This window comes from Vibrio sp. V15_P4S5T153 (genome assembly GCF_963874485.1).
GTDB classification, from domain to species: domain Bacteria; phylum Pseudomonadota; class Gammaproteobacteria; order Enterobacterales; family Vibrionaceae; genus Vibrio; species Vibrio anguillarum.
The window spans coordinates 716664-769939 of record NZ_CAWNHR010000017.1 but is presented as its reverse complement, the minus strand read 5'-3'; the positions used below and the strand labels follow the sequence as shown (position 1 = coordinate 769939).

79 protein-coding genes and 1 pseudogene (1 of these 80 only partly in view) are annotated in these 53276 nt (G+C 38.8%); 39 read left to right on the top strand and 41 right to left on the bottom strand.

Annotation, left to right across the window (positions count from 1 at the left end; genetic code table 11):
- The first annotated feature begins 11 nt into the window (after positions 1–11).
- Positions 12–269, top strand: a complete 258-nt coding sequence (locus AACT42_RS14610) for a hypothetical protein (protein ID WP_094182921.1) — start codon at positions 12–14, stop codon at positions 267–269.
- Between the two features lie 161 nt (positions 270–430).
- On the opposite strand, the gene AACT42_RS14605 is transcribed toward AACT42_RS14610, so the two are convergent.
- Positions 431–1069: a hypothetical protein gene (locus tag AACT42_RS14605; RefSeq protein WP_094182920.1), complete on the bottom strand. Its 639-nt coding sequence runs from the start codon at positions 1067–1069 to the stop codon at positions 431–433.
- Between the two features lie 399 nt (positions 1070–1468).
- On the opposite strand from AACT42_RS14605, the gene AACT42_RS14600 reads away from it, so the two are divergent.
- From AACT42_RS14600 to AACT42_RS14580, 5 genes are all read left to right on the top strand, one after another.
- On the top strand, positions 1469–1789 hold the full coding sequence (locus tag AACT42_RS14600) for a hypothetical protein (RefSeq protein WP_094133747.1): 321 nt from the start codon (positions 1469–1471) through the stop codon (positions 1787–1789).
- Between the two features lie 141 nt (positions 1790–1930).
- Positions 1931–2608 (top strand): hypothetical protein, encoded by a 678-nt coding sequence (locus tag AACT42_RS14595; protein ID WP_094133746.1) that lies wholly within the window; start codon positions 1931–1933, stop codon positions 2606–2608.
- 180 nt (positions 2609–2788) lie between these two features.
- The gene (locus tag AACT42_RS14590; protein WP_094133745.1) at positions 2789–3823 is read left to right on the top strand and encodes a ParB/RepB/Spo0J family partition protein; all 1035 of its coding nucleotides are present in this window, start codon (positions 2789–2791) and stop codon (positions 3821–3823) included.
- A 148-nt stretch (positions 3824–3971) separates the two neighbouring features.
- Positions 3972–4613 (top strand): Ig-like domain-containing protein, encoded by a 642-nt coding sequence (locus AACT42_RS14585; RefSeq protein WP_094133744.1) that lies wholly within the window; start codon positions 3972–3974, stop codon positions 4611–4613.
- A 17-nt stretch (positions 4614–4630) separates the two neighbouring features.
- Positions 4631–5473: a hypothetical protein gene (locus AACT42_RS14580; protein ID WP_094133743.1), complete on the top strand. Its 843-nt coding sequence runs from the start codon at positions 4631–4633 to the stop codon at positions 5471–5473.
- Between the two features lie 90 nt (positions 5474–5563).
- Here AACT42_RS14580 and AACT42_RS14575 read toward each other — a convergent pair whose 3' ends face one another.
- Entirely contained in the window at positions 5564–5956 is a 393-nt protein-coding gene (locus tag AACT42_RS14575) for a hypothetical protein (RefSeq protein ID WP_094182919.1), read from the bottom strand.
- Positions 5957–6137: 181 nt separating this feature from the next.
- Here AACT42_RS14575 and AACT42_RS14570 point away from each other — a divergent pair, with 181 nt between their 5' ends.
- From AACT42_RS14570 to AACT42_RS14555, 4 genes are read left to right on the top strand one after another with little or no spacing between them, the layout of a single operon-like run.
- Positions 6138–6497, top strand: a complete 360-nt coding sequence (locus tag AACT42_RS14570; protein WP_094182918.1) for a hypothetical protein — start codon at positions 6138–6140, stop codon at positions 6495–6497.
- A 49-nt stretch (positions 6498–6546) separates the two neighbouring features.
- Positions 6547–6840, top strand: a complete 294-nt coding sequence (locus AACT42_RS14565; RefSeq protein WP_094182917.1) for a hypothetical protein — start codon at positions 6547–6549, stop codon at positions 6838–6840.
- A 36-nt stretch (positions 6841–6876) separates the two neighbouring features.
- Positions 6877–7200: a HigA family addiction module antitoxin gene (locus AACT42_RS14560; RefSeq protein ID WP_094131964.1), complete on the top strand. Its 324-nt coding sequence runs from the start codon at positions 6877–6879 to the stop codon at positions 7198–7200.
- The gene (locus tag AACT42_RS14555; RefSeq protein ID WP_094131965.1) at positions 7187–7573 is read left to right on the top strand and encodes a hypothetical protein; all 387 of its coding nucleotides are present in this window, start codon (positions 7187–7189) and stop codon (positions 7571–7573) included. The genes AACT42_RS14560 and AACT42_RS14555 overlap by 14 nt, the downstream gene beginning before the upstream one ends.
- A gap of 339 nt (positions 7574–7912) precedes the next feature.
- Here AACT42_RS14555 and AACT42_RS14550 read toward each other — a convergent pair whose 3' ends face one another.
- The 5 genes from AACT42_RS14550 to AACT42_RS14530 all read right to left on the bottom strand — a co-directional run bounded on the left by AACT42_RS14550 (position 7913) and on the right by AACT42_RS14530 (position 11486).
- Positions 7913–8377: a hypothetical protein gene (locus AACT42_RS14550; protein WP_094131966.1), complete on the bottom strand. Its 465-nt coding sequence runs from the start codon at positions 8375–8377 to the stop codon at positions 7913–7915.
- A 97-nt stretch (positions 8378–8474) separates the two neighbouring features.
- Entirely contained in the window at positions 8475–8708 is a 234-nt protein-coding gene (locus AACT42_RS14545) for a hypothetical protein (RefSeq protein WP_094131967.1), read from the bottom strand.
- A gap of 25 nt (positions 8709–8733) precedes the next feature.
- Positions 8734–8937, bottom strand: a complete 204-nt coding sequence (locus tag AACT42_RS14540; RefSeq protein ID WP_176432233.1) for a hypothetical protein — start codon at positions 8935–8937, stop codon at positions 8734–8736.
- A gap of 39 nt (positions 8938–8976) precedes the next feature.
- Positions 8977–11016 carry an ATP-dependent DNA helicase DinG gene (dinG, locus tag AACT42_RS14535; protein WP_094182916.1) on the bottom strand — a complete coding sequence of 680 codons (2040 nt, stop codon included), beginning with the start codon at positions 11014–11016 and terminating at the stop codon, positions 8977–8979.
- Positions 11017–11156: 140 nt separating this feature from the next.
- Complete coding sequence (locus tag AACT42_RS14530; protein ID WP_094131969.1) at positions 11157–11486, bottom strand: hypothetical protein; 330 nt, start codon at positions 11484–11486, stop codon at positions 11157–11159.
- A 166-nt stretch (positions 11487–11652) separates the two neighbouring features.
- On the opposite strand from AACT42_RS14530, the gene AACT42_RS14525 reads away from it, so the two are divergent.
- The 11 genes from AACT42_RS14525 (at position 11653) to AACT42_RS14475 (ending at position 18161) form a co-directional block, all read left to right on the top strand.
- Positions 11653–11949 (top strand): hypothetical protein, encoded by a 297-nt coding sequence (locus AACT42_RS14525; RefSeq protein ID WP_094131970.1) that lies wholly within the window; start codon positions 11653–11655, stop codon positions 11947–11949.
- A gap of 150 nt (positions 11950–12099) precedes the next feature.
- Positions 12100–12258, top strand: a complete 159-nt coding sequence (locus AACT42_RS14520; RefSeq protein WP_176432232.1) for a hypothetical protein — start codon at positions 12100–12102, stop codon at positions 12256–12258.
- Between the two features lie 83 nt (positions 12259–12341).
- Positions 12342–12863: a hypothetical protein gene (locus tag AACT42_RS14515; RefSeq protein ID WP_094131971.1), complete on the top strand. Its 522-nt coding sequence runs from the start codon at positions 12342–12344 to the stop codon at positions 12861–12863.
- 25 nt (positions 12864–12888) lie between these two features.
- Positions 12889–13485, top strand: a complete 597-nt coding sequence (locus tag AACT42_RS14510; RefSeq protein ID WP_094131972.1) for a hypothetical protein — start codon at positions 12889–12891, stop codon at positions 13483–13485.
- A 29-nt stretch (positions 13486–13514) separates the two neighbouring features.
- Positions 13515–13742, top strand: a complete 228-nt coding sequence (locus tag AACT42_RS14505; RefSeq protein WP_094131973.1) for a hypothetical protein — start codon at positions 13515–13517, stop codon at positions 13740–13742.
- Between the two features lie 277 nt (positions 13743–14019).
- Complete coding sequence (locus tag AACT42_RS14500; protein ID WP_094131974.1) at positions 14020–14703, top strand: hypothetical protein; 684 nt, start codon at positions 14020–14022, stop codon at positions 14701–14703.
- Between the two features lie 385 nt (positions 14704–15088).
- A complete protein-coding gene (locus tag AACT42_RS14495; protein ID WP_094131975.1) occupies positions 15089–15904 on the top strand; it encodes a hypothetical protein in 816 nt (271 codons plus the stop codon).
- 304 nt (positions 15905–16208) lie between these two features.
- Complete coding sequence (locus AACT42_RS14490) at positions 16209–16973, top strand: hypothetical protein (RefSeq protein WP_094131809.1); 765 nt, start codon at positions 16209–16211, stop codon at positions 16971–16973.
- 144 nt (positions 16974–17117) lie between these two features.
- On the top strand, positions 17118–17450 hold the full coding sequence (locus tag AACT42_RS14485) for a hypothetical protein (protein WP_021485883.1): 333 nt from the start codon (positions 17118–17120) through the stop codon (positions 17448–17450).
- Positions 17451–17600: 150 nt separating this feature from the next.
- Positions 17601–17834, top strand: a complete 234-nt coding sequence (locus AACT42_RS14480) for an acyl carrier protein (protein ID WP_094131808.1) — start codon at positions 17601–17603, stop codon at positions 17832–17834.
- 81 nt (positions 17835–17915) lie between these two features.
- Positions 17916–18161 (top strand): hypothetical protein, encoded by a 246-nt coding sequence (locus tag AACT42_RS14475; protein WP_094131807.1) that lies wholly within the window; start codon positions 17916–17918, stop codon positions 18159–18161.
- Positions 18162–18174: 13 nt separating this feature from the next.
- Here the strand turns inward: AACT42_RS14475 and AACT42_RS14470 are convergent, their stop codons facing one another.
- Entirely contained in the window at positions 18175–18897 is a 723-nt protein-coding gene (locus tag AACT42_RS14470) for a radical SAM protein (RefSeq protein ID WP_094131806.1), read from the bottom strand.
- Positions 18898–19019: 122 nt separating this feature from the next.
- Positions 19020–19274 carry a hypothetical protein gene (locus AACT42_RS14465; RefSeq protein WP_094131805.1) on the bottom strand — a complete coding sequence of 85 codons (255 nt, stop codon included), beginning with the start codon at positions 19272–19274 and terminating at the stop codon, positions 19020–19022.
- Positions 19275–19377: 103 nt separating this feature from the next.
- Here AACT42_RS14465 and AACT42_RS14460 point away from each other — a divergent pair, with 103 nt between their 5' ends.
- On the top strand, positions 19378–19971 hold the full coding sequence (locus AACT42_RS14460; protein WP_094131804.1) for a hypothetical protein: 594 nt from the start codon (positions 19378–19380) through the stop codon (positions 19969–19971).
- 252 nt (positions 19972–20223) lie between these two features.
- Here the strand turns inward: AACT42_RS14460 and AACT42_RS14455 are convergent, their stop codons facing one another.
- Complete coding sequence (locus AACT42_RS14455) at positions 20224–20637, bottom strand: hypothetical protein (RefSeq protein WP_094131803.1); 414 nt, start codon at positions 20635–20637, stop codon at positions 20224–20226.
- A 279-nt stretch (positions 20638–20916) separates the two neighbouring features.
- Here AACT42_RS14455 and AACT42_RS14450 point away from each other — a divergent pair, with 279 nt between their 5' ends.
- Positions 20917–21222, top strand: a complete 306-nt coding sequence (locus tag AACT42_RS14450; protein ID WP_094182915.1) for a hypothetical protein — start codon at positions 20917–20919, stop codon at positions 21220–21222.
- Between the two features lie 5 nt (positions 21223–21227).
- Positions 21228–21500, top strand: a complete 273-nt coding sequence (locus AACT42_RS14445; RefSeq protein ID WP_038128480.1) for a hypothetical protein — start codon at positions 21228–21230, stop codon at positions 21498–21500.
- A 50-nt stretch (positions 21501–21550) separates the two neighbouring features.
- On the opposite strand, the gene AACT42_RS14440 is transcribed toward AACT42_RS14445, so the two are convergent.
- A complete protein-coding gene (locus AACT42_RS14440) occupies positions 21551–22765 on the bottom strand; it encodes an RNA-guided endonuclease InsQ/TnpB family protein (RefSeq protein ID WP_094182914.1) in 1215 nt (404 codons plus the stop codon).
- Between the two features lie 97 nt (positions 22766–22862).
- On the opposite strand from AACT42_RS14440, the pseudogene AACT42_RS14435 reads away from it, so the two are divergent.
- Positions 22863–23045 (top strand): annotated as a pseudogene (locus AACT42_RS14435) (transposase); the annotation flags it as partial.
- Between the two features lie 180 nt (positions 23046–23225).
- Here the strand turns inward: AACT42_RS14435 and AACT42_RS14430 are convergent.
- The 11 genes from AACT42_RS14430 to AACT42_RS14380 all read right to left on the bottom strand — a co-directional run bounded on the left by AACT42_RS14430 (position 23226) and on the right by AACT42_RS14380 (position 30267).
- Entirely contained in the window at positions 23226–23675 is a 450-nt protein-coding gene (locus AACT42_RS14430) for a hypothetical protein (RefSeq protein ID WP_094182912.1), read from the bottom strand.
- Positions 23676–23711: 36 nt separating this feature from the next.
- A complete protein-coding gene (locus AACT42_RS14425; protein WP_094182911.1) occupies positions 23712–23969 on the bottom strand; it encodes a hypothetical protein in 258 nt (85 codons plus the stop codon).
- A 173-nt stretch (positions 23970–24142) separates the two neighbouring features.
- Complete coding sequence (locus AACT42_RS14420; RefSeq protein WP_094182910.1) at positions 24143–24748, bottom strand: hypothetical protein; 606 nt, start codon at positions 24746–24748, stop codon at positions 24143–24145.
- Between the two features lie 80 nt (positions 24749–24828).
- Positions 24829–25260 carry a hypothetical protein gene (locus tag AACT42_RS14415; RefSeq protein ID WP_141194982.1) on the bottom strand — a complete coding sequence of 144 codons (432 nt, stop codon included), beginning with the start codon at positions 25258–25260 and terminating at the stop codon, positions 24829–24831.
- Positions 25261–25356: 96 nt separating this feature from the next.
- Positions 25357–25602 (bottom strand): hypothetical protein, encoded by a 246-nt coding sequence (locus AACT42_RS14410; protein ID WP_094182908.1) that lies wholly within the window; start codon positions 25600–25602, stop codon positions 25357–25359.
- An 18-nt stretch (positions 25603–25620) separates the two neighbouring features.
- On the bottom strand, positions 25621–25743 hold the full coding sequence (locus AACT42_RS14405; protein WP_254918653.1) for a hypothetical protein: 123 nt from the start codon (positions 25741–25743) through the stop codon (positions 25621–25623).
- A gap of 420 nt (positions 25744–26163) precedes the next feature.
- Complete coding sequence (locus AACT42_RS14400; RefSeq protein ID WP_094133397.1) at positions 26164–27720, bottom strand: methyl-accepting chemotaxis protein; 1557 nt, start codon at positions 27718–27720, stop codon at positions 26164–26166.
- Positions 27721–27841: 121 nt separating this feature from the next.
- Positions 27842–28171, bottom strand: a complete 330-nt coding sequence (locus AACT42_RS14395) for a hypothetical protein (protein ID WP_094133398.1) — start codon at positions 28169–28171, stop codon at positions 27842–27844.
- 95 nt (positions 28172–28266) lie between these two features.
- Positions 28267–28494, bottom strand: coding sequence for a hypothetical protein (locus tag AACT42_RS14390; protein WP_094133399.1), 228 nt, complete (start codon positions 28492–28494; stop codon positions 28267–28269).
- Between the two features lie 50 nt (positions 28495–28544).
- Complete coding sequence (locus AACT42_RS14385) at positions 28545–28868, bottom strand: hypothetical protein (RefSeq protein WP_053318619.1); 324 nt, start codon at positions 28866–28868, stop codon at positions 28545–28547.
- A 400-nt stretch (positions 28869–29268) separates the two neighbouring features.
- Positions 29269–30267, bottom strand: coding sequence for a hypothetical protein (locus tag AACT42_RS14380; protein WP_141194981.1), 999 nt, complete (start codon positions 30265–30267; stop codon positions 29269–29271).
- A 276-nt stretch (positions 30268–30543) separates the two neighbouring features.
- Here AACT42_RS14380 and AACT42_RS14375 point away from each other — a divergent pair, with 276 nt between their 5' ends.
- Complete coding sequence (locus AACT42_RS14375) at positions 30544–31110, top strand: hypothetical protein (RefSeq protein ID WP_094182906.1); 567 nt, start codon at positions 30544–30546, stop codon at positions 31108–31110.
- A 59-nt stretch (positions 31111–31169) separates the two neighbouring features.
- On the top strand, positions 31170–32021 hold the full coding sequence (locus AACT42_RS14370) for a hypothetical protein (protein WP_094132960.1): 852 nt from the start codon (positions 31170–31172) through the stop codon (positions 32019–32021).
- 73 nt (positions 32022–32094) lie between these two features.
- Here AACT42_RS14370 and AACT42_RS14365 read toward each other — a convergent pair whose 3' ends face one another.
- The 3 genes from AACT42_RS14365 to AACT42_RS14355 all read right to left on the bottom strand — a co-directional run bounded on the left by AACT42_RS14365 (position 32095) and on the right by AACT42_RS14355 (position 33490).
- Positions 32095–32520 (bottom strand): hypothetical protein, encoded by a 426-nt coding sequence (locus AACT42_RS14365; protein WP_141193206.1) that lies wholly within the window; start codon positions 32518–32520, stop codon positions 32095–32097.
- A gap of 23 nt (positions 32521–32543) precedes the next feature.
- Entirely contained in the window at positions 32544–33125 is a 582-nt protein-coding gene (locus AACT42_RS14360; protein ID WP_053318614.1) for a nucleoside triphosphate pyrophosphohydrolase family protein, read from the bottom strand.
- Positions 33126–33286: 161 nt separating this feature from the next.
- Positions 33287–33490: a hypothetical protein gene (locus tag AACT42_RS14355; RefSeq protein WP_094132964.1), complete on the bottom strand. Its 204-nt coding sequence runs from the start codon at positions 33488–33490 to the stop codon at positions 33287–33289.
- A gap of 126 nt (positions 33491–33616) precedes the next feature.
- Between AACT42_RS14355 and AACT42_RS14350 the strand changes: the two genes are divergently transcribed.
- Positions 33617–34375, top strand: coding sequence for a hypothetical protein (locus AACT42_RS14350; RefSeq protein WP_094132966.1), 759 nt, complete (start codon positions 33617–33619; stop codon positions 34373–34375).
- Positions 34376–34515: 140 nt separating this feature from the next.
- Here AACT42_RS14350 and AACT42_RS14345 read toward each other — a convergent pair whose 3' ends face one another.
- The gene (locus AACT42_RS14345; RefSeq protein ID WP_094132968.1) at positions 34516–34971 is read right to left on the bottom strand and encodes a hypothetical protein; all 456 of its coding nucleotides are present in this window, start codon (positions 34969–34971) and stop codon (positions 34516–34518) included.
- Positions 34972–35096: 125 nt separating this feature from the next.
- Between AACT42_RS14345 and AACT42_RS14340 the strand changes: the two genes are divergently transcribed.
- Positions 35097–36332 (top strand): hypothetical protein, encoded by a 1236-nt coding sequence (locus AACT42_RS14340; protein ID WP_094182905.1) that lies wholly within the window; start codon positions 35097–35099, stop codon positions 36330–36332.
- Between the two features lie 50 nt (positions 36333–36382).
- Here AACT42_RS14340 and AACT42_RS14335 read toward each other — a convergent pair whose 3' ends face one another.
- On the bottom strand, positions 36383–37015 hold the full coding sequence (locus AACT42_RS14335) for a hypothetical protein (RefSeq protein WP_094131709.1): 633 nt from the start codon (positions 37013–37015) through the stop codon (positions 36383–36385).
- Positions 37016–37308: 293 nt separating this feature from the next.
- On the opposite strand from AACT42_RS14335, the gene AACT42_RS14330 reads away from it, so the two are divergent.
- Both AACT42_RS14330 and AACT42_RS14325 read left to right on the top strand, forming a co-directional pair.
- Positions 37309–37827 (top strand): hypothetical protein, encoded by a 519-nt coding sequence (locus AACT42_RS14330; protein WP_045592331.1) that lies wholly within the window; start codon positions 37309–37311, stop codon positions 37825–37827.
- Between the two features lie 102 nt (positions 37828–37929).
- Positions 37930–38193: a hypothetical protein gene (locus AACT42_RS14325; protein ID WP_094131708.1), complete on the top strand. Its 264-nt coding sequence runs from the start codon at positions 37930–37932 to the stop codon at positions 38191–38193.
- A 123-nt stretch (positions 38194–38316) separates the two neighbouring features.
- On the opposite strand, the gene AACT42_RS14320 is transcribed toward AACT42_RS14325, so the two are convergent.
- From AACT42_RS14320 to AACT42_RS14310, 3 genes are read right to left on the bottom strand one after another with little or no spacing between them, the layout of a single operon-like run.
- Positions 38317–38712 (bottom strand): hypothetical protein, encoded by a 396-nt coding sequence (locus AACT42_RS14320; protein ID WP_094131707.1) that lies wholly within the window; start codon positions 38710–38712, stop codon positions 38317–38319.
- A 3-nt stretch (positions 38713–38715) separates the two neighbouring features.
- A complete protein-coding gene (locus AACT42_RS14315; RefSeq protein WP_141193141.1) occupies positions 38716–39024 on the bottom strand; it encodes a hypothetical protein in 309 nt (102 codons plus the stop codon).
- Between the two features lie 8 nt (positions 39025–39032).
- Complete coding sequence (locus AACT42_RS14310) at positions 39033–39257, bottom strand: hypothetical protein (RefSeq protein WP_021485441.1); 225 nt, start codon at positions 39255–39257, stop codon at positions 39033–39035.
- Positions 39258–39457: 200 nt separating this feature from the next.
- On the opposite strand from AACT42_RS14310, the gene AACT42_RS14305 reads away from it, so the two are divergent.
- The 6 genes from AACT42_RS14305 (at position 39458) to AACT42_RS14280 (ending at position 42905) form a co-directional block, all read left to right on the top strand.
- Positions 39458–40054: a hypothetical protein gene (locus AACT42_RS14305; RefSeq protein WP_094131705.1), complete on the top strand. Its 597-nt coding sequence runs from the start codon at positions 39458–39460 to the stop codon at positions 40052–40054.
- A 99-nt stretch (positions 40055–40153) separates the two neighbouring features.
- Positions 40154–40438, top strand: coding sequence for a hypothetical protein (locus AACT42_RS14300; RefSeq protein ID WP_094131704.1), 285 nt, complete (start codon positions 40154–40156; stop codon positions 40436–40438).
- Between the two features lie 54 nt (positions 40439–40492).
- Complete coding sequence (locus tag AACT42_RS14295) at positions 40493–41158, top strand: DUF262 domain-containing protein (protein ID WP_094131703.1); 666 nt, start codon at positions 40493–40495, stop codon at positions 41156–41158.
- 99 nt (positions 41159–41257) lie between these two features.
- On the top strand, positions 41258–41662 hold the full coding sequence (locus AACT42_RS14290) for a hypothetical protein (RefSeq protein WP_094131702.1): 405 nt from the start codon (positions 41258–41260) through the stop codon (positions 41660–41662).
- Positions 41663–41802: 140 nt separating this feature from the next.
- Positions 41803–42489, top strand: a complete 687-nt coding sequence (locus AACT42_RS14285) for a hypothetical protein (RefSeq protein WP_094182904.1) — start codon at positions 41803–41805, stop codon at positions 42487–42489.
- 149 nt (positions 42490–42638) lie between these two features.
- Positions 42639–42905: a hypothetical protein gene (locus AACT42_RS14280; protein WP_094133815.1), complete on the top strand. Its 267-nt coding sequence runs from the start codon at positions 42639–42641 to the stop codon at positions 42903–42905.
- A gap of 155 nt (positions 42906–43060) precedes the next feature.
- Here the strand turns inward: AACT42_RS14280 and AACT42_RS14275 are convergent, their stop codons facing one another.
- The 3 genes from AACT42_RS14275 to AACT42_RS14265 all read right to left on the bottom strand — a co-directional run bounded on the left by AACT42_RS14275 (position 43061) and on the right by AACT42_RS14265 (position 45718).
- Positions 43061–44386 (bottom strand): type II toxin-antitoxin system HipA family toxin, encoded by a 1326-nt coding sequence (locus AACT42_RS14275; protein ID WP_094133816.1) that lies wholly within the window; start codon positions 44384–44386, stop codon positions 43061–43063.
- Positions 44380–44637 (bottom strand): helix-turn-helix domain-containing protein, encoded by a 258-nt coding sequence (locus tag AACT42_RS14270; protein ID WP_094133817.1) that lies wholly within the window; start codon positions 44635–44637, stop codon positions 44380–44382. The genes AACT42_RS14275 and AACT42_RS14270 overlap by 7 nt, the downstream gene beginning before the upstream one ends.
- Before the next feature lie 235 nt (positions 44638–44872).
- Positions 44873–45718 (bottom strand): hypothetical protein, encoded by an 846-nt coding sequence (locus AACT42_RS14265; protein WP_094133818.1) that lies wholly within the window; start codon positions 45716–45718, stop codon positions 44873–44875.
- Positions 45719–45851: 133 nt separating this feature from the next.
- On the opposite strand from AACT42_RS14265, the gene AACT42_RS14260 reads away from it, so the two are divergent.
- Positions 45852–46724 (top strand): ATPase, T2SS/T4P/T4SS family, encoded by an 873-nt coding sequence (locus AACT42_RS14260; RefSeq protein ID WP_094133819.1) that lies wholly within the window; start codon positions 45852–45854, stop codon positions 46722–46724.
- Complete coding sequence (locus AACT42_RS14255) at positions 46714–47166, top strand: hypothetical protein (RefSeq protein WP_094133820.1); 453 nt, start codon at positions 46714–46716, stop codon at positions 47164–47166. Before AACT42_RS14260 ends, AACT42_RS14255 begins: the two co-directional genes overlap by 11 nt.
- 23 nt (positions 47167–47189) lie before the next feature.
- Here the strand turns inward: AACT42_RS14255 and AACT42_RS14250 are convergent, their stop codons facing one another.
- The 8 genes from AACT42_RS14250 to tnpA form a co-directional block, all read right to left on the bottom strand.
- Positions 47190–47594, bottom strand: a complete 405-nt coding sequence (locus tag AACT42_RS14250) for a hypothetical protein (RefSeq protein WP_094133821.1) — start codon at positions 47592–47594, stop codon at positions 47190–47192.
- Between the two features lie 15 nt (positions 47595–47609).
- Positions 47610–47801, bottom strand: a complete 192-nt coding sequence (locus AACT42_RS14245; RefSeq protein ID WP_094133822.1) for a hypothetical protein — start codon at positions 47799–47801, stop codon at positions 47610–47612.
- Between the two features lie 107 nt (positions 47802–47908).
- Positions 47909–48916, bottom strand: coding sequence for a hypothetical protein (locus AACT42_RS14240; protein ID WP_094133823.1), 1008 nt, complete (start codon positions 48914–48916; stop codon positions 47909–47911).
- Positions 48917–49399: 483 nt separating this feature from the next.
- Positions 49400–50449: a ParB/RepB/Spo0J family partition protein gene (locus AACT42_RS14235; RefSeq protein ID WP_094182903.1), complete on the bottom strand. Its 1050-nt coding sequence runs from the start codon at positions 50447–50449 to the stop codon at positions 49400–49402.
- A 206-nt stretch (positions 50450–50655) separates the two neighbouring features.
- Positions 50656–51705 (bottom strand): hypothetical protein, encoded by a 1050-nt coding sequence (locus AACT42_RS14230; protein WP_094182902.1) that lies wholly within the window; start codon positions 51703–51705, stop codon positions 50656–50658.
- A gap of 196 nt (positions 51706–51901) precedes the next feature.
- Positions 51902–52489: a TerD family protein gene (locus AACT42_RS14225; protein ID WP_094182901.1), complete on the bottom strand. Its 588-nt coding sequence runs from the start codon at positions 52487–52489 to the stop codon at positions 51902–51904.
- A gap of 173 nt (positions 52490–52662) precedes the next feature.
- The gene (locus tag AACT42_RS14220; protein WP_094182900.1) at positions 52663–53034 is read right to left on the bottom strand and encodes a hypothetical protein; all 372 of its coding nucleotides are present in this window, start codon (positions 53032–53034) and stop codon (positions 52663–52665) included.
- Between the two features lie 127 nt (positions 53035–53161).
- Positions 53162–53276: the final stretch of an IS200/IS605 family transposase gene (tnpA, locus tag AACT42_RS14215; protein WP_094182899.1), read on the bottom strand. It continues 299 nt past the right edge of the window; 115 of the gene's 414 nt are visible here — the last part of the coding sequence; the start codon falls outside the window, past its right edge — the gene reads right to left on this strand; its stop codon occupies positions 53162–53164.

Sequence of the window (53276 nt, the reverse complement as noted above, 5' to 3'; positions counted from 1 at the left end):
CGGAGGCGTTAATGATAACAATGGATGAGTATTTTGCTAGCGTTGAACATCAAGCTGACAAAACCACAGACCTTTTAGACAAACCAGTAGTTGAAATGACTTTCCCAGAAATCCACCAACGTACTGCATATAGAAATGGTTTTTCAATTGGAAACCAACAAGGTATAAGCACAGGATACCAAACCGCAATCGACAATATGAAGCCAGCGATATCGGATGGATTAAGGCATGGCTCACCTGAGTGTGGCAGAGTTATGCAGGGATTCTGATTTACTATCTCTACTTTTAATCTAATTATTATCAATATGGGTCTATAACTATAGACCCATTTTTATATAGAAATGAAACTCAGTTTTTAAATAATACATGGTTTACAAACAAGTCAGCGGTTCTTCCCGAGCTGATCTAGCGAGGGTTTACGACGGAACTACTAAATATCAATACTATGAGTTTCAGTTCTTTTTTGAATCTTTTGGCTTGAGTTCATACTAACAAATTCTGGTTTTTGATTTATAAAATCTCTACAAATCATTTTTGCAACATCAATGTGATTTGATCCGTTAGAAAAACTCTCCATTACAGCATTTCTGTTAGATACAAAGAAAGGCGGTGTGATTGAATCAATTTTTGGAAGGTTTTTTCTATCGGATCCACCTAGTAAACCCTCACTGTTTAGTTTATGCAAAAAACTAACTGTTGCAGGATCACTTGAAAATTTAATTTCTACAAAAACCGATCCATCATTTTTTTTAATTCTCTCTATAGTTAAAGGTCTTCTGATTTCATCAATATCATCGAAATACATATCCCCATTCCTAGCCCTAACTTTTCTTATTAGATTGTTCAAATTACAATCAGAAATTTCGTTATCAGGAATCTCAATAACTTTATTTTTTACAAAAATATTATGGTTTATGTGAAGTAGTCTGGATAACTCATCTGTTTGCTCATTCAAACTTTCTAGCTTTATTTTGTTTTCAAGATTATTAAGTTTTTCAAGCTCAAGCTGTGCAAACACATTCAATTTGTAATCAATCGCCTTATTTCCAAAATATGAAATATTAACCATGATGATTTCCTTTTTTTATTTTAATAAATTATAACATTTAGAATGATTCATAACAAACTCTTCGAGTTTGAATTTACAATCTTTTATTTTTTTTGCTCAGAGCAATTGATATTCTTATAAAGAGGGCTAAACCCTCTTTCTTGTTTGTCAGAGAAAATTTAATTGTTTTAATTATATACTGTTGCGACTCCAGAGTTATGATGATATGATAGAGTCATAAATCGAGAACGAGGAACCACCATGAATTCTAAACAACTTTTTAAGACTGAATACGAAGTGTCATTTGATGACAATTAAAGTTTTCAAGTTCGTCTAAACCTATACAAACCAAATCCTGAAAAGCCAGGATTACTGACTTTAGATCGCGTTCTCACAAATACGGAAGTTGAAGAGCAAATCTTGAATGCGCTTCGTCAGATTAAGCTAACCGACAAAAACAATGAAGTTATGGATGCATACCAATGCGCTGAGTACGTTAGGTATGATAAGTATCAGGATGAATTCAAAGCTGATGCATTATTCCCTTATCATAACTCTCATATTGTTGTTTCTTGTGGTCACGGACACAATGAAGGGCAGCAAATTTCCATCCTGGCAAGAGACACTAAATCGGGTGACTACAAGCATTTTTGTAGCATCAAATACTTTATCGGCTTGCAAGATGTATCAAGAATCTCACTAGCTCTTAATGAAGCATTCCATAATGGACTGTTCAACTAACAAATAACTGATTGAAATAATGGTAGGGCGTAAATCTCTGTGATGTTTACGCCTTTTTAATTATTAAATATTGACACTGCATTCTATTTATGTATAATCATGAATATAAATAATGTAAACCAAATCAATTAAGGATTACCTATGCTTTGCAATGAGATCGCTCACAATCGTATCTATGAAATGGCTCTTAAAGGTGAAACCTTCACTCCAGCTCAAAGCGCTTATTTGGACAAAATCACTGAATTGTCAAATGGTACTTTTGTCACCTTGTGCAAGCAGGTGAAAGCTTTAAACGTGGAAAACAAAGCAAGTTATGACTTTGTAATGGTAGTACGCACTCTTTTCAAAAACTTTGTAGCCAATCAGTTGATTGATAACGGGATCCATTATTCTGATTATTGTGTAGCATGGAGTGCTTTTGCTGATGCCATGCCTGAAGTAGAAGAACAATACATTCTAAAATCAGATTTTGTTGAACTGAATGCCTCAGATACCGACAAAACGTTTTTTGCAATTGCATTTACTAAATTCCCAAACCCTGATTTTGCAGGTAACAGCGTGAGCGAAGAAGAAATGGCTGAGCTTGTTGCACATGCATTATCGATTTCTCAAGATGAGCGCAACCAGGTTGCCATCAGCAGTGTTAAGCAGGCATTCGAAAAGCTTGAAGAGCAGGGTGGTTTTGATTTCTCTAATGTTCTTTATGCTGTTCAACTTCCTTGTGAAACATCATCTAAACTGCAATCAGCAGTTCACACATACAACTGCACAAGTTTAGCTTGTTTGAGTGACCATATGACTTTAAACGCCCACTGGTAATACTGGCTAATCCTGTATCTAGCGCATTTTTTAAAGTGCGCTAGTGATAGAGGATACGATCAAATTAAACGGATCAATCAAGAGAAATTAAATATTGACTTATACCTTGATTTATGTATCATGGTAAACATTAAGGCGTGTGTAGCGCTCAATTAAAGAATACGAAAGAAGGAACAAACTATGGCGAAATCTAAGAAGGCAATCGGTACGGCCTCAGCAACTGCTACAGGGGTCGCTCTAGCTACAAACCAAACTCTACGCAAGATTAGCAATGAAGGTAATGTTGACGTTAAGCGTATCAGTGGCTTTAAAGCCAACCCGCGTCTTCTGTGGATCGAAGAGGGCTACAACGTCCGCGAAATCCGTCCAGATCACGTCGAAGGTTTTGTTCGTTCTTACACTGACGGTAAGTATGTTCCGCCAATTGAAGTCGTTGTCGTAGAAGTTAACGGTGTTCAACGCCTTAAGGTTATCGAAGGGCATCACCGCACAATCGCACTTCAAAAGCTGATGTCTATGGGCGCTAACGTAGAAGAAATCCAAGTTATTGAAGTCCAGGGAGATGAGATCGCTCAACTTTCTCGAATGATTAAATCATCAGAAGGGCGCGAGCTAACACCTATGGAAACTGCTGGTGCATACCACCGCATGAAGCAATTAGGTATGACTCAAACTGAAATCGCTGAAGAGTTGGGAACAACCCCTGCTCAGGTATCTAACTACCTTCAACTGCTTAAAGCCCCAGTAGAGCTACAAGCAATGATTCAGTCTGGTGAATACTCAGCAACCAGTGCCTGGTGTAACATCCGTAAATGTGGCTCTGAAGCAGCTCTGGCGATTGCTAAAGAAGAGGTTCGCGCCAAAGCAGAAAAGCAGGCTGCTAAAACACAAGGCAAAAAAGCACCTAAAACGAAAACAACTTCTAAGCTTAAGAAGTTACGACTTGCGCCTAAAAAAGTAAATAAAATGAGTAACATCGTAACATCTTTGGCGGTTCAAGTTACTCCAGAAGCAATTGAAAGCAATCAAGAAATTGAGCTAACAATGGATGTTTCCGTTGCGCAACTTATTCTTTCTCTAGCTGGTGAAGTGAGTGAGATTAACTCTCACAATGCTGAAGCTGAGCAAAACCTAAAGCAAATCGCCGCTTTAAAAGATTCTGAAGCACCAGAAACCTCTGGAGCCTATGAAGAAGCAGAAGAAATCGCTGCTTAAACCGCAAATAGTTATTTCTATTTGCAATCAAAAAACGAGTAAATAGCAACTTAAAGCATGTGCTTAATGAAAAAAAACTCTGTCTGCAATCGTACTGGTATTGGCTACGGCTTCAGCTTCTGTTTCTGCGTCAGAACTATGGGGATACATGCACCCAGCATCTGACACAGGCATCTCAAGCTATGACCATATCACCAGCGATTCAACGCCAGAATTCGTTTTTGAAACCATGCGCTTTGAATGTGTTGACTACACTGTAATCAACACTGAAAGCGGCTCTCAACAATCAGACCAATATTGTCACCGCCGTGGTCGCGATGATCGTCAAATGCAGACAGTTACCCTGCCTCATTTGGAAGATGGTCACTATGTGATGAAATACCTGATCAATAAACGCAGCACCGAACAAAAGGAAATTAAGATCGAGATCGACACTGTTGCCAAGTACCAACGCAAAGGCTCACCGCGTTACAACCAGGACGCTGGTTTATTTGAGGGCGGTGTGAATCTTGAGCCAAACACGCCATTTACTGTGACTATCACAAAGAGTGACGAACCAGGATCTAACGCTCAAGACCATAAACTAGCGGTTAACGGTATCGCAGACCAGTACGGTATGGCTACATTTGAAATCAAACCTCACCGTGGTGAAGGCTCATACGACTTCTGGATTAACAGTGAAGATGTTGCAGGCAACAAGCAATACACTAAAACCCTGCAACAGTTGCTGGGTTTTTATTTGTTTAATTATTTACTCTTGATTGAAAACGGTATAATTTCGAAAAATTAAATTAACAGGCAAATATAATGGATAAGACTCAAGCAGAATTTTTATCGGAACTTTTTAGTGAAAACAAAAAACTGAAATCCGATCTCTTCACACCAAACATTACTGTTGCGGTGGCTATTGGCAAAAACACAAATGACATCATTCACCTATACACCGATACCAGAGGAATGATGTATCGCATTACCCTGAGTGAAGACGATGAAATCAAAGAGTGTACTGCATTTAAAAAACTGCTTGAGCATGATAATGCCTTTGGTCAACGATGCACTGTTATTCCTGAGCTTTCGGATATGGGTTCTATCATTAAGTTCAAAGCCATCTATAGCGATTTAGAAATGGCGCATTATGGCGCAATCAATCATAAAAACATCCGAATTCTGAGAGAAACTGATTTGCTTATGGCAAAAGACTTACCATTAACTCTCGAACACAAAGAGTTCCTGGCAGCTCATGAGTTTCATGCTTTTGTACTGGTATCTACCGAGCATATTTTAGATAACACTGTGAAACAACTTTTGTTACGCTCTCTAAATGAGTATTCTGACAGAGACAATTTTCAAGTTGGATGCCTTAAGATTAAGACCCGAATGCAAGATATTCATACACTCAAAGACAGCATCAATCTTCTTGAAGAACTAAAAGCTCTAGATCCTGAGCTGTATGATATTCTAATCACACTAGAATACTCATTGCTTGAACTTCTATATGCTGAAAACCTATCTCCAGAACAGGGCATTGAGCTTGCTAAAAAGCATATGGAAACAATGTTCCCAGATGAAATGAAAAAAGGTTGTGGTCATAAACTTCGAGAGAATGCTGCATTTAACATTGACCGTTTTGCACAAGTCATTTTTAAATAGAAGAACAAAGATCGTTAAAGGCGCACCATAGTGATTGGTGCGCCTTTTTATGCTTTATTGAATTAAACCCATCTTTGATGGGAAAAACAATTAGGTTTGATTCTCGTATGTCTGCCCCGTGAATTGACCATTTCTTCTCATGGCTTCCTGGAATGATTTCAATTGCTCTCGTAATTGGCTTGTTAGCTTATCTTCAACGTAGTCACTGGCTCTCTCTACCATGTAACTGCCACTATAATCTTTAACCGCAGGTAGGGCGTTATACTCAGCTCCAATCTTCAGCTTTTCGATCATGTTACTGGCTTGCGTGTAGCCATTTGCCGCGATATAAGGCACTGTTCTACTTTTAAGACCAACAAGGCATCCTGACTCATCAAGAAATCCATACTCCTGCTGAAACGCTCCAGACTTCCTTACAAGAACAATTGTAAATTTAGTGTTATCTGTCACTTCTTTCTTCGTGTAGTAATTGGCTTCAGTCATTAGAAATACCCTGCTTTGTTTTTATAATTATACATAAATTAGCACAAAAGTAAAACCAAATAATTTATTAAAGTGAGGTTTTTAATTATTTAGTTATTGACTATGAGTATTAATAATATATAATTAAATCAAAGTTTGGAAATGCCAAGTGAAGAATAAACCAATTCAAAAAGGATTCTGTATGCAATACGTAGCCGTTACCCCTGACTTTGAGAGCATCACTCTTACGGATTTATCGGATGTTGGCAACAAAGCCAACGGTTCAGTGCTAGTTATTACAACTGAGCCAAAAGCAATTCATCATGCTCCAGCATACTCAAATTCTGAGCTTGAAGTTCCAATCTCGAATCAAACACTTGTCTCTATCCAAGAGCTTGAAAAACTACCGAATGTAGAAAAAATTATTTCTCTCAAGCTTACAGTAGAGCAACACAAGCAGGCTAAGGAATGGTATGTAAAAGGCTTTGGCTTGTCGAACATTGCTGAGCATTTCGGCTTGAACAGTGATGAGATGCGTCACGAGCTAAACAATCACTATTGATTATTTCCACCCTCGGTATCGAGGGTGGTTAATCTCGCGAGAGCCTGAAATGAAAATTATCGAAATTAAGCCGAACATGGTGAAGGTTGTTATCGGGGTAGACCTAAAGGATTTTGACGAAATCAAACAGATCCTTATCACTCCCCCTGGTTGTGACCATGCGTACAGTAATGCAAAAGGTGATTATCTTATTGATGGATGCTTTTTCAGAAAAGATAGTGACCCAATCACTCAAAAAGAAGCCGAGAAAGTGCTTTGCCTCATCGAAGCTGAGAAGCTGGCTTTAACTAAAATGATTGAAGATGGTCACATTAGTATGTTGAAAATTATCTGTTTAAATTAGATAATTGATAAATAAATTATTTATTAAGATATATAAATGTCTGATTCAAAATCAACTTCGAGAAGTGTAGGGGAGACTCTGTTAAAAAACTTCTTGGAACCAATGAACATAAAAATCGCTGACCTATCTAAAGCCATTAATGTTCACAGAAATACTGCGAGCAACCTCATTAATGGTAAAACCTCATTAACTGTTGAGTTAGCAAGTAGGCTCGCCATAGCTCTTAACACTACTCCTGAGTATTGGCTTAACATCCAGCATCAAATAGATCTGGAATCTTCCAGAAAGCTAATGGCAGAGATGGCAGATAGCGTTATCACAATTGACAACCTTTGCGGAGTTTCTTGTGAAAAGAATTAACCCTTTTACTTTAATCGTTATTTCAATTACTTTCGTCGCGTACTTAATGTTTTGTGGTGAGTCCGTTCGTTTCAGCCAAGATATTGGAGCCTCTTACTATTGGTGGCTGGTGGCGCTCGGTATAGGCAGTATTTTTTTGATCTCAAAAATCAGAAAAAGACTAGGGTACAAATATGAATTTAATGAGTTAGTGCTATCTCTAACCATTGGATTGTTTATGCCAATCGTATTACCATTTACGTTCTTATTCATGGATTTAAGCGTTTCACAGGTTAAGCACCAGAATCTCGGCCACATCGTTTCTGCTCTTATCTTCATAGGTATTTCTTCCCTTGGATTTATCGGAAGTAAAGATGCAAATAACGCCAACTGAGGGCGTTATTTTTATCTGTTTAAAATAATTTCGGTTAGCTCTATTTAGAATTCTGCATTTCTTGCTTTAGCTTTTTCTCAAGCGAATTTACCAATTGAAACAGTTCAGGTCTTGAACGAGAGTGAGCGCAATCCCCTTCCTTTAGGTAGGGGTGAGCGAACATGAATAGGGATCGCATAGATGCAAACAAAGATATTATCCTCATAGTACCCATTAATGTGCGTAAACGACACATGCTCATCGCCAGCATATTCTAAAAGCAGTTGCGCCTTCTTTTTGGGGTGTTTTCTTTTAATAGTTGTTATAAAATAATTGACCCTAAATTTATCAAATTACTAACTAAGCCTCATACTTGAAGCCCAAATTACTCTCAAAGTACTCAATAACCCCATCTATCAAAACTTCTTCGTACTCTTCTTCAGAGACTATCATCAAATAAATAATCGATTTACCAATCTCAGATTTGGTTTTTGGAGGTTTTTTTCCTTTGCTGGTGAATAGGTTTTGCCAATAGTCGTAAAGTCGTCTAGCTAGCAGGATATTTTCGAATAGGTTGTCGATTGGCTCTGAGATCGGGTCAAAACCCACCAACAAAATAGATGTTGAGGTGCCACCAGCAGCCTCGTTATTTACACAAATTCTCTGGACGGTATGAATGATAACTCTACGATTATCTCTACTGACGGCATAAACATCATCAAGTGGGTCATTTGATGTCAAAAACACCATTGGGTCAAAACTTTCACCACTGGTGGTAAGGAAGCTCAAATCCTTTCTAAATTCAGACTTGCTTTGCTTTTCCATATCTACTTCCTTATTTAAAATTCACGAATTGATTGATACTATATCAGAATACATCAAATCTGTTAGGACAATCATTTCATCTAAATCACTTCGCAAATCAAGAATTTTTATCGATGAGATGAAACATTCTATCTCCATTGGTTGACGATATGAATGTTCCTACCACCACACTTTTTTCAGCAGCCCTTCTCAGGTTAGCGATTCTAACTCCGTTACCTGGTTTCGGGGTATTCATGCAGTTGTTATAAATCTTGTTTGCCATATCCCAAGAGCTAACACTAAAGTTATTTGTTTCATTTAGAATCGCAATCATTTTCTGTTCGAGCGTCATAATCACCTCAATACCGAAAGCCCCCTTAAGGGGTCATTCGCTGTGTCCAGTTTCCAGTTTCAAGCGCTTCTTCCGCCTTGCTCTGATTATCGAAATATTCAACCGACTCGCGACTAAACGGCATTCCATCTTCACTTGTTCCAATGTAATAGCCAGCAGCAGAACGCATTACTTCAAGAGGAAGTCTTTCGCCACAATCTTGAGCCAGTTTACCATATTTCATAATCATAATTCCTTATTTGTTTTTAATTATTATGCATAAGCAAGATTAAAGGTCAATAATCGACTTGTAATCTGTATTAAGTTTGAATGGAGGCAAGTCTTTCAAAATACTTTTACCATAATTCTTCGTAGCAATTCGATCATCAAGGATAATGCATCGACCTGTATCTCGCTTGGTTCGAATTAAACGACCAACTGACTGAATCATCTTTCTTGATGCCTCTGGGACTGAAATCTCCATAAACGGATTACCACCACGTGTAGATACCAATTCCGCATAAGCTTCATCAATTGGCTCAGTAGGAACAGAAAAAGGAATTTTAGTCACTACAAGTTGAGTAAGGTACTTACCCTTTAAATCAAGACCCTCTGAGAATCCTTGTGTACCAAAAAGGATAGAGCGACCACCTTTATCAATGGCTTCTTTATGTTTACTAATGATACGATTACGAGCGCCTTTGCCCTGAATACCAAATGTGATTTTGCTAGCTTCAATCTTTTCCTTTAATTGATCAGCAACTTCGTTCATCTGCTTGTACGACGAGAAAAGAACCAAGTGAGAGTCGTAATTTTCGTCAAATAAGTACTCATTTAACTTTTCAATCAATTCATTAGTGAATTCTCTTGAGCTTGGATTAACGTTCATTTGCGGAATGAGTAGTTCAGCGTTATTAGGGTAATCAAAAGGACTACTTAAACGAATAAACTTACTCTCATCTGGCACACCAGAAAGCAATTTAAAGTATTCAAAATTACCAAGAGTAGATAAGGTTGCCGATGTCATTACAACGGCATGAGCAGCATCAAGAAGCGACGATTTAATGGTTTCACTTGCATCCAACAGGGATGAGTGAACGCTAACACGGTTATCCTCGGTAATCGTCAACCATTTCGCAAGCGGTGTCTCATCATTATTGAGAAATTGATTTGTTACATCATGGATGTTTTCTAATCGATAATAATGGAAATTGATATCGCTATTAAACTGATCGTAGTCTGCTGACGAAAAGCTTTCCTCGTTTTCTTCAAGGTAAGTCCTTACACGTCCAATACGTTTTCTTAGCTTTTTCAATGCGCTTTTTAGGTCATTGAATTTTTCATAATCACTGCTTGAGATCTCACCGTTTTTAAAGCGGAATACCTTATCAGTAAAGGGGCATTGCTTAAAGACATTCTCCATCTCATCGAGCGTAATAGAGAAGTCATCACGCACAATAGCCAATTCTTGAAGTTCCTCGGAGCTAACGTTTAGCACCGATGCATGTCGTTCAATGTACGTGTACAAATTCATGACCCAAGTCGTTGAACCTGACAAGCTAAATGAACCTGCATGAGCATCACGAATAATGTTTGGAAGATGATGAGCCTCATCAAAGACGTAGATAGTGTTATCTTGCTCAGGAAGGATAATGCCACCGCCAAGTGATAAATCCGCTGCTACAAGCGCATGGTTAGCAACAATTACATTTGCCTTAGAAAGCTCGCGTCTAGCGATATGAAATGGACACATTACATGACGTTTACCTTTACAAGTATGTGCGCCACTTGCAATCACGTTCCACAATTTATCTTCAATAGGTTTTTTTAGAGAGTCGCGATCACCTTTCCATTCACCAGACTTCAAATCCGCAAACAGCTTCTTGTAAACCTCTCTATCTTCATGCGTTGGTTTGAAATCAAAGGTAACGTCACCGTTACCAGTGACAATGCCTTGTAGTCTCTCTACACAACAATAGCGCCCCTTACCTTTAGCGATATCGAAATCAATATGTTCGATATGATCTCGGTAAAATGGTAGGTCTTTATCGATTAACTGCTCTTGTAATGCTACGGTTGCTGTAGATACAACAACATGCTTGCCTAAGTGCTTAGCAACAGGAATAGCAGCCATGAGATACCCCAGAGACTTACCCGTCCCTGTACCTGCCTCGGCAACGATAATATTGTTTTCATTATCGCCAGAAATCGCCTTAGTTACTTCGCCTACCAGATAATTTTGGTGCGAACGAGGCTCGAAGTCAGGTAGTGATTCTTTTAGCGATTTGTACGCTTTCTGTACTGACTTCACAATGGCTTCTGATGGCATGTTTTTATTCCTGTTATTAAGCTATTCATTACTATGGAAGCATGATCAAGGCTATCATCGTTCCGTGTTTTATTACTTTTACCCCATAAATGGGGTATATCCAATTCTTTCTCTTCACTATGGGAAAAGGGGCTAAACCCCTAATCCTGGCATTCTGTTGCTGTGTATTGAACCGTAACCAGATTATCCAGCTCTTTCAAGGTTAGTGGATTCATCATTTCACGGTCAGCGACGTAGAAATTAAGACCTGCTTTAAGCTCAATACCGCTGCATTCAATCGTCTTTTTAACAGCCATTGATACATCTTCGTTAGATGGCTTTTTCTTACTTTCTAACGGGATCATAAACCATTTTAGAGAAGCATGTTCCATAACATTGATGTTTGCATTTTCAGAGATATGAACCCAAAGAGCATTAACTTTGCGGAACTTGCTTAAGTCTTGATTGAATTTGATATCTACGTTTTTCATGGCGGTGTCCTTTATTAACCTTATGCGCTCATTATACATTTAATAGCTTAAAAGTCAATTCAAATACCTTTAATTTTTAATAATTAAACTATTTACCTACTGTATTATTAGTGTATACTTGTGAACAAGAAAGACCGCTAGGTCTTGTAACTAAAGAGGACGCACCATGACTACTAATCAAGCATTCAAAAACAACATCGCTCGTTTCAATAAACTTCAAGCAGCTCTTTCTGAGCATGGCTTAAGCATTTCTGGCGGTGTGGTAGTTGATGATACATTACCAGTAGTTATGCACAAGGTAGTTTGTTCAGTTGAGTACCGCAACATTGATCTTGATAGCGAAATTAATCTTGAGAATTTCGAAGAAATTCACGCTTACATCAATGGTGGTCGCGCCAAGCGCATTGAAAAACACGAAAACGAACAAGTGAAAATTCGCGAGTTTTTCGAGCAACGCAACTAAATTTAATGGCTGGTGATTGTTAAGCTCGCCAGCAATATAGCTTTATATTACATTGTTTTTTAATAATTAAAATACTGACCTTGAAAATTATTTATGCATAATTTAACTCAAGCATGAAAAAGAAGATGACAACAAAATAGGGGTCAATTCATGAAATTCTTTGTTATTGATAGCGCAGGTCGTTTCTTATCAAGAAATCAACGTTTTGATACTTATCATCATAATGCCGCTTTCGACTTTAAATCGTTCGATGAAGCTGAGAACTTTGTTAAGATCCAAGTGGTTTATTGCGAAGTGTCTACGCTGTAGCTCGCATAACGGGACAATTAACCCTTAATTGACCTCAACACTTATATATCTGTAATTATAAATATAATTTTTTCGGAGGCTCTATGGCTAACATTAAGTTCGAAAAATCAGGCAGTAAAGCTAACAGAATGTACGTTCCAGCACTAACTAAAGTTGTAAACCTGGTCGTTGGAAAGTTACTTCCTGAAAATGAAAAGCTTACGTTAACCATTGGATTGAAAAAGCTTCCTAAAAATCAAAACGCGGTTTTGAAGGTTAAAAATGGTAACACCAAAAATTTTGCCATTCATCTTAACAAAGAATCAAGCTTCACTATCTGGGTCATCTACCTTTGCCATGAATTAGTTCATGCTAAGCAGGTTTATACAGGTCAATTGTCTTTTGGAACCAATAACGATCAATTTATTTGGAATAACGGTTCTGAAAGAGTAGAGCTAAGCGTTGCGTCTTCAATTCAACGTGAATCTGACTTTGATTTATATAAAGATCAACCTTGGGAACGGGAAGCTTATTCTCTACAGGATGAGCTATATAATTTTTGTAAAAAAGAGCTTGCCAGTGAAAAGCTTGATTTGGGCGCTGACTTCCTGATCCCTCTATTTTAATTTAACACATAAAAGAGCACACACCATGACAACCACAGTATTTACGCTTACTCAAGCATATGCATCAGAGCAAAACGGCAATATCCCTCACATTCCGCCAGTGCGTGTATTCTCAACCGAATCTGGCGCATACGATTATCTAGTTGTATTTGCTAAGAATCGCATTCTGGATGCATTTAAAGACTGTTTACGAGACACTTTAGAAGGTGAAGGTTACGACATTGAAGACCTGAATACCGATGAAGGACTAATCGAACAATTCGTTCATTTCATTGACCATAAGAGCAATGTTGATATCGTTAACTTGCTGGTTGAATTCGAAGGCGGTGATTTTAACTTCGACATTAGTGAGCACCCAACTCAAAGCCTAGTTGAAATGCTTGAAAATGCTGATTTGGTTGAGATTAACGGTATCAAATTCCCATCGTTTACAATCGATCTTAATGACGAAGAATGCGCGATTTCTTGTGAAACCATTCTGCCAAACCATACGGTTAAAGAGTTCAATATTGGCTATACAGCCTTGACTGATGCTATTTGGAACTCATCAACAAAATATTGGTTTGTTACTGACGGTCATGAATCCTATCATGTTCGAACATTCAATTTAGTTCAGCAATAAGTCACGCCGATCCTACAGGAGATTTGTCAATGCCGAATGCCGTAGAAAGTCACCATGACTTGTATCTAAAAGGTAAGCATCACAATGGTTATCAACCTATGGAAGATGTTTTTCCTGATAACCTCCATTCATGGGAGGTGTACGGATCATTAACTAATAGGATGGAAGCCCACCCTGAAATCCCTCGCGAAAAGTGGCTAGAATTTGACTTTTCTGATGATAATGAACCCATCGAAGATCCTCAGTTTATCGATTAACTGGTCATTGAACTTTTTATTAAGCCCCGTTATGGGGCTTTTTAGTGTTTAATCTTATTTTTTAATAATTAAATAGTTGACCGACTCCTTTATTTGTGTATAATGGAAACATAAGCAAGAGGATCACACCATGAAACCTTCAATTGAAAACAAATTTTACTTAGATTACATCTCACTGCCATTTATTTGTAATGGAAGGTCGTCACCGCATAGTAGCCTTTTGGTTGTATGGTCTGACTAAAATACCAGTATGTTATGTTAAGTGTGAGGTTACTGAATGAAAGTAAGAGATATTTTAAATTTAATTGAGGCGGTAGAGATTAGTATTGATTTACCTGTTACACAAGTTGTAGAGCAGCTATATCATGTAGGTACGTTAGATATTAATTCGCGTAGAAATAACTCACATGAAGGGCGAGGTTTAAGTATTTCCACTGAGCCTGATGCTTGGGTAAAAATAAACAGAGGTTTGACTACAGGCAACTTATACAATCTGTCTAAGTCTGGACATAAATTTATTGATATGCTGGAAATTAACAAAGAGCATTATGAACAGATTTTTAAGTGGGGAATTGAAAAAGGCTATATATCACAAGATTTTGTTTACATAATTAATTACTATGACGATGAACTTGATGATAATGTATTTATCGAGATTACTGATAGTGATGAGTTGTCGGCTGAGCTTGAAATGATGGATATGATTTATGATGAAGCGATTGAAAATGGTACGCTAGAAGTTAATGATAATAGTTACACTATCACTGATAAGTTTAAGGCTGCTACTGGTTCCGAGCATAAAGATTTGATTGTTTCATTGTACTGTCAAGAAGAGAATATTCCTGTTGATGGATTGTATTGGGATGAAGAACTATCAATTAGCAAGTATAGTGCGCCACGTGGTGTGATTTTTGATAATAGAGTAAGTTCATGGGATATTACTAAAGTGACCATAATTTAATTGACGCAAGCCTCGCCCGATCAGGGCGGGTAGTGTCAGTAGCAACTTTGTTAAATTGTACGACGAAACTATCTCTTTTATCCACTCAGAACTAGCGGATTTAATGAACGGCGAAACGCTTCCTAGCAGCGTGTACGATGCTGTAAGCAAACTAATGGGATGGAAGCCCACCCTGAAATCCCTCGCGAAAAGTGGCTAGAATTTGACTTTTCTGATGATAATGAACCCATCGAAGATCCTCAGTTTATCGATTAACTGGTCATTGAACTTTTTATTAAGCCCCGTTATCGGGATTTTTAGTGTTTAATCTTATTTTTTAATAATTAAATAATTGACCTGTCCTTCTATTTGTGTATAATGGAAACATAAACAAAAGGAGCACACCGTGAAACCTTCAATTGAAAACAAATTTTACTTAGACTACATCTCACTGCCATTTACTGTGCCTGCATCTAAGCTATCACTACCATTTGGAAATTTCACAAGTGATGTAGTTGTTCCCGTTGCGGTAAATAAAAAGTTTGTCATTCTTGATGGCAATACTGCTATCGAACTTCCAGATTACACACCTGTCCAGCAGTTATTTGAAACTATTCGAACAACTGAGCGCGGATATTGGTTTAGTGTTCCTGGTGTGTTTTATGTAGAAGTTTACACAACGGACGAAGGTATTGTTTGTGACATCTGGAACAAAAACCAGACCGTTGTTACTGACTCATCCTACATTTACTTTAGCGAACTGATCGAAGTTAATGAATACTTTGTAATCAATGAAGGCGACAAGCTAAAGTTAAGCGAAACTTTTGTAAATCTTTCTGAAATGGAAGGGTTTAATTTCGCTTCTCAATTTCACACTATTGCTAGCATTGCAAACGTCGATATCGATGTGGAAAATGATGGCGTTCAAGCATTACTAGTCGATCAAAGCACAAATGAACGCTTTATTGGCATGGATAAAATTAAAGCACACATCGAGAAAAAGGGTGTGTCAATGCTTGAAGTAATTGAAGCCAGTCGTAGCGAAAAGGCTGAACTGCCTCAAAACCTTCTTTTTGACCCTGTACTAAACTTCACTTTGACCACTAACGATCAGGATTATGACACAGTATTCCACCGACTCTACCAAGAAGAACTAGTGATCGAACCTAACGCATTACTATCTGAAGCATATGCGGTTCTAGCAAGCGAGCTGTTCGTTTAAGACCATTAAAGCCCCTGACACCCGAAATAGAGGTTTTTCTTACACGTAAGGCACTTAGATTAAGTGCCTTATTATTTGGTGCAAAGGATCATCCCACCATGTTCAACCTTTCAACCAATAAATAGACGATTTAAAGACCGTTTATATTAAAGACTGCAAGCAGTCAAAACCAATTGCTTCCTTCTATTTATCTTTTTATTTGTTTAAATAATTTGTTGACCGACAATCCTTACTATGTATAATTAATGAATATCTTAGGGATTCCTAAGTAATTAAAAATAAAGATTCACCAAGGAACATACCAATGAAATTTAAGACTTACGCGCTAATCGCAACAATCGCAGCTACAGCATCAATGGTAAGCACCACTGCTAACGCTAAATTCCGTTCAAGCCCGATGAGAATCAGCGCACCTGCTTTTAAGCCTGCTCCACCAGCGCCTAAGCCTGTAAAAATTACGCCAGTGAAGCAAGTCAAACCTGGAAAAACAGTTACGAGCACATCAGGCTCTAGTGCTACTAAAAATGCAGTGTACGGAGCAACTGGTCTAGCGAGTGGTCTAATGTTAGGCAATGCGTTGGCATCAAGCCGCATTGAACAGATTGAGCAAGAACAATTGATGGAATCTAATTCAGCTACAAAATCGGCGCAAGCGACTATGCCGTACACCACAGAGACAGATGTGGTTACATACCCGAAGCTGACACTTGCAGATCTTGCAGAAATTGAGTACAAAATGACCCGTTATAAGGTCACAGGTCAACGCTTTACAGATCTTGAAAATCCAACTCTACTGGATAAGATTGCGTTTATTAACATTATTCTTTCTGACACGACTGATAACCTTATTGATCAATACACCGATTTGACTAAAGGCTCAGATTTTTCGGAAGACACAATTGAAAAAGAAAAGTCAAACCTAAGAATGCTTGCAGCACAAGCGTTTATCAATAGCGTTACAGAGTCCTACTCTTATCAGATTGCGGCTGACAACGCCGTGAAGCGTCAACAAGAACTGCTTGATGGCGCTATGCAGTATGAAAAAGCCAAAGACAGCGCAAGCCAATAAGCGGTAAAAGGAAACATCAAGCCCTTCATTCGTGAAGGGCTTTTTTATTTCCATCTTCATTTTTAATAATTAAACATATTGACTCTCTGATCTATGCGTGTATAATTAAAAACATCAAGATAACTTGTAATTAAGGACGCCACCATGACTAGCAACTTTGTTAAACTGCACGACGAAACTATCTCTGTTATCCACCCAGAACTAGCGGCTGTAATGAACGGCGAAACGCTTCCTAGCAGCGTGTACGATGCTGTAAGCAACATCAATGAATACGTCCTGGTTGATACAGTAAACCAAAAATCGTTTATTGATAACAAAGAGCACATGCCTCAAGTGGTATCAGTGGCATTACACAGAATTCGCACCTCAACTCCTGCGAAGTTCATGCTAAAGCTTATTGAGCTTTATCATCTTGACCAATGTTTTGAGCTAGATGAAACGATCAAAGAGCTTCAAACTGAAATTGAGGCCGCATAGGGAATGAAATAAATGGTCGTCTTAGTTAAGGCGACCATTTATTCTTCAAATGATATCTGACCAGCTATTTTTTACTTGCTTAACGTGGATTTATTCAATATTATTTCTCTCGTACATTATTTAATTGAATAAAAAATAAAGGATTAAGAAATGGCTAATTTAAAAGAACGTGCTATCAAGATTGTTGTTGAGCAACTTGGTGTTGACGAAAGCGAAGTTACTGAAACAGCACATATCAATGACGATCTAGGCGCAGATTCTTTAGACCAGGTGGAACTCATCATGGCTCTTGAAGAAGAGTTTGACGTAGAAATCCCTGATGAAGATGCTGAGAAGCTAGTGACAATTGGCTCTCTACTGAGCTACTTCGAAGGCAAAGTCTAATAATAATCCTGCGATTATTAGAGAAAAGGAGCGTTAGCTCCTTTTTTCGATCATAACAACGTATTAAATTGAGAGTTCAAAATGAAGTATCACCAACCGACCAAAAGCTTCGTCATCAGCCCTGAATCTATCGAGCAAGTTGCAGATGCTCTTATGCACTCTTTAAAGTGTGTCAGATTGGCTGGTGGCAAGCCGCTAACGCCATATGAGGTTCTTGGTATGGATGACATCGACCATGCACAGGCAGGCATTGTAGAAGTCGCTTCAGCGCTTAATATCGATTTGGGTCATAAGCGCTATAACAAAATCGACCTATCGAAAGTTTAATAGAGATCTTAAATCAAGCTACGCTAGATAGGGCAATCAAGTCTTTCTTCCAAGATTTAACAATCTGCCCATTTGTATGCGCTTTGTAAGATTGATCTGCGCCAGGGTTGAGAATAATATCGTGGCGCTTAATCACGCATCCCCGATATTCCATACCTTCAATTTCATTGAATAAAACCATCTTTTTAACAGGTAGCGAGTCAAGATAAGGCACTGACTGCATTTTCTCTGTCCAATCGTTACAAACTGTCAGAGTTGAAAATTTTAAGTGAGCATACTCGCGGTACTTATCAATGAAAGAATCAAGTTTCTCTCTGGTGTTGAGTTGCTTACGATGGATGATTGCATGAATAGTCAAATCAGAAACAAAATCACACTGCTTAGGCAACTCTCTTTGCGAGTAGAACGAGATATTGAAGCAGTCAACAATACCATCAAGGGCTTTAACAACATCGTGCTTTGTGTAATTCGTGGTAAGGATAACCCTAAATCCGTATGATTTAGTCAACTTTGCAATCTCTACAATCTGCGGGTGCAATGTAGGCTCACCACCAATCAGCAAAATGTCTTTAACATTCTTCTTTTTGGCAAACTTAAGAGCTTTTTCGACATGCTCAAGGGATACAAAAACATCTTCGTTGCGATATTCGTCAATGCAGAATGCACATTTCATGTTACAAGCATGAGTAACAATGATGTTTAGGTAATCAGCTACGGATTGTTTAACGTCGAACATATCTTTATTCACTTTTATATTTTATTTCACTCATTATACAAAAGTTGGATATTAAGTCAATTTAATAATTAAATTAATAAGCCCCTGAATAAAATAGGGAAGCTCACGCCTCCCCATTGCAATTACCAGCCTCGAATCCGCTTTCTTGCTTTCTTTCCACCTTTTCCAGAGCTTTGTAGCGCAAGCTGCTCAAAGTACGAGGATGGACGATACGAGCCTTTGTAGTAGGCTTTCACTGCCAATGTAACGAACGTCTGCTTACCATAATCAATATGTCCAATCGTACCTACATTAACATGCGGTTTACGCGTCATATGCTTAGCACCAGAAATAGGGGCTGAAATACCTGCTGAATGTCCAATTAAACCTACTCGCACAGAAAAGACCTCACATTGAAGATTGCATACGAAGTATGCTGTTATTAATTAATTTATTCAACGAATTGCTCATGGTATGATTTAAAAAAAATAGGATCACAACATGCTTAAACTCATACCAATTCTTAGTATTAGCGCACTATTATCAGGGTGCATTTACTATCATGGACCTAATTATCGCAGTTTAGATTACAGCAAGCCCGATGCCACACTTTCATGGGATAGCTTCAGAACAAATGAGCACCCTCAAAGATACAAGCTTCACCTAAGCCGACTGTACGACATTCGTAATGACCGAAAAGTCAGAAACACAAGGCTTGACGATTTCAGTATCACCCTAGAAGCCCACAATCCCCGAGACGGGGAAAATGGAATTCCTGATTTTGATCCCAATCGCACTTATCAGTGGCGAGAGGACAAGAATTTCAAAATCGAAGGTCATCACAAGTTTGACCCTGAAACATGCACCCTTACATTAGAAAACAAATGGAAGGATTTCTCAATAAGGCTTCAAGGTCGAATGCTTGATGCAAAGTATAATCGCTACCTTGATTACCCGATGGAGTTTAAGGTAATTGAGACGACTGATAACCAATTCAAAGATGCAAAGTTCTACGGCGACACAAGCGAATACACATGCGCTGTGTTATCGAGTATGGATGCTACTACTTTTGAAAGGCAACCGCCTTTGTGGTGATTTCCTTAAAGCCTTCAATGATTCTGATTTGGATTGTTTTGAGGGCTTTACCCTTTGAGTGATGTACTCAAAGGTTTCGAAATCCCTGTTCTTAGCTGCTTTAACTGCCAGCTTAATCTCGTCCTGGCTTAAAAACCGACTCAGAACGATGGATAATGAACGCTCAAATCCAAATCTTGTATTGCATAAGCGACCAATCATTTCGGATTTATCGTTCAGTTGTTGTTCAGTCAATCTAGGCATAATTAACCACTAAACCCTTTCCAAGTCATCTGAATGCATTCCAAAAAGTGTGAATGTTTTTACAAGATCCGTAAGCTGAATAAATGCGCTCAGGTCTGTTTGAAGCGAACGGTCTTTCGATAACATGTTTAAGTATTTTTCGTTTAGCCGCTCATCTTCTGCTTCGGTTAACGGAACAAAAGATACTGCGTAAAGGGGAGTGCCATCACAATCACGAATATGCTGAACGACATAAAATGGCAGTCCTGCTTTTACTGCATTTTGAATAACTTCACTTTCACGCGATAACCATGAATCTGACTCACAAGAGACAACTTTTACCTGAGACATGATCGGAAACTCATGTTTTAGTGAAAAGTTGTTTTCTTTGATTGTTTTACCGTTAGATTCGACAATGTCACCGATAAAAACTGCATCTGTCATCTTTTATACCCTTAGTAAAATTAGTAGTTTTAAGCGGTTCCGATTGGCGTTTATACCCATTAAGCGATTCGACTAGCTCACTGATTTTATTAGAGCTATCTTTTTCAACCTTAGCCAAGTACATATAAATACATCCATAATTTAACATGTTTTCAATTATACATTATGGAATATCTAAGTCAAGATATTTAATTATTAAAAAATAAGCCTTCTTGGATTGACTTTTGGCTTGATAAATATATAATTAATACACTAACTAAGAACAAGTAAAGGTTTAAGATGAACACTACAGATACTAAAGCAAAAATTCTTTGGATCGAACTAATCAAGTGCGGTCATGGATATTCTTTACCACGCGATGACAATGACGAACCATATGCTTTTGAAAGTCACGCGGAAGCTCTTGAAAATCATCTTGAAGACAAAAAGCATCATGAAGAACAAGTTAAAACGGGTGAGCGAGATAGTGATGATGTTTACGAGTGGGAACTAACACCTGTACACATCAAAGGCGACATGATGGAAATTCTCGATCCTGATAACGAATTTAGCGTAATCACCTGTTTTAATTGGAAATTGAGCTAAGAAACATGAAAAAAGTAATGATTGAAACAAAGCATTTTGCTCACATTTCAATCATCACTTCGGATATGAAGCATTATGACGAAGCCAAAGATGAAATCGAAGGCTTCGTCAAAACAATCTTAGCTAAATATCCTGATGTGATGGAAGATCCTGAATTCCGATGTAATTGCTTAACCGAAGTAGGGTTAATCAGTGAAAACCTAGAACAAATTCAAAGTGCGGCAAACGAAATTGCTACATGGGCTGACGAGAACCCACTAACGAAATTTGTCGGATGAACAACTCCCACTAAACGCTGCGCGTTTTGAAGGAGTTTCAAAAAGAAAGCCTAAACTACCTTTTTAGGCTGGTTCCCAGCCTGAATACCTAACGCCCAGTTTAAATTAACTTGCGCACTAGCAACATCGCGGGGCATTTTGCAGCCACAGTCGCATGAGTGCCAGCGTTCAGCTAAGGCTTTTTTCTTCCTAGCTCCGCAGTTTGGGCATGTTTGACTTGGCTTAACTTGCTTTGTTGGTACTTCAACAAATTCGCTACTAGCTTCTTCCGCTTTGTATCGCAGCAAATTAAGAGTCATGGCTGGCGCAGTGTTTAGGATTTCCCGATTCAAGCCAGCCTTCTGTTTTACGTTCTTCCCATGCTTCTCGGCAGTGCCTTTGGCGCTACGGGTCATGTTCTTAATGGCGAGTTTTTCAGTGGCGATCAATGCCGCTACTTCCACTAATTTCGCTGTTTCTTTATGAGTAAAATCAAGCCTTTGACGGGCGATTTTTTGGTGCAGTTTAGCAATTCTGTGTTTCAGATTGCGATGGGTTCGTGTCCCTTTCTTTGCTAACGCAAGGTCGCGTTGCAAAGCCGCTAATAACTCTTTGCTGTTTCTGAGATAGCGCGGGTTTTCAACTTGTTTAAAATGACCATCTTGATCGATAGTCGAAAAGTAATGAGACACGCCCCAATCTAAACCAATGGCCTTAGTGCCACACTGCCTTTCAATTGAATCATATTCCATTGAAACTGAGATAAACCACTCGTCATTCTTGCGAATAATTTCAGCGGTTTTCGGCTTACCACCATCATTCCTGGCTTTGCCTCGTATCTTAACAATGCCAACATCAGCCAGATAAACAGCGCCATGCTTTTTCTCTTTTAGATGAAGTTTCCAACCGTCACCATGCGCTTTGTATCCCCAACCTTTAAAGCGTTGAAACGGTTTAAAGCGTGGGAATCCAGCTTTCTTATCACCTTTCTTTAGTCGCCTAAAGAACCCATCAAAAGCCAGTGCGACACGCTTTAAAGTAACTTGTTCACTTTGAGCATTCGCGTTAAATATGCCATGTACTTTGCGAGTATTGCGCCAAAGAGTATTGATTTTGCACTGCTCTGAAAAGCTAAGGCCGTGATCAGAATTGCGGTATGTTTCGATGCGATCACGTAAAGCCCAGTTGTACAACTGGTGATGATGCACAAACAAATTCATCAGCGATTTTTCTTGAGAAACTGATGGTTTCAGTTTGTATGTAACTTTACGGATTGCTTTTTTCATACAGTTGATTATATTTGGTTATTATTAAAAAACAATCCCTAAACACGCTATATCACAGCGTTTATAATATTCACTACCATTTGGTTATTGTGACTAAGTAATGGTGAACAGCTTGAAAACTGCTACTTCAAGACTTGTGAGGAAGGAGTTTTCTGAGCACTTGGGTAAGTTTTACTGGAAACCAGTTTTTTACAGCAGGAGCTATTGTCTGGTTAGTTGTGGAGGTGCGCCACTTGAAATCGTGAAGCAATATTTAGAACACCAGGAAGGCTTTGATTAAAGCCACCACTTCGTGGTGGTGCGCCTTTCACCACCACCTAAATTAACTCGCTTAGGCTCATTAGATTTAGATAGAGCACTTGGCGCTTTTGGGTAGAACTCATAAAATTAAAGGCTGATTGAAATCAGCCTTTTTTATTGTGCAAATAAAATAAGGGGCAAATATATCGCCCCTATCAAATCAGTAATTCACTTCTTCTTTGTCAGTATCAAAGATTTTAACGGCATAGAACTTACTTAAATTATCCGCCTTAATCTTTTTCGCTAAATCATAGTAGCTTTCTCCGCCTAAGAAAGTGCCTCTTCGCTCGGCAACCTCTTCTTCGTTTTCGTAGCCCATTACCATGAATCGCTCATCTTCGCTGATTAGGCTGTACACTTCACAATCGCGGTATTCATGATTTGTGTGAACCACTTTACGGCATTTTTTGATAACGCTTAATGCTTCCTGATCCAGTACTAACGAATCTCCCTGAAACTGAACTTTCATCGGGATTTCTTTAATCAGTTGGACACAGTATCCATTATCCAGAAAACGGTCACGCTTAGTGATTGCGTGTACATTCTTATTTGAGCCTAGCGTGATTTCGGTCAGGGTAGGGTATTTTGAAGGTAAAATGTATTTGCTCATGATGCTTATCTCTCTATGGTGGCGTTAGGTGAGGTCTTATTTGATTAAGCCCTTTGAAGTTAGAAATTCAATCTGGTCTTCCTTGTTATTGAAGATCCAAGCTACGTGCTTTCCATCAACAAACACATCGTAATCACCATGAAGTCGAGATGGTTTTACTGTAGCACCCTGTGCTTCAAAAAACACTTTCGTTGCTTTACCGTCATTTGTCCATGTGTTGTTTCTTGCTACTGAAAACGCCATCTTTACCTCACTCAAACCAAGCTGTTTCCTTGTTTTATTATTATACATCATTAAGATTCACAGTCAATAATTTAATAATTAAAAAGTTAAGTTTGATTTCGATAACACTTATTCGCGCATAAAAGTGCGTGGTAACAACACTTTTTCGCGCATAAAAGTGTTCACCATCTAATAAAAAGCCCTACAGCAGCGCTAGTAGGGCATTAAATTGATTATCAGTGAGACTATATTCTCTGTTTATACCAAACATGGTCAGCATATTTTATGTACGAACCGCATTTTCCACTTAGATTGCAGGCAAAATTCCTGATGTATTTTCCATCCTTAGATTGCGCATTTTTCACTCTAATGTACTCATCATTCTCACCGATATGCCTACCTGAAACTAAGTACTCCGTACCGTCGATAGTAATCAACTGACGAGGATTTCTTCCCTTTGAAGCATCTTTGACATCACTAATCTTTACAAGCACCCCAACGCCATTTTCTTTTGTCGGTTCAAGTGAATCAGTTACGATTAAAAGCCCGAGAGGGATAACAATCCACGAATAAAAAAGCAAAATACCGAATTGAAGACCCTCTTCGTTTATCATATTTCTCGGTTTTGCTTTTTCATCCCGAACGAAAAATAGATCCCCTAGACCAATAAAATCTGAGAATATAAACACAAAGACAATCAGTACATGGATAAAAGCCGTATCAAAGGCTAAATAAACAACGCTGTCATTACCTAAAGCCCATTGCCCACCTAGATATAGTGAGTATAAAAAAGATGCATAAAATGCTATGTATGAAGGGCATCTTAATAATTTTTTAACTATATTTATCATTTATCAATCCTGTTATTTTTACAAATGATAAATAATAATCAACACATATTCAAATTAAAAAGAGGGCTTTAGCCCTCCTATTAAAAAATCATTAGTTTTGTATCATTAATTTCTAGATTCATTTCCATTAATGAAAAACACAGAGTCATATTCATTCTATCTGAGGCGATTTCAGCAAACTCTAAATCATGAATATTTTCCTCAAAAGCGTTTACTTGAAGATTGATTCGACCAAATCTTTCATGTAATGCTGCATAGTTGTTTTTATTGCTATCAAACGCACCATTTAGCATGGAGCGAATACCCAATCCAAGCAGTTTGCTCGCTTCCATATCTGCATATTCTGGCAACACAAATGAGCATACAAGGTTCACTGATAATTTTGGAAGGTTAGCATCGCTTTTCTTTTTGTTCTTGTTGAAGGCGCTGCAACCTTCTGAAATTTGCAAATGAACTTCTGCAAAAGAAATAGGCTTTCCTGTTTCACAATCATGCAAAAACAGCATAAACACTTTCTGATCTACAGGGGTGTTACCAGAAATTGCTTGCGACCAATCATATTCAACACACGGCAGTTCTTTGCCTAGCTTTTTTGCTTGTTCTTTTAATTAACTCATCGCAATATCAGCAGCTTGACTAAAAGCGGGGGCTACAGTTACTTTATAGACACCCGTTTCACCATGACTAAAATCAGCATTCACAGTATCTACGGTATCTTCGAATTTAATGAGCTTTACCAGATCAACAGATTCGGAATCTAACAGTCGAAAAGGCGTTAACGCTACAGAGTCTTCAACCAACTCACCTTTATTGAATTGAAACGCCTTGCTGTATACGCCGTTAGTCATTTCCATTAGCGCACAGTTCTGTTTTTAACTTACCAGCGTGTCGTCAGAATTTTGCTCAAGTGATTTCTTAGCTGATTCGAAATCGGAAAAAACAGTCTCTCCAGAAACTGAACCGATTAATTGGTATTGGCGCGTGATGTAGTTCATTTTGTAACTCATTAATTTATTATGGATTTTTCCAGTTCTTGTTTCTCATTATATCCATATTGACTTGTGAGTCAACTTTTTTAATTATTAAATTTATTGTATTTATAATGGTAATTTCTTCAGGATTTAAATTGTTTACTGCTATGTGATCATTGTCACGATAGAGCTTTTTTTGCTTTATTTTATTATCTCAATCAACCATTGACAGATGCAATGATAAAGACTTATTATACCTCTGATTTATTAAGAGGAATAAAAAATGGAACAAGGTTTTTTTGAAAAGCTTGAGCAGTCGCTAGAGGAAGCAGTATCGATTTCTCGCGGTGAAATGGAGCCTTCACGAGTATCTGTTGTTGAATCGGATATTGAAGAATAATCCAGATTTAAAAAAGTAAGGGCTTTTAACAAGCCCTTACTTTTTTATCGGTCAGAAAAGCTGTCTATGACAGATTCAAGTTCTACCGCTTTTGCCTGAACATTGTTAATCTTGGCATTTGTTTGCGTCATCAACTCAAACGATTCGGAACATTGTTCATTGATCATTTGAATGTTCTGGTTTATTTCTTTGGTTACAACTGACTGTTCTTCAATTGCGACAGCCATTTGCTCCCCAGCCTCAAGAACATCGCTAATCAAATTGCCGATTTGAGCTATCTTCTCAGATGTAGAGGTAATCCTTTCAACGCAATTATCAGAATGGGACTTGCCATTACTTAAGCTCATCACCAGATTACTTATATTCGATTGTAGGGCATCAACAACAGTCTGAATCTCAGCAGTCGATAACTGTGTTCGCTCCGCGAGCACTTTAACTTCACTTGCAACTACCGCAAATCCTCGACCTGCTTCACCAGCTCTAGCCGCTTCAATGGCAGCATTAAGCGCAAGTAGGTTGGTTTGATCGGCTACACTATGAATCACATCGACAACTGTACCAATTTGAGCGCTTTGCTGACTTAGTGTCTCAAGCATTCCAGCAATTTCATTTAACTCATTCGACAGATTCACAATTGCATTGGTAGAGTCTTCAACTGATTTGTGACCAGATTCCATTGCCGTTTTTGCCTCACTATTTGAGAGTGAAGTTTTTTGAGCACTACTTGAAATTTCTACGGAGGAAGCCTGCATTTGACTCATCGCTGTAGCCACTTGCTCTATCTCGCCCCTTTGGTCATTCAGGTTCTTTGTAACTGCATCCCCATACTTACTCAAATCACCCATGCTAGAAACGGTGTCCTTACAGTTCTCCATTACAGTAACGCTCATTCGACCCAGAATAGATTCTGTATGAGAGCTTTGCATTTTCATTGCTAGCTCTATTTCTGAAAAGTCAGAAACATCGCCTGTATATATGTATTCCATCAATGGATTATTAAACACCTCTTTAGAGCGCTTACACAGCTTCTCAAGAGGTCTCGTAAGAATATAGGCTGATAGGACACATAAACCGAAAAAGCCAAGCAGAGCGGCTTCTGGACTCATTAATGTGAGTAACTGATATGCTGCAAGCAAATTGATAGCAAAAACCATTAAGCAGCGTTGCCAAAGTCTAGTCTTAGGGAGTTTAAGCTTTAATGGTTTACTGTTATTCCTGATTTTCTTGTAGGCTTTCTCAGCGCGATCAACATACTCACGCTTTGGACTCAATCGAACAGATTGATACTCAACAACCTTGCCGTTCTTCATTATAGGGGAGGTGAACGCGTCTACCCAGTAATATCCGCCATCACGCTTTTTGTTTTTCACCATTCCCATCCAATGGCGACCTGATTGAATGTGAGTCCATAAGTCCTTAAACGCTGCTTTTGGCATGTCTGGATGCCTAATCACATTATGAGGCTGACCTAGCAATTCTCCCTCATCATAACCAGCAACTTCGTTGAAGTGAGGGCTTGAGTATTTTATTATGCTGCTAGGGTCGGTTATCGACACTATTTTGTAGTCACTTGGGTAGGTAAATTCTAGTTCGCTTGCCAACTTCTTTCTCCAATAATTTCATTATTTAAACGATATTTTTCGCTTTTAAATAAACTAAATCACCCAAAAGAGTTACCTTAAGGGTGATTGTTGAGCTGTATTTTTAATATTGAAATAAAGGTTAAGAATGATCAATTCGCCAAGATGGGGCGCTTCCATTAATCTTATCCGTTACATAAGCCCAGATAGTCTCATTACCCTTGCAATGACCACCAGGGATTTTAGATGAAACGGTAACTTGAGCATCATTAAACACTTTAATCATTTCATTAAATTGTTCTGTACTGTAACCTTTTTGTAGCATTTTTTCCTTGATCTTCGCCACATACTCAGCTTTAGGCTCGGCATGTTCATTACTAATCAACAAATAGTCGTGCAGAAGAGGGAAGTCATTAAGCGGGATTTGCTTGGTTACAAATCGTTTAACATTGAATGGGGTCAGGGTTTTCATCAGCAATATTCCTTTTTAAAGTTCAGCATAAATGCTGAACAATCTTCGTCTTTCAGTGTCGATGGGTATGGAAAGTACAGTTTTGGCTTTGCGTTTCAGTTTGGCACTTCTACCAACAAAGTGACTTTTCTAGAGTCCAGATTACCGTCGAACATCTTTGAATGATTAGGGAAATTCGCTTTAGCGTAAGCGCTTGATGTAATACCCACAGGCTTGATCGCCACTACCTTACCTGACTTTTTAGTAACGGCACCGCGAGCTTTGGAAGTCCAAGACACTTTCTGATCCACCTTGAAGTCTTTTGCTTTTCTTTTTGTTTTCATTTGAAAATCCTTCTACTTAGGGCGGGTTTTCCGCCCTAATATGTAATTGGTTATACTGACAAAATTCCTGACTTAGACCATTTTGCACCCATATCTAGAAGTTTTTCAACCTTTTCTAGGAAAGTCGGGCTGTTTTGTTTTGACCATGTATTGTATTCAAGCTTATCACGGAATGAAGCGATTTGAGCTAAGAGAGCTTTCATCACTTCTTTTTGAACATGCTCACCAGGCTCTTTGTATTTAGCCTCGTGCGCCATAAACTGTTTAAAGGTTAGAGTTGTTACAAAACCCTCTTCATCTTCAACGCCAAATTGGTATTTAGCTTTGCGTTCACCCATACGTTTCTTTTGCGTTTCAGTGTAGATAGTTTTCATGGCGAGTTCCTTTATTGATTTACTTTATGTTTTTAATTATACATCAATGCAAGTTAAGGTCAATGTTTTTAATTATTAAAATTCGCGCATTTTTAAATTATTAAATCTTGACCTTTGGTGTTATAAATGCATAGTTGAATCAAATGTTAGCCATTTAATGCTAACCTGATAAAAGGGATACACCATGCAAGATCAGAACATTGAGAAGTCCGATCTTACAACTCAAAAAATGTATGAGCTTTTTTCGGTAAAAAGTGTAAAAACTGGATTTTTAAACGACCCGACAACCGCACAGTGCAGTGTCTACTACAAAGGTAAGATTCTGGCATCATTTTACGATCCAGGTTGCGGTGGCGGTGTCTCAGAAGTTAACTTTAATACGGATAAAGCAGAGCAGGAATTAATAGAGTTGACTCCAGTCGTTCCATTCATTTCTCTGCTTTTCTTCATCATCATAACCATTCTCTGGAGACCAGTATTTTAGGTTTGCTTCGCGACGTTCATCAATGTGTTTGTTGATGATGCTGTTAACGGCATAAATCTCTTTCATGCTAGCCACACGGCGCACATTTGGATAAAAAGACTTACCGATCTCTCGGTATAGACGACAAATCAAAGACCAATGCAAAAGCCCTTCATTGAATTGCGCAGATTGCACCTGACACTCGATCATGGTTCGAACTGGGTAAATGAGCTTGTAAATTAAGTAAGAGTCGTCATTAAACAGCTCTAGTGTGTCGCGACCTAATTTACTTTCCCCGATCTTAAAATGAATCATTTCCTTGTCCTCAACCTCCGTGTTTAAGAGATTTTGGATTTTTTCTGTTACTCTAATTTTTGTCTCTTTGTAGACATCTTCGATAATGTTGTCGTAAATGCTCTTCTTGATAAGGTGGTAGCCAAATCGGTTTACATCTGAACCATCAATCTCAAGTAAAGCTCTCGCATTAATCAATTCCAATAGCTCAGAGTTGCTTGAGATAGAAGAAATACGCAAAAGATTGCTTTCGTCTGAAGCTTTCTCGATGATAGAAGCATCTGAATCAAACTCAAAACCTTCTGCTTCGTCGTATTCTTTACGCTTGAAGATGTAAAACTTGTCACCGAAGTAATAACGGGCTTCGTTAACCTTCTTTCGATTCTCATCGTTGTTCATCAGGTTTTTATTGATTTCCGTTCTGAAGACTGTGCAATTTTCTTCAGACTCAGGATTTAGTTTAACCATCCCAAAATCATCATACTTGCCGAATAAAGGTAAGTGAGCAAGAGTGCAAGATGAGTTAGAGCCGTATACCAATTGGCTTGGTTCACGGATGTGTTGATACTTAACTGGAAGAATAACTACCTCTTCATCTTCCACTATTTCCAATGATGATAGATGACATGTTTGTGTGCTCATGAGTATACGCTCTCTAAATTATGAATTTGTTCACTAGGTTGCCAACACTAATCCATACGCTTCTTTTGGGTTTCAGTGTAGATAGTTTTCATGGCGAGTTCCTTTATTAATTTACTTTATGTTTTTAATTATACATTAACTAACGCTCAGGTCAATGGTTTTAATTATTGAAAAACACGCTTTTTTAAATTATTTAATATTGACCTTTTGTGTTATAAGTGTATAATTGAATAAAATGTTAGCCATTTAATGCTAACCTGATAAAAGGGATACACCATGCAAGATCAGAACATTGAGAAGTCCGCTCTTACAACTCAAAAAATGTATGAGCTTTTTTCAGTAAAAAGTGTAAAAACTGGATTTTTAAACGACCCGACAACCGCACAGTGCAGTGTCTACTACAAAGGTAAGATTCTGGCATCATTTTACGAGCCAGGTTGCGGTGGCGGTGTAGCAGAAGTAAACTTTAAGACGGATAAAGCAGAGCAAGAATTCAACAGTTTCTGCAATGAATATGATGCTCAGAGCTTCTTTAACCGTGAAGACATGAACAACCACGATGTGTTCATTTACATTGTTAATGACCTGATTAATAAGGCGAACGAACGTAAGAACCTTATTAAGATCGAGAAGCGCTGCAAGAAATCGATTGTTTACGGAACCCATTTACGCTTCCATGAGGTAAGCTTTACAGGGATTAAAGACCTTGCTGAAATGCTGGAGTATGAAGATGGTCTTAAATCATTGCAGGAAGTCTACGATCAAGCAAAAGCGAAGTTAGGCGAGGGCGAGAAGATTTATAACCCTATCGAGCAGCTAACGAAATTAGGTATTAAGCCTTAATCCTTATACTGACTCCTTGCTTGGAGTCAGTATTTTTTTCACCCAATATGGAAAGAGTTATGGTTAAGCATCAGCAAACTGAAAAACTTCTAGGGCTATGTGAGCGCATCTTTAAAGAAACCAAGCAACCTCACTGGCTTATCTATTCGACATTTCGTCCAGAACTCATTGACCCTTTAGGTGAGTCCCTTGAAGCCGAAATTCTTAATACGATGGATGCGGTCAAAGCGTACCTGAATATGCGCTTGGAGCGTTATGACCCTGAACACGGAATCTTTGTCGATATTGCTTGCCAGCATACTGGAAGTCGAGAAACTGAAGGCATTGAATGGGTTCATGTTGGATTTGAACATGATTCAACTGACTTGGTTATCCAAAGAGAAGGACACCTTACAGATGACAAGTACCGTATCAGCGATTACACGCCCGAGAAGTTCCATGAGGTCGTTGCACTATTGTCTAATGATTGCTTTCCGTACAAAGAGAACTTCTCTTCCTGGCATGAGGGCGGCTTTCATTACAAACCAACAGACATCATCTTAAGTCTCTTTTCTAATCCAGAAGAAGTAGAGCCAAAGTTCTTAGCCTTTTTGTTACACATGCTAGAATTTTGTGAGAGTAATCAGCCTATTGATGCGAAACATAATGGCGAATACAACTTATGGAGCCGCGCTATCATTCGTGAAACTTTGAATGTACTGACAAAAAATGGATTTAAAACTGGTGATAAGTCGTCTATCGATGGCAATCCACTCTTGACTGCCGTTTGGAATATCCAAGACATTTCGGCTGAAATACTAATGAGAGAAGCAGAAAGGCGAAACAAAACAGGTCATATTGCTCACCCTAATGATCTTAACAATGAATTTCTTGGTCAGTTGCGGCTAATTTACAACCATCTTGTCAGTTAACCGCGCTTAAAAGATAAGGGGTTCGATCAGAACCCCTTAATGTAACCTTGAATGAGTGTTGTTTGTGAGCTTCTTAGCTTTCTTGAAGGTGAGTGTTTAAAAGCTTAATTAGCTCCCTGATGATTGAAAGTGAATTCGACTGAATATAAATCGAGACTTGCAACGGCTCATTGTCACCGACACCTGATTTTACAATAAAATCAACACTTTCTTCTCTTGAGTATTTGGCTTCAAACATCCACTTCATGATGTTTTTGCAGTCCACTTCTTTTGGCCTTATGTCCAAATTTAACTCAAAACCAACGCAATGTATCAATGATTGCATTTGTATTCTTAAGTTTTTATTTCCAGCCAAAAGACTGTGTCTGTGAGTACTTCCAGAAATGTATCCATCTAGAGTTTTTTGAAACGCTACTCTTTTTCCAAAACAACTAAGACTATTCGCAAAATGTGACAAACACGTATAATGCTCAGTCAGTTTGCTAATATTCTTCTTCACAGGTGAACCTATCAATGAAAGAGTTATTTGCTATCAAGAACGAATGTTAGATCCGCAGGCTTGTAGTAAATAGATTTCATTACCTTACCTTTTTTCAGTGGCGATCCCTTGTAGTCGTCACAGTCTTCTGCACACTTGATGATGAATAGACCGTCTTTCTCTTCGGCTTCCACCTTCACGCCTTGTTCTGCATAGTAGCGTTCGTTTTCAAGGTACTCTTCCATGCTCTTTGCAGCTTTTGACATGTTAGATGCGTGTACTTCATCCCATAGACGCACAAAATCAAGCTGATAGCTTTTCGCAACGTGCAGCAAGACTTCAACGCTGTATTCTACAGCTTCCGTCCACTTGCCAAGCTGAACAGCGCGACCAGTTAGCACATAAACTTGATCAGTTACACTATCACTGATTTCAACAAGGTCTTTTGCCTCAGCCAACTCTTTCAACTCTTCAACGTGAAGTGAGGTATGCAGAGAATCATGATCCTTTTGAAGCTCATCTTTGATTTCAATAGGCAGACCGTTCATGTTACGAAATTCTTTGATGTCCGCGTAAAGTTTATCTTTAAGCTCTTGAGTTAAAAGTGTTAGACGTGGTTTAGTCATTATCTTTATTTCCGTTTTGTTTATTTAATTTACCCATTATAAAATAGGGTGTTGAATAAAACAACCTATCACATTACTGGCTTGCGTAAACTGTTACATCGCCAGGAATCTTTTCAAAATCTCGCTTGGGTTTTGAGCCGTCTTTAGGTCGGTTAGGGGAGCTAATTAGGCTCTCTATCGTACACCGTAGTGTGCTCTACCTCGGTTGTAATCCACTCGATCAATTCTTCTAGAGTCTTCACCTGCTCACTACTTAAGGATTTGGTAATCGAATCCATTTTTTTCTGTGCTTCGTCCACATCCTTCTTAGGTGTATCCCAAAAAGCTAGCGATTTCATACTGATTTGTTGATTGCATTCTGGCATGTATTAAGACCTCTATTTACATGTTTTTCATTATCTTTACGATTTTACTTAAATTATTGAGTTTACTCAATACCATGATAGAATCAATCAATCAATCAATATTAATCAATAAAAAGCGAAACGGAAATGAATATAACAAAATCAAACTTCTTTGGCGCAATAATATCCTCGATCATATCTGCGATTGTAGTCTCATCTACGTTTGCAGCAGTTATTGCCTACAAAGGCAAGACCGTCCTAAAACCTGAAAGTTTTGAATCAGCAATAAAAAACGAACCACCACTAGAAATCGATCCTCAATTTCACTTGGTCTCATCTGAACCAAATCAGATTACCAAAGCTCGAATGCTGTTCACTGGCATCGATCACTCACAGCAGAGTTATAGCTTTGATGAAAAGATTGAATTGAAGTCTCAGTGCGACTCTATACAGGTTCGACGCGCTCAACTGGATGGAACTTACTCACTTGAACAATACCCGATTGACGTTATTTGCAAATTTAATGATAATTACGTCACGGTTACAGTTCTTAATAAAAGCGCAATACATTCTGGTAATGGATCAGCAGGATATTACGCAAATAATGAATCAATCATTGAGCAAGACAAGTTTTTTGATTATGCAATGACGCTTGACTCATTAAACGTGAATCGATGCGGTGATAATAAATATTGTGTTGATGCATATTTTCCTGGTGATAGCGGAATTCTGACCTCAGTTACGCCAGAAGAATTTATTCAAGAATCAAAATCTTTCTTGATGAAAGCAGACAATATTATTATCAACCGCGCCCAAAAAATTAAAGAAGAAAATCGTATCAGAGATGCATGGGAAGATATCCGCATTAAAGGCGAAATAAGCAAAGAAGAAAGTGGAAATGAATAACCCCGACCAACCATCAAAGAAAACCCAAGTTGTAATTGGTGCAATGATTGTTTTAATGCTTCTCTCAGCATTTGCACCTGTCTTGCAAAACATGATGTAAAAAGTCAGCCCTGAGATTGAATGTCTCAGGGCTTGTTATTTTATTGATAGCAACATGGCACTTTCTCAATACCTTCCTTATTGCAATAGGGGATTGCCTTTGAAGCATCACTTATCAAAGTTTTTACATTATCTTCTGAAGCATCAAACTTAAATCCAGCATTCTTATTGACTTCATAGCAAACTAATTGCTTTAAATCCTCGCTACCACTTATCTTTGTTCCAAGCAGTCCAGGGTATATATCCCATCCAATGGGGATTTCCTTCAAATACCCTTGCTCTTTTAGCTCTGACGTTTCGAAGCTTGGAGTTATTACCTTACCATCAGCTTTATATGCAATGTAAGCGGCGTTAACCTGTTGAGCTTGATTTATGTATTTTGCGCTTTCCGCTGATATCTTTTGTTCCTTGTATATGTCTCCGCCGTAAAAATACATAGCGCCACTAACAAGAGCCAGAATTGCTATAGATATCAAGACTATAACTAAGTTACTCATGATGTTACCTAACCTTTTATTATTATTTATTTATTGATATTAGTGTGATCGATGTCATAATAATATTTATAACATAAATAAAAATTAATTAAATTAAAAATAATACGTATTGGTTGGGAAATAATATGATTACGAATATGCCAGCCCACAAAAGGCTACTCGCAATTGCGATCCTAGCAACTCTTAATTCTCATGCGATTGCCAGTGAGGAAAGCGGGGTAGGGGATGGTGATTACTTCATAAAGATTCACGTAGCTGAGACCCTTAGCTATTGGGATGACGGTGGCACTCGGGCTACAACTTGGAAAAAGTATGGCGAGCCATACAATTGCAATGATTGGTCTTCTTTTGATTCTTCTGCTGAACCTGGCACCTCTTATTTACAGCAAGCGACTTGCTCTCAAGATGAAACGCGCACAGTTACTTACATATCTCAAGATAGGTTTTCTGACGCTGTAATGGAGCAGGAAGAGATCGAAAGAAGAACGATTGACGTGACACTATCAAGAAGCGTTAACGTTGTTTCTGATGGCTTTGAGGACGTTTCAGCTCCGTATGACTGCTCAGACTGGGAAGCCGACTCATCAAAATCATTTAGCAAAATGGAATACCACAGAATCCAGCAATGCAGCGTGAATCAGTCAGCAACATTTAAACATATGATTGATGGTCTAGAGGCGTTCTCTGTCGCTCAGGAACAGGTAGCGATTAAAGACATGCAAGAGACACTAGAAAGAGATAATCGCTCATGCTTGACCCTGTTAGAGCAGGATTCCAGCCTCAAAAACGATGTGTATCCGCTTAAGGGTTCAAATTACCAGTGTGATATGGCTGGTGGAGGATGGACTCTTGTTAATTACACGGATCTAAGTAGCGGCAATTACGGAGATTTCAGCAAAACCTCTCTTGGTGGTAAGACTGCACTTTGGGCTATCTTCCACAGCCACGCCAATGGCTCATACCAAGATCGCAAGTTCTTTACCAACACCGATAATTTACCGTGGAGCCAAGCGAAAATCACTTTCAAAGCTGAACTATTCAGCTCAGTAGACAGCTACAGCAATACGCATGGTGGCGCGGTAAATCGAGACGATGTTATAAACGGGATGTTCTTTGACGGTTTAAGCATTACCACAGACAGCGGCAAGCTTGTTCATGCTGTCACAAGGTACGATAACGCCGCAAGACGTAGCCAGCTTGGGATTCCTGATAGCAAGTCATTTATAGGCTCGGGAACTCATTCATTCACCTTTGATAATGGCTCGATTACAACGGATAGGTTGAAGCTTAGAGGCATTGCCGATCAATACTACAGTGATGAGGCAGTAGGATTTAGTCAATACGTAGTATGGCTAAAATAGAAAACACAGAATGCCTAGCAGCCACGCTAGGCATTTATTTTATGCGCTTTTTAAATTACTTTTCGGGTCACTTGAAACTCTAAGTGCTCGTACAAACAAGCGTTAAAGAAATTCCCATCTGCAATATCCTCGATAGAAAATGTCTCAAACACCCAATTCATCGCTTGCTCTAAAGTGAATTGGTAAACCTTTTTTTCTAACTCGCCAACCGCGAAATATGCTGCGGAACCTTGTTCTTCTTGAAAGCGAAGAAACTGGAAGTAATCCTGAATAGCCTCAACATGTTGAAAACTTTGGCTAAAAAGGTTCGATTTATATTTCTCTTGGAAGTATCGAATAACAACCTTCTTAAGCTCTTCCTTTGCCTCTTTTTCGTTACCATGCGCAGTTGCAAAGCTATCATCATAAAAGACAAAGTCCTCGCCTGACAGAGATGTACTACCAATCACATTCACTTGCAGGAGGATGACCTCACGCTGTAGTGAATTCTCATCAGTGATGAAGAATTTATCCAGAGTATGATCATTATGACCTGAAGCTTCGTCGCCATGAAGCATAATGACAGCCATGCGATTAACGACATTCTGCCCCTTTCTTCCGAGCTTGGAGCCAGAAACCGCTTCATAAGCAGTCTTAATTCGGTTTAGAAAGTCATTTTTTGAAATGTTGATGATCTGTAGCATTACGATTCCCTCTTTGCTGAACCCATATTCATGTCTACTCAATTCCATAAAATTCAGCATTAAAGAAAAAGCTAAATCTATGATTTATTTATATGCAGAATTCCGCCACACCTTATTACTAGGCTGAGTAGTGCGAGGCTCTGAAACCTCAGCGAGCAACCTTCACTGCTTAGGTGATAACCACTCGTTAAATTCAATATACCAAAATCACAGGAAATATACAAGAATTATTGACTTAAAAAGCGCACAAACATATAATTACCTGTAATTTAAGCCATTGAGATTTAGACACCATGCAGACTTCACCATTAATGAAATCATTCGGACTCGTTCAATTGGCTGTGAGTCAACTCGATAGGAACACCTTTGACGAAGAGGAACTGAAAGATCTTCCAAGCGTAAAAGAGCAGCTTATCGCGCTTACAATGCAGTATTCATCAGACAAGACAATTGAAAATCAGATCCGTGATTGTTTAACTGGTAACTATTTGTTCGCAATTAACAACAAGCTGTCAGAAATTCTTGAGGTCGATAACCCCCTTGATGTCGAAGGGTTTGCGCCTGTATTTGCCGTAGCATCACACACTGGCGACAACTACTTTGAGCCTCGCGAGTTCATGAAATTCTCAACCGATTATTTCATGGAGGGGGATGGTATTAACTTTGATGAGTTCATCTTTAATCACTTCGAGAACAAGCTTCTAAAACATGCTTCTTCATCTGATTCCGATACCGTAATTGGGCTTGTGGAGTACTCATCATCTGGAGCTAGAGTCATTGGCGAACCGATGAATGGCTATCTCGAATCGTAGTGTACATAAATACCAAGGACTAGATCCTGATGATGCCTCTACCAAATGGCTGGAAGAACGCCCAGCCTTAAAACGCCTCTACGAATAGGACGGAAAATAAAAATGAAAGCGAGTACAGATACGTTGGAGTTAGGTGATAAAGTTATATTCCGCTGTGACGAATATGGCGATGGTAATATCGTGGACTTTGACGGTTCGGTTCAAGATATAAATGATAAGGGCGTTGATGTGCTTTATCTCAGTGGTTACAAGTCTAGAAATGACTTCATCCCCTTTAAAGATGTAATCGCAAAAGTGGATTTAAAAGCCCCTAGAATCAAGTTAAAAAGCGGCTCTTTCAGTGGTCACTTAATTGAGTTTGAATAATAACGGGAAATACTGATTCAGGTATTATCGAATCTAATATCTGATTTTACTGACCCACTCCTTAATCCGAATAGCCCATAAAAAAGATTGCTGCGTTTCATCGCAGCAATCTTTAAAACCCTCTCACCTATTAAAATTCTTATTCAAACACTCTTTTGAGATCTGATCGGTAGGACAAAGCCATTCATTATTGATAACAAATACGTCTTGTTTCATGTTTGGTACTATCCTTTGACCAATTTCGAAACGATACACGCCTTGCTTTGCAATTACATTTAGTACTGGTTTTTCGTTACGAGGGCTGGCTTGTCTATGTTCAATTTGTTTATCAATATCAATCCTGAAGCTATAGACATCAAGCTTTTGAACCATCTTGTTAGGATCGTTATTCATGTCATCATAGCTAGTAAGATCCACTGACGACAGAGCAAACAAAAGAAGCAACATCCCTAATAACATCAAGTAACTCGATATACCTAGTTCTTCTTTTTGCTTAGAGCCGTTCTTTTTCTTTTTCATAATCTATTTCAAAATCAATTGAGTTTGATTTTGTCCCGCTTTGTTTTTCATTACCGTTTTCTTCGCTTTTTCATTACTGACTTCTACTAGTGGGTAGTCTTTCAAATCATAGTCAGTAAATGGGATTGTGTTCGTATATTGACTATAAGGAACTAAGCCAGTTAAACGCACAATCTGATCTTCAATCGCTTTTGATAAAAGCATCGCCCCCTTAAGAGAGTCCACTTTAATTCGGTAGGTGAAATGAATTACCGTGCCTGGCTCAGACTTATCTCGCATCATGCACGTTATAAAATATTGTTGCTTCTTCATACCAAAAACTATTCCAGCCCACCAGTGATTTTATGCATAAAAACAGTAAAGGCAAAAACGGCTGCATTCTTCTGTTCAACATTATCAGTGCTTGTAAAAGACCTCTCCCATAAAGCATCTAAATCCTTCATGAAGCCATCAAACATTGCTTTACCTTCTGGCGACAATTTTTCGATTTCTTTTTCGAAAAAAGCCTTTTGTTGAGCCAGCTCTATTTCTAAAGGGTCATTCATATTTATTCCTCATTATTTTTAGACCTGATTATACCTAACTTTCTGTTAAATATAAAATACTTTATTTGATTTTAATAAAAAAAGAACACTGTCGTGTTCACGTACCAAGCCTAGTCATTTTTTTTCTTTATTGCTTGTTATTACTTTACTTTTTAACAAATAAATATATAATGGTGAACATCAAATAAAAGGAACACACCATGAAAAATCTAGTCATCCAAAACGCAAAAGAAGCTATTGCTTATAACGCCTTAAACGTTTCCGTTGATCTCCTGATCAGTCCATTTCGTGAAGAATATGAGCACGGAGACGATACTTATGATCTACCCTCTGAAACCATGTCTAACTTTGTTCATAGTTTTAAACATCTAGACTACACAGAACAAGAGCTATCTCTTGCCCTGGCTGAAGCTAAAGGAGATCTGTTTGCATCCTTATGTAATGCAGTTAAGGACTCGCCTTACAAAGCCCCAGAGAAAGTAAACCCTCTACAGCGTGTACGCGCTCACGGTCTCATGCATGGCGCACTTACTTTAATTTCTGACTGGCTTGTTACTGTAGAGAAAGATGAATCACTAAAGGCACTGGTGACAAACATCTTAAAGCAAAAACCAGCATCAGAGTATATGTCTTGCCGAGGAACGCTAGTGCATTGTTCATTAAGTAGTGGTGATATCAACATGATTTACGATGCAATCGATGCGCTTTACGAAGATAAAGCGTTTCTTGAGGCAAAAGAGATGGTTGAATCCCTATACGTATCGCACTTTGAAGAGTTCGTTAAGAGTTACTATTAATTATCTATTTAATAATTAAAGATATTTTGTTGACTTTAATTGTTAAAAATGTATAATCATAAACATAGAGTTGAGTCATCGAACGATTAAGGGAATCACATGGAAAACATCATCTCACTACAATCACTGGTTAGCGCATCAACTGCAATGTCTAAAAATCAACGCGGTCAAAAATCAGGATCTGCTGATAACATTCAACCTGTGACAATCCCTGTTCATGCCATCAATGAAGATGAAGTCGCTATTCTTAATGGTGTTCATCGTGCAGTTGCATTGCTACGTCTAGGCACCGTGTTAAAAGGTTATTGCAAAGAAACAGGCAAGACGTATCTGATCACAGAAGATGAAGCACAGTGTAAACTCATCTACACAGAGATTAAATAAAACTAATCGGTATTGGCTCTAGCTTGTCTAGAGCCTATCTTAATAGGCAGCGATATGACCAACGAAGAAAAATTGCAATTGTTTGAGCACCAGTGCCGACATAGTACCTACACCTTATTTGCTCATGAAACCAGCATTGAGCTGCATGATGCTTTTGACCGACTAGGCTTTTACCTTTTCAGATCTGAATACCGTCAGTTGCTAAAGGAAAAGGGCATCAGTAGCGTAGCCGAGGCAAATTCACTTGAGTTACTAAAGGAGCTTGCCGAAAAAGTTCTATCGTGTGTACCTGAATTCCAGCGTGATAACGACAAATGGACTTCGGATATGCAAGAATCCTTTATCCATAACCTATTAAAAGGCTTTAAGGCTCCTGACATCATCTTATATTCACTGGATGGTAGTAACAGCAACTGCTTTATCTTGGACGGGCTACAGCGTCTTACAGCGGTCATGCGGTTTTTGGTCTTGAGCGATATGAAATTCCCTATTGGTAATGGTGAATTCATCGAAAGCAAGCTAGTTACGGATGCAGGCTTTAGTTTCTTTGGTATGCGAAGCTCAGCTCTGAGAATCAAGGTATTCCATTTTAAAAATGAGCTGGCTGCTGTTGACCACTACATTGAAATCAATGAGAACATCACTCACTCAACCGACGATATCCAGAGAGCAAAAGAATATCGAGCGAAGCTCATTGAGTCGGCTAACGCACCACAGTAAAAAATCAACCTAAAACGCTCTATTTAATAGGGCGTTTATTTACGTTGACCAATATTCTTATTTATTTATAATTAAAAATATAAATTGAGGACACAAACAATGAAATCACTTATTGAAACCAAAGATTTGTGCGCATCAATCCGAGAGCGTAAAGATGTCTTATATACATCCGTTCACCGTGATTTCCTTGAGTTCTTACAGTTGGTGGACTCATCAAATCCAAGCACTCAAACGCACTACACTGGTTTAGATGAGTGGTCAAAGCCGATTTATGAGCGTATCCGAGGCGAGATGTATAAGCATGGCTTTATCAGTGGCGATGTAGAGGGCAATAAGCAAAAACCCTTAGGTCAATTTTGGTTTGGCGTGTATAGCATTTTGTCAAAAATCACCTATTCACCAAATCTAAATAGTGAAGTTGCAGATCATCATTCGAGCGCGAAAGAGCGTAATGATGCATTGATCATTGAGCTTAATTACATTAAAACCGCATTAGGTATTTAACCTAGTGAAATAATCGATTCAGATGGCATATACGTGAGCGAAAATAAAGAAAAGGTCTATCCTGAGTGTGAGAAGATTTTTCTTTGAAAAAACTGGTTTGCATTGTATCATTTCTCAAATTAATAAAAAATGTTAACCATATGATTTACGAAGAAATAAAAGAATATTACTTAAACCATGATTTGGTCAGAGGGAATATGTCAATTCTTTTGAATTTTGCTCATATCAAAATACTGTTTGATTCTCAGCCTCCCCATTTAGATAAATACGCTTTATTATCACCTCTTTTTAGAAAAGCAATAAAAGGCTCTTTAGCCCCTCACTTTTCTGAAGCTGGTATTAAACGAAACCGACCAAATCTAGACGTAAAAAAATCCATATTAAGCCTCTGTGCCAAGGAAAATATTTTTGAACTAGAAATCGAATTCACTTATCAGGGTGAGAAATTAATCGTTAATAATACAGATAAATCAGATAAATATTTTGAACATAACTACAACATGCTTTTTCGATTTTTAGAATTAGAAGAACAACTTGATTTGGAAAAAATCACTTGTGAACAAGCTTGTGAACTTCTTAGTAAAGAGGCAAAAGATCCGATGTTTTTACTTAGTGATGAAATCAAAGGAAATCTGTTTTTTTGCGATATTGCTTCGATTAAGATTAACGCATTATGGCAGAAACCTAAAGAGCTTGATAAGCGCCTAATCGAGTCCTCACCAGAAAGCGTCATACAAGCAATGCGTGAGATTTGTAATGTGGAAACCTTGAAACGCATTATTGAGCGATCTGAATCCATTGAGTGCGAAAGCAGACTTCAGCGTTAAGTGAAAACACAAACTCAGATCAAATTAATTGCTGTTCCTTTTTGCTGTTTTACATAAAACTTTCAATGATTCCTTGTTTATCAATTTTATTTTCTTTATCATTTATTTAAATGTTTAAATGTTTAAATGTTTAAATGAGTATTTATATTATGGCAAATTATTTATTGTTTGATGCAAGCAGAAAAGGTTTTGATGACGGCAAGGGAAATGATGTTTCTTTGGGAGAACATTTAGAATATTTGAGTGCTTACGGTGGAACGCCAGACCATTATGATTCACTTGAAAATGTAACTTACGCTCAAATGAAAGCTCATGTATCAAAGCTTCCTATTCAAGTTTATGTGGTAGACGAATCTCAACATAGAGTTGTTTATAAATCCCCATCAAGAGAAAATAGTCTTTCACCAAGCATGTAAGATTAAATTGCCCTTAAATGCCATCCAGCATGGATGGCGTTTTTATTTTACATAAGTTACTCACCCAATAAATAGTTGGCAACGTAAACAGTGACCATAATTTAATTGACACAAACCTCGCCCGATGAGAGCGGGATTAGTCACTTTTTATCAAACTAATTATTCAGACCAAGACTCAGTTTTTTCACTGATTTTGTTAATCCCTCAAAGATTTTATCCCGAACATTCTCATTGATATCATCTGGAAGATTGTTCCCAACTAGATCGATAACCTGTCCACAATCAGCAATAAACTCATCCAGAATATCTCTCATAGAGTCCGATGAATACTTCACCAGCCTCGCTGTACCGATAAAATGTCTAGGCTGTATCAGATGCCACTTACGTTTGTATCCGCTACTTGCCTTTAGTCCCATTGCCAGCTTGATTTTTCTTTCATGAAGCCCTCTACCACCCATAAGAGGGTAGGCTGACATAATGTCGTACAAAGGCGTTAATCGGTACTTACCATGAGGCTCTATGAATAGCGAAAAGTTTTTTGAGTGACCATCTATTGCAGCAAGTAAATAGAAGAGAACTTGAGAACGCATAAAGGTTCTCCTGTCTTCCTGAGGAACCTCTGAGCCAAGAAGATGATCCATTATTCCTTCAATACCGATACCACCATCTGATTCATATTTGCTTGCCGATGGCATACCAGACACCTGGCAAAAGTCTTCTTGAGGCAAGCGTACAATCCAATCCTTTAGTTGTGAGAATCGTCTATCGAAACGCTTAACGGCAAGCGCCCTTACTCCACCAGCCCTAATAACGTCACAAGAGGCTGTAGGCAGTCCAAACGCTTCAGAAAGCCTCATACACACGAGTTCATTATCAACACTGGTTGTTAGGTCTAAAACGCTGTCCTGCGTCCGTATTTCACCAATCGGAAGTTTTATAATGTGTGTGGTTGGAGTTGCACCTTGCGGTATAAACCAACGCTCATCCAACTTCAATAAGGCAGTTTTCTCTTGAGCGCCAGCAATGGAGATCCTGAAATCATCATTTCCATCAACCATGCCTAAAGGGATATTGTCTGCATAGGAATTAAGAACTTGTTCAAGCTTTATAAGGGAAAGCTCAGTAGCTCTTATCCCCTTAAATTCTGGAATCGGTTCGCCTTCAGGAATAAGGGTGATTGCCCCAACACTATCGCGCCCTATCTTTTCCAAAAGATCGAATGGCTGTTTTGTTTTGGCACCGTATCGAGCAACGATTCGGTCTCGAACCTGAGGGTTATCTGGAAGCAGGTTGTCGAAAAAGTTAATCACTATATCCCCCCTGTACGGCTCACGGCGAAGGGGGATTGATAATGATATCGGGCGAGATTTAGTAGAGTTTAACCATTCTTCGCCGTATTGAAAGCGATGAGCACCACTAGGTTCTTTAGTGAACACCCCTACCGACTCACCATTCATTAACACGCGTAATTGCTTTACCATTTCTCATCACTCTCATTATCAGTTTTTGGGTCGATGCTTTGACCTTTCGGCACAATATGCATTTCCAAATTTAACGATGATAAGATTCGAAATAGCGTCTGAATGCTGGTGGTTTCAGGATTAACCTCAAACTTTGAAACCGTGTCTTGTTTTATCCCTACTGGATCGGCAACTTTTGCTTGAGATAGCTTCCTGCTTTTTCTTTTATCACGAAGATGTATTGCTAACTGCCTGGATGATGTTATCAACATAACAATTCCTCATTTTACCCTCGATAAAGGGTAGTTTTAGTTTTACCCGCAGTCAAGGGTAAAACGTATTTTACCCCCATTAGAGGGTAAATTTATCTCTACCCCCTACAGAGGGTAAAACACAGCAAGCTGTGAACTTCAATTGGGTTTTGTCGTTCCTCTTATAAGTGCAGCATATGTGACTTTTAGAGAAAAAAGTCACACTCAACCACTAAAAGGTTATTATTATGCACTTTTAACCGTGCATCTCTTCAATGATTGCTTTAGCGTGTTCATCAATTAGCTTTGATTCTTCAGGCGTAAGAATGCGGTCAAAGGCATCAAGATAAAACGGACAACGCTTCATCATATCTGATAAGAATGCACGGTACGACTCATCTTTGTTTAACTTAAGCCAGCGACTCTTAGCCGTAATAGCTTCCTCGGTTTCCTTTGTTAGTTCACCGAATTGCCCAAGCTCGCTAATTTGAAGTTTGTATAGAGCATCAATTTCACGGTGGTTTACCGTCTTAAGACGGTACTTTTCGCCATTATCGCGAGTCCAGAATGGTTTTGAATAGAAGCTATTAAGGCTATCGCCCATTAAGGTTCCCAGAAGCTCTAACGTGTCATCACTGGTGTCTTTCTTCAGAATGAATACGTACATATCTTCGACTTCCTCAACCTTCACTGAGCGGAATGCGCAGTGATGCTCAAAATCGAATGTTAACTCATTTAAGTCAATAACTGAGATGATTGCTGTACGTGATACTTGCTCAGGACTCTCATCAGCAAAAAGCAGGTTATCTCGACCAATAGCCACTCCGCCAAATTCATTAGGTTCAGGAGACTTGAACTTTTGCCAAATATCGTTCATTGGCAATTCTGTTAAGGACGAGTCTTTAAATTGTCGGTTGTACGGATCTCGGATTTCAATTTCCTGCTTGTCGATGAATACTGCGATAGTATTTTCATCCAGCTTGTTACCGATTAGTTTGAAGCCCATAAAGTCACCCGCTTTAAAGCTATCAGTGACCATCACACCTGTAATGATCAGGTTGTTATGAATTTTACGGATAACAAGTTCAAGTTTAGGAGTCATGATGATTTCCGATTTAATTATTTAATTTATGCCTCTATTATACATTAATGAAGTTTTTGGTCAATGTTTTGCGGTATTTTATTTATTTAATTAATCTGTATAATGCTTGTTATCAACAATAAAGGAAAAAAATATGAAAATTTCAGGAAAAACATCTGATACAGGCATAAGACCAGAACAAGAAAAGCTGATCCGTGAAGTTCTTAACGAATGCGTTGGTATTTTCATCGTTGCTAGTCCTGGTCACGCTCAAGGCACAGCTCAAGAAACAATTCAATTTCTACTTAATAACTGTTTCTCATGTGAAAATATCAACATCGAGAAGGTTCAAGGAAGAGACCAAGATGAGTTTGACCGCTCATTCCTAAACTCATTGCGCAATGACCCTGATATTGTCGTGCTTGATGAAATTAAAGGAAATCAGGAGTTGAAAGCGATGACTGATTCTGCCCTAAGTGGTCATCAAGTAATAACCACTGTTTCGTCAGCTAGTGCATTTTCAGTATTTAAGCGATTAGAAACGCTAGGGGTTGATCGAGAGCTGCTTGGCAATTCACATTTTATCAATGGCATCCTATACCAAATCCCCGTTGACAAGTTGACTCCAGAAAACTCCATTACATTTGATGAATATCAGAAACGTCCTGAAGCAAAGCAAAAGGTTATAGATTGCGTCAATGAGATTTTCATGCCTGATGAAATCGCAAACATTCGCTTTAGAAAGTCTGACGAAAACCGCTTCAGCAACGAAACATTTTTGATTGCAGAGTATCTTAAGGTAACTCCGAAATTACGTGAAATGATTGCTAACAACAAATTCGATGAAGCTTTAGAACACCATATACAAAACGGCGCTGTATCGATTGATATTGATGGCAAAATGATTTATTCAGGTCTGGAAAACATACATATCAGTGCGCTTGAAGCAATTAAAAACGGCTTCTGTGATATCCGAGAAATCAATAAGAAACTATCCATTTTTGGCGATCTGGAAAATGAAGATTAAAAACGGTTTTAATACTGGTGTTTTTGAAGGCGTGCTCTTGTGCATTGGCATAATACTGTCCTGCACTGTGGGCGCGACAACATTCATAAAACCAGATAATGAAGCTCAGAATAAAAATGAAATCATTCAATCTGTTTCTAATCCAATTGAGTTTGGTTATACGCAAATAGCTCATTCTGATGGATGGGATGAGCAAAACAAGTGGATCGGCGTTAATGTGTATCGAATTGTTCTCAAGCAGGGCGATAAGGTAGCTGTTGGTGATTTTGGCATTCAAGGTATGCCAAACGTACCGAAAGGCTCTGAGGGCATTGTATGGCGTAGCAAAAGCGATGGATTCCTGGATGATGTATCCAAACTTTCAGACTTGCCAGAAGCATTCAACATGCTTTCCAAAGGTGAACGGTTCTACAATCTTGATTTCTTAAAATCGAGCAAATAAAAGTCAAAATGAGAGCGGGGTAGTTAGCCCCGTTTCTCCATCAAGTTTTCGATTGAGAAATTCGGCTTAATGGCATAACACATTGACTCAATATGATTGCAGCCCAAATTGTACGCAGCGGCATATCTTGCGCATCTATTTACATCCTGAAAAACAACCGCTTTGCTTTTTTCGTTAGCCAACTCCTGGAATGAACTCATATCAATACCATCGTATGAGACCTTACCCATGATGGTACACATTCCGCCCTTAACCATGCCACCAGAACGCTTTCCCTGACCGCGACTCAATCCCCAATCAATAGTTTTTCTGATAATCGGCAACTGCCCTTGGTTTTTTAGGATGTAGTCAGAATGCTTCTCGATAAACTGAATAGCTTCTTGTTTGTTTTTCGATAAGCCTAACTTGGGAGATTCCACCATCTGCATTGTAATACCGTAGCTTTAATTTTTAACATAATGGCACTTTTCACGTACATATGTGATTTTCATGCCTTCATCTCTAAGTTCTTTTAGGGCTTGTTTAAATGGATATCCGCTACCATCAAAAGGACGAACAGAAGAACGAATATTGCTCTTGATGTTATCAATCTCTCTTCTGTGTGAGTTCGAAATGGTTTTAGCTCCGCGCTGCATTCTAATCACCTTATTTGCGTTCGACTTTTAAACTGCCATGCAGTCATTACAAAAATAGCATCACCCATTGACACCGTAAAAGCCCCACGAGGGGGCTTGCAAATCAGCTAGATTTGCTCTTGTTTGTACTCAACCATGATTTCGTACATTCCGTATGTAAGATCAGGGATCATGTCAACCAACATATTTGGTCGTCCATTCTCACATAGCCATTCAACAATCTGATCAAAGTCTTTATCTTCAAGATCTTCATCGTCAATACCTGCATCACTCATAACGTCCTGAGTAACGCTATGTGCAATCAGATCATTTTTTTCAAATGACGCATTCTCTTCCGCATACTGACGGAAGAACTCAAGCAACTGACGGTCATGCTCATCTGCGCTTAATGTGTTGTAAACAGAGATATTATCAATACCTTCATCTTGACCTTCAGCCTTGTCAGTCTTGATGATGGTGTGAATCGTCACAAAGCGTTTCTCTGGCTCTTGAACTGGCTCTGGCAGAGCCTTAGGCGCGGTTTTGCATTCAACTTCAGTGATGGTGTGATTACCCTCAACACAGCTTAACGACACCACATGCTCAAAAATTGCTTCTTGAACCTCAAGCTCTGCGTTAGAAGAATACTCCAAAAGCTCTGCCACATCTTCATCAGTCAATTCATCAACTGATTTACCTGCCTCATCCAAGAATCGTTCTGCGTAATCAGAGCCTGTCTCATCAATCGCTTCGATAAGCATAGATGCATTAATTGCAAGCGACACGGTATCAGCAAGGTAGCTCAATACGTTAGAGTAGAGTTGTCTCTTAACCTCATCTTCGCTTGATCCTGTTACGGTTGAGCTATCGTCTTCATAAGTGTTCTCATGGCGATAGTTTTCAGTGCCAACCCACATGAACGAAGCGGTTTCAGATTGAGACTCTTCTTTCCAGAACTGCTCTAAATTGTGTTCGTGCTGACCATCAGCTCTACCGCCGTGTAAGATCTGCACCATTGCCGCATTTAAGATTTGAGTTCGCTTCTTTTTCAGCGGTGATTGCATTGCGCCTTCAATAGCTGACGCTAGGCGGTTTTCGAATTCTTCTTTAGAAACGTTTAAGATTAGCTTTGACATAATATTAATCCTTATATCGTGACCAGATTTTTATTTCGTGTCTATCTCGTTCCACTTTCAATCCAGTCACTTTAATAGACTAATATTAAGATTGAATTTGGTAATCAATCGAATTCGCCATTACAGACAATCTGTATGAGATAAAACCAGGCTCGATAAACCTCGACTTCCAACCAGTCAGTGTACAAGCACTGCCAACCAGAAGATGTATATAGTTATACATGGATTAGTCTTGAGAGTCAATATTTATTTTAGTTAAGAGGCGATAAATCGCCTCAGAAACAATGTTTCTTTTCTTCTTGGGCTTTTTCTTTATCTGAACCGCAAAAACCCCGCCGAAGCAGGGTCGTTTTTTCAACTTCACACTTATGGTAGTGACTCTCCAATACCAATATTCTATTGATTCATAAGCATCTCTGTCAATGATATTTATAAAATAAAAAAAGAGACGGGGTTAACCGTCTCTCTTTAATTTCTGGTGTCTTATGCTGCGATTTCTAGCTGTTCTTCTGATTTTTCTTCAAGAACAACACCTTCTTTTTCGTCTTGCTTCGCTTTCACTGCAAGCTCTTTCATCATCTGGTCAGCTTTAGCGTTGTGAGTTTCAATCTCGTCAAGCTCAGCAGCCAGCGACAGCAGTTTTTTAGCCATTTCAGCAGTCATGGTTAGTTTAACTTCTTGCTCTTCTTCAAGAGCTTCTAGCGTTACCTGTGAAGCCAGAGAAGACACGATATCACCCATGCTGTTTACTTTCTTTGGTGCCAGCTTGATTTTTTTCAGAGCTGATGTACCAGTTGATTTAGCAGGATTTTCACCTTTCTCTTTTGCCGCTTTCTTTTCAGATTTAGCGCGAACTTCTTCTTTAGCCATTGCCAGGGCAATATCAGCACCGTGCTTACGAATATTGTTCCAAGCGTTAGTCGCTGAGTAGTCACCAGCCTGAATCATTGCTTTCAGCTCCTGAGGGGCTTTTAGCAGTAACAGGTAGTTGTTTACTTGCGCAGGGGTAGTGCCTAGCTCTTCCGCTACTTGAGTTTGGTTTAGACCCATACCCATCATGCGGTTGTAAGCGTTAGCAAGCTCAATTGCTGTTAGAGGGCGACCTTCCGCAGACTTAATCATGCGAGCAAGCTGGTCTACTTCGTTGCCTGTTACTTCGATAACAGATACCGCTTTCAGATCCACGCCACTTTCAATAGCTTTGTAGATTGCAACAGTGCGGTGATGACCTTCTACCACTTTCAAGCGTTGAACGCCATCCACTTCCACAACTACTACTTCGATTGGCGGAACGTACTTACCGTCAGTGTAAGAGCGTACAAAGCCTTCTACGTGTTCAGCATCGATATCGCGAACGTTGAAACCTTCTTCAATCCAAAGCAGGCGAGGATCAGCATTGAAGCCGTTTACGCGCTTAACTTCGATATCCTTGTTGCCACTTAGCTTACGAAGACCGTCTTTAGAAGCCAGTGCTACACCAGTAGCGGTTGCAGTTGCAGTTGCGATTGCTTTTTGAATGTTAGTAGTAGTCATGGTGTGTTCCTTCTTTGCTATTCTTTAATTTAACGCCCTGTGCGTCTTGATGTGTTTAATAATATACTTGTTGGCGGCAGAGTCAAGCATATTTTTTTAATTATTTAATTAATTTATTCAATAAAAAATAAAAATTGCCTGCACCAGGAATTAATCATAAAAAAAGAGGCAGTGAAATCACTACCTCTTGTCTTTGTTTTAACCGCTTATGCTGCGATTTCTAGCTGTTCTTCTGATTTTTCTTCAAGAACAACACCTTCTTTTTCTTCTTGCTTCGCTTTCACCGCAAGCTCTTTCATCATCTGATCAGCTTTAGCGTTGTGAGTCTCAATCTCGTCAAGCTCAGCAGCCAGAGACAGCAGCTTTTTAGCCATTTCAGCAGTCATGGTTAGCTTAACTTCTTTCTCTTCTTCAAGAGACTCTAGCGATACCTGCGTAGCTAGAGAGGTTACGATTGCACCCATACCCGTTACTTTTTTAGGTGCCAGCTTGATTTTTTTCAGAGCTGATGTGCCAGTTGATTTAGCAGGCTTTTCACCATTAGCTTTAGCCGCTTTCTTTTCAGATTTGGCGCGAACTTCTTCTTTAGCCATTGCCATTGCAATATCAGCACCGTGCTTACGAATGTTGTTCCAAGCGTTAGTCGCTGAGTATTCACCAGACTGAATCATCGCTTTCAGCTCCTGAGGCGCTTTAAGCAGCAGTAGGTAGTTGTTTACTTGGGCAGGGGTAGTGCCTAGCTCTTCCGCTACTTGAGTTTGGTTCAGTCCCATACCCATCATACGGTTGTAAGCGTTAGCAAGCTCAATCGCTGTTAGGGGGCGACCTTCCGCAGACTTAATCATGCGAGCAAGCTGGTCTACTTCGTTGCCTGTTACTTCGATAACAGATACCGCTTTCAGATCTACGCCGTTTTCAATTGCTTGGTAAATAGCAACAGTACGGTGATGGCCTTCTACTACTTTCAGGCGTTGAACTCCGTCAACTTCCACAACTACTACTTCGATTGGCGGAACGTATTTACCGTCTGTGTATGAGCGTACAAAGCCTTCTACATGTTCTGCGTCGATATCACGAACGTTGAAACCTTCTTCAATCCAAAGCATACGAGGATCGGCGTTGAAGCCGTTTACGCGCTTAACTTCGATATCCTTATTGCCGCTTAGCTTACGCAGACCGTCTTTAGAAGCCAGTGCTACACCAGTAGCGGTTGCAGTTGCAGTTGCGATTGCTTTTTGAATGTTAGTAGTAGTCATGGTGCGTTCCTTCTATGAGATTCTTTTATTTAACGCCTTGTGCGTCTTGATGTGTTTAATAATACATTAGTTGGCGGCAGAGTCAATGTCTACTTTTTAATTATTTAATGTTTTTTGCATCACTTTTATTTGCAAAGAAAAAAAGACGGAAAATCCGTCTTTTAAGATAAGTGTGCATTTAAGCCTTGAAAGGGAGTTACTTTCTTCCTGGTGTCCAGTTCATGTTCCAGCCATGCGCTCTATCCATAGCCTCATGACCTTTAAAATACTCTTCTAATCTTGTAACCTTGATTGAACCATTATCATTTTCAAGCATTGCAATTGCGCACATTGTTTTACCATTCTGAGCATTTTCCATATTGACCACAATGTCTTCGTGACCTGCAACCTTAACAGTAACCACTCCATCAATGCCATTCCAATTGCTGACCCCATTGTAAATGTAAGCGAAGACAAGAACCCGTTGGATATGATTCCACTTACTTGCATTCACATCCATATTTTCACCTGAATCACTCTCACCTGTACGGTCGTCATGATCAAGTTTGATATACGGCTCGCTTTGTAAAGAACCAAAAGCGTTACCAAGAGCCTGTACGCAACCTTTACGTCCATTCTTTAGTTCATATAAACAACCCAAATCCAGATCTGCATTAGTGCCTAAAACTGAAGCAAAAAAGCCTTTTTTTTGATTCCAATTAAGATTAATGCCTATCTTTCCTACAACAGACTCTTTTTTAAGTGAAATAACGGGATTTTTTTTGGTTAAAATGATGGTATTCATTATTGCGCCTTTTATTGATTCATTTTGATAAGCATCGTATCAAAGACACGTTTAAGGAGCAATAAATAACCATTAAGCCCCCAAAGCCAGATGAATATAGCTTGAACCCAAAAGAAAACCCCGCCAGGTTGTTCCTTAGCGGGGTTTTAGCAATAACTGAGCTGACTAAGAGCTTAGCTATTTTTGTTGCCGTAGAAGCTGAAAAACGGCTCCAATGTTTCACTCAGAAGGGATGCGAGTTGAGACTCAAGAACCTCTTGAGCCACTTCAAATGTTGTTAAATGCATCTCAATAGGAAACGCATCTTTTGAAGGGTTAAATTCAAGGTATTTCATGCTGTGATCGGACACTTTGATAACCTGAATTTTAGCGTTGTGTTGGATAAGCACTTCAACACACTTACTTTGATTTAGTTCTCGGATGATTTCGCGAGCCAGCAGGTTTAACTCATCAGAATAGATGCCTTTGCGGTTCGCAGACTCAACCGCACCATCTTCATCGTAGTTGATAAATCCGATTTTCATGCTCATAACTGATTCTTTCATGGAGACCTCATTCTCAATACATGGTTGTTTTCTACCCAAAAGCGCCAAGTGCTCCATCTAAATCTAATGAGCCTAAGCGAGTTAATTTAGGTGGTGGTGAAAGGCGCACCACCACGAAGTGGTGGCTTTAATCAAATCCTTCCTGCTGATCTAAATACTGCTTTACGATTTCAAGTGGCGCTCCTCCACAACTCACCAGGCAATAGCTCCTGCTGTAAAAAACTGGCTTCCAGTAAAACTTA

Bases quoted from the DNA above. Each gene is read 5' to 3' on its own strand.
- AACT42_RS14610 (WP_094182921.1), top strand. From the start codon at position 12: ATGATAACAATGGATGAGTATTTTGCTAGCGTTGAACATCAAGCTGAC.
- AACT42_RS14605 (WP_094182920.1), bottom strand. From the start codon at position 1,069: ATGGTTAATATTTCATATTTTGGAAATAAGGCGATTGATTACAAATTG.
- AACT42_RS14595 (WP_094133746.1), top strand. From the start codon at position 1,931: ATGCTTTGCAATGAGATCGCTCACAATCGTATCTATGAAATGGCTCTT.
- AACT42_RS14590 (WP_094133745.1), top strand. From the start codon at position 2,789: ATGGCGAAATCTAAGAAGGCAATCGGTACGGCCTCAGCAACTGCTACA.
- AACT42_RS14585 (WP_094133744.1), top strand. From the start codon at position 3,972: ATGCACCCAGCATCTGACACAGGCATCTCAAGCTATGACCATATCACC.
- AACT42_RS14580 (WP_094133743.1), top strand. From the start codon at position 4,631: ATGGATAAGACTCAAGCAGAATTTTTATCGGAACTTTTTAGTGAAAAC.
- AACT42_RS14575 (WP_094182919.1), bottom strand. From the start codon at position 5,956: ATGACTGAAGCCAATTACTACACGAAGAAAGAAGTGACAGATAACACT.
- AACT42_RS14570 (WP_094182918.1), top strand. From the start codon at position 6,138: ATGCAATACGTAGCCGTTACCCCTGACTTTGAGAGCATCACTCTTACG.
- AACT42_RS14565 (WP_094182917.1), top strand. From the start codon at position 6,547: ATGAAAATTATCGAAATTAAGCCGAACATGGTGAAGGTTGTTATCGGG.
- AACT42_RS14560 (WP_094131964.1), top strand. From the start codon at position 6,877: ATGTCTGATTCAAAATCAACTTCGAGAAGTGTAGGGGAGACTCTGTTA.
- AACT42_RS14550 (WP_094131966.1), bottom strand. From the start codon at position 8,377: ATGGAAAAGCAAAGCAAGTCTGAATTTAGAAAGGATTTGAGCTTCCTT.
- AACT42_RS14545 (WP_094131967.1), bottom strand. From the start codon at position 8,708: ATGACGCTCGAACAGAAAATGATTGCGATTCTAAATGAAACAAATAAC.
- AACT42_RS14540 (WP_176432233.1), bottom strand. From the start codon at position 8,937: ATGATTATGAAATATGGTAAACTGGCTCAAGATTGTGGCGAAAGACTT.
- dinG (WP_094182916.1), bottom strand. From the start codon at position 11,016: ATGCCATCAGAAGCCATTGTGAAGTCAGTACAGAAAGCGTACAAATCG.
- AACT42_RS14530 (WP_094131969.1), bottom strand. From the start codon at position 11,486: ATGAAAAACGTAGATATCAAATTCAATCAAGACTTAAGCAAGTTCCGC.
- AACT42_RS14525 (WP_094131970.1), top strand. From the start codon at position 11,653: ATGACTACTAATCAAGCATTCAAAAACAACATCGCTCGTTTCAATAAA.
- AACT42_RS14520 (WP_176432232.1), top strand. From the start codon at position 12,100: ATGAAATTCTTTGTTATTGATAGCGCAGGTCGTTTCTTATCAAGAAAT.
- AACT42_RS14515 (WP_094131971.1), top strand. From the start codon at position 12,342: ATGGCTAACATTAAGTTCGAAAAATCAGGCAGTAAAGCTAACAGAATG.
- AACT42_RS14510 (WP_094131972.1), top strand. From the start codon at position 12,889: ATGACAACCACAGTATTTACGCTTACTCAAGCATATGCATCAGAGCAA.
- AACT42_RS14505 (WP_094131973.1), top strand. From the start codon at position 13,515: ATGCCGAATGCCGTAGAAAGTCACCATGACTTGTATCTAAAAGGTAAG.
- AACT42_RS14500 (WP_094131974.1), top strand. From the start codon at position 14,020: ATGAAAGTAAGAGATATTTTAAATTTAATTGAGGCGGTAGAGATTAGT.
- AACT42_RS14490 (WP_094131809.1), top strand. From the start codon at position 16,209: ATGAAATTTAAGACTTACGCGCTAATCGCAACAATCGCAGCTACAGCA.
- AACT42_RS14485 (WP_021485883.1), top strand. From the start codon at position 17,118: ATGACTAGCAACTTTGTTAAACTGCACGACGAAACTATCTCTGTTATC.
- AACT42_RS14480 (WP_094131808.1), top strand. From the start codon at position 17,601: ATGGCTAATTTAAAAGAACGTGCTATCAAGATTGTTGTTGAGCAACTT.
- AACT42_RS14475 (WP_094131807.1), top strand. From the start codon at position 17,916: ATGAAGTATCACCAACCGACCAAAAGCTTCGTCATCAGCCCTGAATCT.
- AACT42_RS14470 (WP_094131806.1), bottom strand. From the start codon at position 18,897: ATGTTCGACGTTAAACAATCCGTAGCTGATTACCTAAACATCATTGTT.
- AACT42_RS14460 (WP_094131804.1), top strand. From the start codon at position 19,378: ATGCTTAAACTCATACCAATTCTTAGTATTAGCGCACTATTATCAGGG.
- AACT42_RS14455 (WP_094131803.1), bottom strand. From the start codon at position 20,637: ATGACAGATGCAGTTTTTATCGGTGACATTGTCGAATCTAACGGTAAA.
- AACT42_RS14450 (WP_094182915.1), top strand. From the start codon at position 20,917: ATGAACACTACAGATACTAAAGCAAAAATTCTTTGGATCGAACTAATC.
- AACT42_RS14445 (WP_038128480.1), top strand. From the start codon at position 21,228: ATGAAAAAAGTAATGATTGAAACAAAGCATTTTGCTCACATTTCAATC.
- AACT42_RS14440 (WP_094182914.1), bottom strand. From the start codon at position 22,765: ATGAAAAAAGCAATCCGTAAAGTTACATACAAACTGAAACCATCAGTT.
- AACT42_RS14430 (WP_094182912.1), bottom strand. From the start codon at position 23,675: ATGAGCAAATACATTTTACCTTCAAAATACCCTACCCTGACCGAAATC.
- AACT42_RS14425 (WP_094182911.1), bottom strand. From the start codon at position 23,969: ATGATGTATAATAATAAAACAAGGAAACAGCTTGGTTTGAGTGAGGTA.
- AACT42_RS14420 (WP_094182910.1), bottom strand. From the start codon at position 24,748: ATGATAAATATAGTTAAAAAATTATTAAGATGCCCTTCATACATAGCA.
- AACT42_RS14410 (WP_094182908.1), bottom strand. From the start codon at position 25,602: ATGGAAATGACTAACGGCGTATACAGCAAGGCGTTTCAATTCAATAAA.
- AACT42_RS14405 (WP_254918653.1), bottom strand. From the start codon at position 25,743: ATGAACTACATCACGCGCCAATACCAATTAATCGGTTCAGTTTCTGGA.
- AACT42_RS14395 (WP_094133398.1), bottom strand. From the start codon at position 28,171: ATGAAAACCCTGACCCCATTCAATGTTAAACGATTTGTAACCAAGCAA.
- AACT42_RS14390 (WP_094133399.1), bottom strand. From the start codon at position 28,494: ATGAAAACAAAAAGAAAAGCAAAAGACTTCAAGGTGGATCAGAAAGTG.
- AACT42_RS14385 (WP_053318619.1), bottom strand. From the start codon at position 28,868: ATGAAAACTATCTACACTGAAACGCAAAAGAAACGTATGGGTGAACGC.
- AACT42_RS14380 (WP_141194981.1), bottom strand. From the start codon at position 30,267: ATGAGCACACAAACATGTCATCTATCATCATTGGAAATAGTGGAAGAT.
- AACT42_RS14375 (WP_094182906.1), top strand. From the start codon at position 30,544: ATGCAAGATCAGAACATTGAGAAGTCCGCTCTTACAACTCAAAAAATG.
- AACT42_RS14370 (WP_094132960.1), top strand. From the start codon at position 31,170: ATGGTTAAGCATCAGCAAACTGAAAAACTTCTAGGGCTATGTGAGCGC.
- AACT42_RS14360 (WP_053318614.1), bottom strand. From the start codon at position 33,125: ATGACTAAACCACGTCTAACACTTTTAACTCAAGAGCTTAAAGATAAA.
- AACT42_RS14355 (WP_094132964.1), bottom strand. From the start codon at position 33,490: ATGCCAGAATGCAATCAACAAATCAGTATGAAATCGCTAGCTTTTTGG.
- AACT42_RS14350 (WP_094132966.1), top strand. From the start codon at position 33,617: ATGAATATAACAAAATCAAACTTCTTTGGCGCAATAATATCCTCGATC.
- AACT42_RS14345 (WP_094132968.1), bottom strand. From the start codon at position 34,971: ATGAGTAACTTAGTTATAGTCTTGATATCTATAGCAATTCTGGCTCTT.
- AACT42_RS14340 (WP_094182905.1), top strand. From the start codon at position 35,097: ATGATTACGAATATGCCAGCCCACAAAAGGCTACTCGCAATTGCGATC.
- AACT42_RS14335 (WP_094131709.1), bottom strand. From the start codon at position 37,015: ATGCTACAGATCATCAACATTTCAAAAAATGACTTTCTAAACCGAATT.
- AACT42_RS14330 (WP_045592331.1), top strand. From the start codon at position 37,309: ATGCAGACTTCACCATTAATGAAATCATTCGGACTCGTTCAATTGGCT.
- AACT42_RS14325 (WP_094131708.1), top strand. From the start codon at position 37,930: ATGAAAGCGAGTACAGATACGTTGGAGTTAGGTGATAAAGTTATATTC.
- AACT42_RS14320 (WP_094131707.1), bottom strand. From the start codon at position 38,712: ATGAAAAAGAAAAAGAACGGCTCTAAGCAAAAAGAAGAACTAGGTATA.
- AACT42_RS14315 (WP_141193141.1), bottom strand. From the start codon at position 39,024: ATGAAGAAGCAACAATATTTTATAACGTGCATGATGCGAGATAAGTCT.
- AACT42_RS14310 (WP_021485441.1), bottom strand. From the start codon at position 39,257: ATGAATGACCCTTTAGAAATAGAGCTGGCTCAACAAAAGGCTTTTTTC.
- AACT42_RS14305 (WP_094131705.1), top strand. From the start codon at position 39,458: ATGAAAAATCTAGTCATCCAAAACGCAAAAGAAGCTATTGCTTATAAC.
- AACT42_RS14300 (WP_094131704.1), top strand. From the start codon at position 40,154: ATGGAAAACATCATCTCACTACAATCACTGGTTAGCGCATCAACTGCA.
- AACT42_RS14295 (WP_094131703.1), top strand. From the start codon at position 40,493: ATGACCAACGAAGAAAAATTGCAATTGTTTGAGCACCAGTGCCGACAT.
- AACT42_RS14290 (WP_094131702.1), top strand. From the start codon at position 41,258: ATGAAATCACTTATTGAAACCAAAGATTTGTGCGCATCAATCCGAGAG.
- AACT42_RS14285 (WP_094182904.1), top strand. From the start codon at position 41,803: ATGATTTACGAAGAAATAAAAGAATATTACTTAAACCATGATTTGGTC.
- AACT42_RS14280 (WP_094133815.1), top strand. From the start codon at position 42,639: ATGGCAAATTATTTATTGTTTGATGCAAGCAGAAAAGGTTTTGATGAC.
- AACT42_RS14275 (WP_094133816.1), bottom strand. From the start codon at position 44,386: ATGGTAAAGCAATTACGCGTGTTAATGAATGGTGAGTCGGTAGGGGTG.
- AACT42_RS14270 (WP_094133817.1), bottom strand. From the start codon at position 44,637: ATGTTGATAACATCATCCAGGCAGTTAGCAATACATCTTCGTGATAAA.
- AACT42_RS14265 (WP_094133818.1), bottom strand. From the start codon at position 45,718: ATGACTCCTAAACTTGAACTTGTTATCCGTAAAATTCATAACAACCTG.
- AACT42_RS14260 (WP_094133819.1), top strand. From the start codon at position 45,852: ATGAAAATTTCAGGAAAAACATCTGATACAGGCATAAGACCAGAACAA.
- AACT42_RS14255 (WP_094133820.1), top strand. From the start codon at position 46,714: ATGAAGATTAAAAACGGTTTTAATACTGGTGTTTTTGAAGGCGTGCTC.
- AACT42_RS14250 (WP_094133821.1), bottom strand. From the start codon at position 47,594: ATGCAGATGGTGGAATCTCCCAAGTTAGGCTTATCGAAAAACAAACAA.
- AACT42_RS14245 (WP_094133822.1), bottom strand. From the start codon at position 47,801: ATGCAGCGCGGAGCTAAAACCATTTCGAACTCACACAGAAGAGAGATT.
- AACT42_RS14240 (WP_094133823.1), bottom strand. From the start codon at position 48,916: ATGTCAAAGCTAATCTTAAACGTTTCTAAAGAAGAATTCGAAAACCGC.
- AACT42_RS14235 (WP_094182903.1), bottom strand. From the start codon at position 50,449: ATGACTACTACTAACATTCAAAAAGCAATCGCAACTGCAACTGCAACC.
- AACT42_RS14230 (WP_094182902.1), bottom strand. From the start codon at position 51,705: ATGACTACTACTAACATTCAAAAAGCAATCGCAACTGCAACTGCAACC.
- AACT42_RS14225 (WP_094182901.1), bottom strand. From the start codon at position 52,489: ATGAATACCATCATTTTAACCAAAAAAAATCCCGTTATTTCACTTAAA.
- AACT42_RS14220 (WP_094182900.1), bottom strand. From the start codon at position 53,034: ATGAAAGAATCAGTTATGAGCATGAAAATCGGATTTATCAACTACGAT.